This is a genomic window from Micromonospora sp. NPDC005174, assembly GCF_040608495.1.
GTDB lineage: Bacteria > Actinomycetota > Actinomycetes > Mycobacteriales > Micromonosporaceae > Micromonospora.
In genome coordinates, this window is record NZ_JBEXIJ010000002.1 from 345,080 (window position 1) to 400,115 (window position 55,036).

A 55,036-nucleotide genomic window follows, 5' to 3' on the forward strand; every position below is an offset into this window, starting at 1 on the left:
ACCGGCATCGAGGACAACGCGTCCCTGCCGTACGCGTCGACGCTCTGCGGTGCCTGCTACGACGCCTGCCCGGTCAAAATCAACATTCCGGAGCTGCTGGTACACCTGCGCGCCGAGGTGGTCGAGTCGCGGCAGCGGCCCACCGCCGAGTCGATCGCGATGGCCGCCGCCGCGTACACGATGGACCGACCCCGGCTGTACGCGGCCGGGCAGCGCGCGGCCCGGCTGAGCCGGCTCGCCGGTCGGCGGGGTCGAGGTCTGCCCCCGCCGCTGAACGGCTGGACCGCCAGCCGGGACCTGCCCGACCCGCCGGCACAGACGTTCCGCGAATGGTGGGCCGAGCGGTGACCTCCCGGGACCTCGTCCTCGGCCGGCTCCGCGCCGCGCTCGCCGCCGGCGCCCAGGCCCCGACGCCGGTGCCGCGCGACTACCGGCGGACCGCCGACGTGGACCTCGACCAGTTGGCGCAGCGGTTGACCGACTACCGGGCCCACGTGCACCGGATCACCGAGGCCGCCGTCGCCGACACGATCGCCGACATCCTGCCGGCGGGCGGCACTGTCGTCGTACCCCCGGGTCTGTCACCCGCGTGGCTGCCGGCGACGGTGACCGCGCTGCCCGACGACGGCCTCGACCACGCGCGGATCGGCGCGGCGGACGGCGTCGTCACCGCCGCCGCCGTCGCCATCGCCCAGACCGGGACGGTGGTCCTCGACGGCTCGCCCGACCAGGGACGCCGTGTGCTCAGCCTGCTGCCGGACCTGCACGTGTGCGTGGTCCGCGCCGACCAGGTCGTGGCCACCGTGCCCGAGGCCCTGCGACGGCTGACGCCGCAACGCCCACTGACCTGGATCAGCGGACCGTCGGCCACCAGCGACATCGAGTTGATCCGCGTGGAGGGCGTGCACGGCCCCCGCCGCCTGCACATCCTCCTACTGCCCTGAGGTCAGGCCTCTGCCACGTAGACGCCCTTGCCGGGATGCCCCTCGACCAACCCGCGATCCCTGAGGATCGTCATGACCCGGTTGATCGTGGAGATGTGCACACCGTGCTGCTCGGCCAGTTCCCGCGTGGACGGTAGCTTCTCGCCCGGCGCGAGCTCCCCGGACCTGATCCTCCCCGCTATCTCGTTGGCTATGCGCCGGTAGTCCACGCGCTCGGTCGGCATCAACCGATCTCCGAGGGTCGGAGTTGGCTCAGCACGGTGGGGTCGGTGATGCGGTCGTCGGCGGCGAGCATGATCGCCTTGGACAGGATCGTGGCGAGCATGGCGTCGTCGTCGAACGGCAGGTGCAGGCGTCCGGTCTGCTGACGCGCCGCCACGATGCACAGGTACCTGTCGTCGGGCTCCATCATGATGTTGCCCGAGCCGAGGTGGATGCGGTACGCCCGCAGGTTGCCCCGCACCCGCAGGTACCGCTCCGCGAGGTCCACCCGGCCCGCGATGGCCATCCGGGGCAGCAGTCGGGCCAGCGCGTCCCGGCGTACCTGCGCCGACGGGGTCAGCTCCGCCACCGCCGTCCGGTGCCAGTAGGCGGAGAACCGGTCCTCACCGCGGTCGGCCCACTGCGGGTCGGTGGCGATCGAGGTGACGCCGACGAACAGGTCCACGTCGCGCATGGCCTCGGTGAACACCAGCAGTGGCACGTCGATGACCGGCGCGGGTTGCCACGTCTTCCCGTCGTGTCGGGCGAAGCGCACCTGGTCGGTCGAGCAGTACTCGACGTCGTAGCGGCGCTCCTCCGGGTCGTCGACCAGCGCGTGGTGGAAGGACGCCTGCCACGCGCCGCCGCCGAAGACCTTGGTGGCCTCGCTGTCGTAACCGCCGTCCCAGGTGCCGAGGTAGCCGGCCTGCCAGCCGCGGGCGCGCATCAGGGCGTTGGCCTGCCGGTAGCGCAGGATGTGCGCGGCGAACCGGTTGGAGTAGGTCTCCGTCTTCTCCTCGGCCGGCGTGCGCAGATAGACCTCCCGGAACGCCTGCTTGAACGGCTGCGTCAGGCCGGCGTCGACCAGATGACCGCGCCAGGCCAGCACCTCGGCCGTGCTCGCGCGAGCGGGATGCCACAACCGGACCGGCCCGTGGTCGAGGGCGTGGCCGTCCCGGTCGACGATCGCCCACGCGCCGCCGTTACGCCGGGGCAGACCGGCCGTCCAGCGCTGGCCGTCAGTGCTGACCTCCCACAACAGGCGCCGCCCGTAGGTCGCGGTCACCGGGTGGTCGAGGAAGCGCGACGACCATTCGGGGTACGACCAGACGCGCTCCTCCGACAGCAGCCCCTCGACTCGCTGGCGCTCGCTGACGAGGGTCGCGCCGACCTGCTTGACGAGAGCCCGCAACTCGGCGAGGTCGTCCTCGTGGGACTGCTTCACCTGGGCCGGAACGCCCTTCAGGGTGACCTCGTCGCGGGCGAAGACCAGGCGCGCCCGGTCGCCGACGATCTCGACTGTCGCCGCGTACGGGCCGACCGCTCTGCGCAGCTGACCGTCCGGTCCGAGCCCGTGGTCGTCGACGGCCAGCTCCATGACCTCGCTGAACGACCACCCGCGTCGCGCCCCGAGCTGGGTCAGCGCTGTCTGGACCCGGCTCCGCACGGCCTTGTTCCGGACGGTCATCGCGAGTCGGGCCAGCGTGCGCAGCGGCACGTCGCCGTCGCGGTCGGCCAGCAGGCGTACCGCCGCGAGCGCCGTGCGCGAGGCGTACGGGAATCCGGCGGCCTCGCGCGGCGCGGACGCCGCGCTGGCGGTGGCCCGTGCCAGCAGCTCCGTCGCCCTCTCGTCGCGCTCGCGCGACAGTGCCCAGACCAGCCCGCGCAGGAGGCGGTCGGTGTCGTCGTGGACGCTCCGCCCGTGGGCGGTGAACGCGTCGAGGAGCCGGCGGACGACCTGCCGGCCGCCGTGCGCGGCCACGAGCAGTTCGTCGAGGCGGCGCAGCCACTTCGCGGTCGCCGCCGGCTTGTCCAGTGCGGCGCAGTGCTCCAGCAGCTCCGGCACGCCCGGTGCGGCGAGGTCAGCGTCCAGGTGGGCGCGTACGGCGGGCCCGAAGCTGTCCCCGTCGTGCAGCAGCCAGGACGGCAGGCGGCTGCCGGTGGCGCGGTCGATGGCCTGGCCGAGCAGCGTGACGGCACGTCGTCGGGGCGCCGCCGCGATGAAGTAGTCGTCGACCAGCTCACTGCTCAGGGCGCGCAGCGCCGGCACCAGATCGGCCAGTTCGGCGGCCGTCAGGCGCGGCGCGATCACCGCGGGCAGCTCCAGGTGGGCGCCGTTGTCGAAGCAGGCACCTTCAGCGGCGACGTGCAGGCACCACAGCAGGTCCGCGCGCGTGAAGGGGAGATCACCGGAGGCGAGAGCACGCACCACGTCGTTCAGCGCGGTCGGGGTCGACGCGGACGCCGACTCCCGGTGCATGGCCAGGGCGGCGCGGCGACGGTCCTCGGCCGACCACGATTCCACGGTGGACCACTCGGGCACGTTCGTCACCGAGGATCCCCAGTAGTAGGTGCTGGCGATGCGCAGTACCGCGCGGATCCGTTCGTCGGCGTCGGCGAGACCGATCTCGACCTGCCGCCGGCCCGTGTCGCCCAGGTGGGGGAGCAGCGCCGTCCAGTCGCCCATGTCAGCCACCCACCAACGCGACGAGCCGGACGAACGCCACGTCGAGGTCGGCCCGCAGGTCGATCTCCTCGTCGAGGTCGTCGACCTGGTGGTCGCCGACCAGCAGCAGGAAACCGTTGTGGGCGAACGCGGCACAGGCCCGATCCGCCTGCGCCTCCCAGTCGAGTCGCCGGCCCGGGGCGACCCGGTACCCGTTCAGCGTCGCCTCCGTGTCGGTCGGCTGCACCAGGCCCCGGAAGTGCCGGGGATGCTCGGCGTTGAACCGTGCCACCTCCTCGCGGACCCGCAGCCGGACCAGCTCGCGCGCGGAGATGCGCTCCGGCAGGCCCGTCAACGGCCAACTGTCGACGGGTCTGCCGGTCGCCGTCTCGTCCCGAACGATCACCGTGACCATGCGTTGTGCTCCTTGCCCTGAGGTGAGCGGCAGCATGGCACAACCGTCCGACGAAAAGCGGGCACCCGGCACGCCAGGTCAGCCGCTACTGTGCAGCGGATCAGATCACGGAGAGGGCGGTTGTGAGCTACACCTTCCACGTCGACCTGCGCGGCATCGTCGACCTGCTCAGTCACCACCTGTACGCCAGCCCACGCGTCTACGTCCGCGAACTGATGCAGAACGCCGTCGACGCGATCACCGCCCGTCGGGTGGGCGATCCCGGCGCGCCGGGTGCGATCCACATTTACCCGCCGGAATCCACCGGGGACGGCACGCTGCGCGTCGAGGACACCGGCATCGGCCTGACCGAGGCGCAGGTGCACGAACTGCTGGCCACGATCGGCCGCAGCTCCAAGCGGGACGACCTGGGGTTCGCCCGGCACGAGTTCCTGGGCCAGTTCGGTATCGGTCTGCTCTCCTGCTTCCTGGTCGCCGACGAGATCCGGGTACGCACCCGCGCCGCCGGTGGTCCGACGGTCGAGTGGATCGGGTACGGCGACGGACGGTACGAACTGCACGTCGCCCCGGCCGAGCGGGACCGCCCCGAGCAGGGCACCACCGTGACGCTGGTGCCTCGGCGAGGCGCCGAGCACTGGCTGGGCAGGGACACCGTCGTCGAAATCGCCTCGCTGTACGGGTCGCTGCTGCCGATCCCCGTGCAGGTCGACCACGAGGCCATCACCACGGGCCTCGCACCCTGGGAGAACGACCCGGCCGAGCCGGCGGGCGCACGGCGGGAGCGCCTCGACGCGTACTCCCAGGAGGTCTTCGGTTTTTCGCCCTTCGACGTGATCGACCTGGCGGTGCCCGCGGCGGGCCTGCGCGGGGTGGCGTTCGTGCTGCCCATGCCGGCCAACCCGACGTCGCGGGTGGCCCACCGGGTGTACCTCAAGCAGATGCTGCTCTCCGAGGACATCGAACGGTTGCTGCCGGAGTGGGCCTTCTTCGTCCGCTGCGTGGTCGACACGACCGAGCTGCGCCCCACCGCGAGTCGGGAGGCGCTCTACGAGGACGCGCTGCTCGACGAGGTCCGCGACGCGCTGGGCGACACCCTGCGCGGCTGGATGACCCGGCTCGGACGCACCGACCCGCGCCGCCTCCAGGCCTTCCTGCGGGTGCACCACCTCGGCGTCAAGGCCCTCGCCGTGCACGACGACGAGATGCTGCGCCTGGTCGAGCAGTGGTGGCCGTTCGAGACGAACATGGGCCCGTTGACGCTCGCCGAGTTCCGCGAGCGGCACGGCGTGGTGCGTTACACGCCGTCGGTGGACGAGTTCCGGCAGCTCGCCGCGGTCGCCGCAGCCCAGGGGATCGCCGTCGTGAACGCGGGCTACGTCTACGACGCCGAGCTGGTGAGCCGACTGCCCGACGTGGACAGTGACGTCGTCACCGAGATCCTCACGGCGAGCGACCTGGCGACCCGACTGGAACCGCTCGACCCGGACGTCGAGCTGGCCGTGCGGCCCTTCCTCGTCCTGGCGCAGCGGACCCTCGACCGGCTCGGCGTGCAGGTGCTGGTCCGGGCCTTCGAACCGGCCAGCATGCCCGCGCTGCACCTGCTCGACGGTGACACCGCCCTGGCGGTCGACCTGCGTCAGGGGCAGGAGCAGGCCGACGAGCTGTGGTCGTCGATCCTCGGCACCTTCACCCAGGGGCGCGACGAGCGGCCGCAGCTCGTGTTCAACCACCGCAATCCTCTGGTGCGGCAGGCCATCTCCACCGGTGACGACGAGCTGACGACGCTCGCGATCGAGGGCCTGTACGTGCAGGCGCTGCTGCTGGGCCACCAGCCGCTGCGGCCCGCCGACACGGCCGCGTTGAACCAGTCGTTCCTCGGTCTGCTCGCACGCGCCATGGAGGGAACCCGATGACCACCTCCGAGCACGAGTTGCGGGAACGCCTCAGCCAGGCGTACGCGCTGCCGCGCGGCCCGGTGCGGTTCGCCGCGCTGGACGCGGTCTTCCGGCACGCGGACGCGGCCGGCGACGTGCCGTTCGCCTTCTCGGCCCGGATGAACGCGATCAGCGACTTCCACCACGGCGGTGACCCGACGCGGGCGTTCCTCGCCTTCTCCTGGTGCCTGGCGACGGCCGACCGGCAGCCCGAGGTGGTCCACGCGCACCACACCCGCACGTTGCTGTGGGACTTCAAGTGGATCGTCTGGGCGTTGCCCCAGTTCCCGGACATCCCGCTGGAGCGCACCATGGCGGTACTCGACGACATGCAGCGCCGCTACCAGCTCGCCGGGCACAGCCTGCACGCGGTCCACCAGCACCGCTGGCTCGTGGCGCACCACGTCGGGGACATGGCAGCCGCCCAGGAGGCGTACGACCGGATGGTCACCGCCAAGCGGGACTCGATGTCGGACTGCCAGGCGTGTGTCCCGTCGGGACAGGTCCGGCACCTCACGTCGCTCGGCCGGTACGACGAGGCCATCACCATCGGGGAGCCGTTCAAGCGCGGCGGCTGCACCGAACAGCCCCAGTGGATGCTCAGCGAGCTGCTCACGCCGTACCTGCGGACCGGCCGGTTCGACGAGGCCGTCGAGGCGCACCGGGACGGCTACCGCCGTATCCGCGCCGACCGTCACCACCTCGACAACCTCGCCCAGCACGTGCTGTTCTGCGGGCTGACCGGCAACGAGGCACGCGGCCTGGAGCTGGTGGAACGGCACCTGAGCTGGCTGGAGCGCCCCTCGTCCCCGTACGCGGCGATGGAGTTCGCCGCCTCCGCCGCGCTGGTCCTCGGCCGGCTGCGCGCGACCGGGCACGCCGACCTGACGCTGTCCCGCCGCTCGGACGACGGCACCCGCCGCTGGGAGGCGACGGTGGCCGAGGTCCACGACGAGGTGGCCGCGCAGGCCCGCACGATCGCCGCCCGGTTCGACGTCCGCAACGGCAACCGGCACCAGAGCGAACGAATCGAGGCGCGCATGGCCGCGACCCCGGTGGCGCAGCACGTACCACTCACCGTCCTCGCCGGGCGCGTCACCACGTCCGAGCGGACGACCGACCCGGCGCTGGCAGCGCTCGTCGAACGGGTCGCCGCCCGCACCGCGGCGGGCGATGCGGCTGGCGCCGCGCGGGCCCGCCTGGACGTGGCGCACACCTTGCGCAACGCGGGCCGGCAGGAGGACGCGATCGAGGCCGCCGAGGAGGCGGTCCGCAGCCTCGACCGGGCCGGTCTGCGCGACGAGGCGCTCCGCTGCCGCCACCTGCTGTGGGAGCTGTACCGCCGGGCCTACCACCACCGGGACGCTGCCCGCGTGGTGCTGGCCGAGCTGATCCGGGCCGGGAACCTGCCCGACGGGCTGCCGCCGCTGGAGACCGTCCTGGAGGACGCCGCCGACCTGCTCCACGGTACGGAGGGGTTCGGGCACCTGGTCACGGCCGCCGACCGGCACCGGGCCAACGGTGACGCCGACGCCGAGTTGCGGGTGCTGCGCAAGGCTCTGGGCCGCCTCGCCAACCGGCCGCCGGACGACGTCGCCTGGGCGGTGCTGGCGCGCGTCGATGCCCTCGGCGAGGAGGCGCGGCCTGCCTCCGCCGAGCTGTCGGGCCGGGACCAGGTGACCGCCGCGCAGTTGCTGAACCGTGCCGGCCGCATCGCCGAGGCGCTCGACCGGCTCGACAGGGCCGTCAGCCTGTTCGGCGGCGACGAGCTGGCGGACGATCGTCGCTCGGCCCGGCTGTACCGGGCGCGGTTGCGGCTGCGTCTCGGTGAGCCGGCCCGCGCCGAGGCGGAGGCCCGGGAGGTCCTGGCCGAGGACCCCGACGAGTACGGCTACGACGCCACCGCCCTGCTGAGCCTGGCGCTGCGGGCGCAGGGCCGCGCCGACGAGGCCGAGAAGGCACTGGCCGCGCAGGACATGGACGAGGACGACCTCGACTACTACGAGCAGGACCTCGAACCGGACGACGACGAGGACTGACCGGCCGGGCGGGCGCAGCCGACGACGAGGGTGGCCAACAGGGCGGGGTGATCGGTCGCCCCGTCCATGTCCACCGATCGGGCGCAGCACAGGCTGATGTCGTCGCTGGCCACGATGTGCTGCACCGCCCCGTCACCGACGCGGGGATGACCAGGCGGCACGCAGGTCCCCACGTCGCCGGGGCGCAGGTTGAGGTCACCGCTCAGCACCGTGGGGGCGTACCCGGTGCGCCGACGAATGGCGGGCAGGATCCCGTCGATCAGCTGGCCGCACTGGGCGAGCGCGACGCTGCGGCTGGTGGCCGCCAGGTGGGTGGTGCAGGCGTTGAGCCCGCCCTCGACGTGGACGCACAGCCAGGGTCGTTCCTCGGGGTCGGCGAGGTCCTGTGCAGGGTGGATCCCACTGTGCACCGTGTACCGGCTGGCCGTCGTCGGCAGTCGGGCCAGCAGACCGATGCCGTACGCCCGGCCGTTGCGGCACCGGGTGTCGGCGCTGCTGGGCCGGTCGCCGGCAGCCTGGAAGGCGGACGTGACTCTCGCGCGGCCGTGGACCGTCGCGAATACCGCCTCCAACGTGGGCACGTCGTCCTGGCAGATCTCGTTGAGGGTGACCAGATCGGGCCGCTCGGTCCTGATCAGTTCGGCGGCCCTGGGCACCGCCCGGCCGGTGTAGCAGGCGGCGCGACCGCTGTTGCACAGGTTCATCTGCGCCACCCACAGGGTCGTGGGCGCGGGGGAGGCGGGGACGGGCCGGGCCGGCACACCGGCGACGACGACGAGACAGCCGACGGCGAGGGCCCGGCGAATCGCGCGGAACGGGCCGTTCGCGCGCCGGCCAAGGACGGTCGTGCCCCGGCGGCGGTCGGTGTCGCCGGGCGGATCGTCGGACATGCGGACTCCGGCAGCAAGGCGGCACTCTTCGCCGAGGTGTCCGAGATCCTACTGCCGCCCGCCCGGAGCTCTATGGTGGACCGGTGATCACCTGCGTCGTGCACTACACCATCGACCCCGCGCAGATCGAGGCGTTCGAACGGTTCGCCCGCTCGTGGATGCGGCTCGTGGCCCGGCACGGCGGCGTGCACCACGGCTACTTCCTGCCCGCCGAGGGTGCCAGCGACCGGGCCGAGGCCCTGTTCAGCTTCGAGAGCCTGGCGGCGTACGAGCGGTACCGCGCACGGTTCGGCAGTGACCCGGAGTTCGTCGCGGCCGACGCCATCCGCGACGAGTCGGGTTGCGTGGTGCGCTACGAGCGGACGTTCATGCGCCCGCTGTTGCCGGGTGACGACCTGACCGGGTCGCGCTGACACGGGCCGTGCGGGGAGGGTGGACCCCGCACGACCCGTGCCCGTCTCAGCGGTGCGGCCGGGGTGTGACGCGCGGCAGGACGTACGGCGGGCCGGCGGAGATCAGGTCCGACTTCAGCTCCTGGTACGCCCGTTTGGGCTGGTAGTTCTCGTCGTAGATGGTGGCCAGGCCCTCGGGCGGGTCGTTGAACCAGTCCGGCACCCACGAGTACTTGTCGCTGAAACCCCAGACCGTGTACGACAGGCAGCTGCGGACGGCGAGGCACGCCTTCATCAGCACGCTGAAGTTGGCGGCCGACGCCTGCAACCGGGGGTTGATCTCCTCGGAGTTGCCGGCCTGGACGCCCGCGGTCATCTGACTGCGGACGTCGACCTCGGTGAACGCGGTGGCCAGACCGAGCGCGGCGAAACGCTTCAGGGCGGCGGTCACCTGGAGGGTGTCGAAGTTGCCGTACTGGGTGCCCAGGTGACCCTGTGAGCCGACACCGTCGATCGGGACGCCCTTGGCGCGCAGTCCCTTGGCCATGTCGTAGACGAACTGCGTCTTGTCGTCGGCCGGGTTGCCCGAGCCGAACGCCTCGATGTTGTAGTCGTTGTAGAACAGCAGCGCCTTCGGGTCGGCGGCGCGGGCCCACCGGAACGCGTCGGCGATGTAGTCCGGGCCGAGGTTCTCCGCCCAGAAGCCCTTGTAGTGCAACGTCGACGGGGTGTCCCAGGGGTCGCTGACCGCCTCGTTGACGACGTCCCACTGCCAGATCTTGCCCTTGAAGTGGTTGATGACGGTGGTGATGTGCCTGCGCAGCAGCTCGCGCAGCTCCTGCTTGCTGATGGTGCCGTCGGCGACGCCGCTGGTCAGCCAGGCGGGCAGTTGGTTGTGCCAGACCAGCACGTGGCCCCGTACGCTCTGCCGGTTCCGCTTGGCGAACTCGATGAGCTGGTCGGCTGCCGTCCAGTCGTAGGTGCCCCGGGTGGGTTCCAGACTCTCCCACTTCATCGCGTTCTCGGCGGTGACGGAGGAGAACTCGGAGGCGGCGAGCTGGCGGTAGCGCGGGTCGTCGGCGTCGTTGAGGGCTGTCGCGTTGACCGCGGTGCCGATCTTCAGGCCGTGGCGCTGGCCGAGGGCCGCGAGGGTCTGCGTCGTCGGGTCGTACGGCCGGCTCGCGGTGGCCGGCACCGCGTTCAACGCCGCAGCGGTCGCGACGGCGACGGCGCCGGCGCTGATCCACCGTCTTGGCTTCATCTGCCTACCTCTCGATAATGATCGACAAGTGTCGATCTTTGAAGGAAGGGTGCGGCCCGGGATGAAAAGGGCGCGGGGCGTGGCTTCGAAGGACCGGAAACTCGTTCGAAACATTATGGCCGTCGATGGGCCCCGTCAACTCTGAAAACTTCCGGAAAACAGTCGGGTGAGCTGCGCGACTGTGGATAGTCATCGGATGAAAGTTTCGCCCCTGCGCCGCGCGCCGGGCCGGTCAACGACAGCGGGGACGGCACCGACCGTGCTGGTCGGCGCCGTCCCCACCGTGCGGGATCGGCAGTGGATCAGCCGCGCAGCCGTGCCTCGATCGCCTCGATGACGCGTGGACGCAGCTCCGCGGCGCGGATGACCGCGTCCACCGAGCCCACCTCGACGGCCCGCTGGATGTTGTGCACCCGGTCGAACTCGGTAGCCACCTCGCCGAGCTTCTCCGCCCGCACCGAGGAACGCAGCTCGTCGAGCTCGGCCGTCAGCGCGGCGCGCTCGGTGCCGGACGCGGCGGCGACCCGGGCCTCCAGGGCGCGCACCCGCTCGTCGGCGGCCGTACGGGCGTTGACGTCGGCGGAGAACACCACCGCGGCGGCGGGAGCGCCGCCGAGCACCGAGGCGAACGATCCTTCCAGCGCGAGAACCGTCATGCTCGGGTTCAGCGCCTTCGAGAACACCACGAACGCGCCGCCGTGGTACCGCGAGATCACACAGAACACGATCGGGCCCTGGAAGTTCACGATCGCCCGGCCGATCTCCGCGCCGTACTCCAGTTGGAGCTTGCGCATCGACTCGGGTGAGCCGTCGAAGCCCGACAGGTTGGCCAGCACGACCAGCGGCCGGTTGCCGCTGGCGGCGTTGATGGCCCGCGCGGCCTTCTTCGACGAGCGGGGGAACAGCGTCCCCGCCGTGTACGTGTCCGGGCCGTCGGTGGGCGGGAAGCCTCGCCGGGGCACGGACCGGGACTCGATGCCGAGCAGGCACACCGGGATGCCGCCGAGGTGGGCGTCCTGCACGACAGCCGTGTCGGCGTCGGCCATGCCCGCCCACCGTTCCAGCACCGGACGGTCCTGGTCGGCGAGGGCCCGCAGCACCGTCCGGATGTCGAACGGCTTCTTGCGGTCCGGGTTGGCCTCGGCGGAGAAGATCTCACCGACGGTACGGAAGGGGCTGCCCGCGACGTCGTGCGGGAACGGGGAGATGTCGCGGTCCACCGGGTCGGTGGTAATCGCCCGTCGCGGGGCGTCCTCGCCGGGCGCGACGTACGTGTGGTCGTAGTGGGCCATCAGCACGTCCCGCGCGGCGGTCAGGTTCGGCGCCCAGTACTGCGCCTGCCCGTTCGGGCCCATGACCCGGTCGTAGCCGCCGATGCCGAAGTTGTCCTCGGCCGAGACCCCGCCGGAGAAGTCGAGCGACTGCTTGCCGGTGAGCACCATCGCCGAGTCCGGCGTCATCACCAGGACGCCCTTGGTGTGCATGAGCATCGTGGCCTCGGCGTTCCAGTACGGCTGCGCGCCGACGTTGATGCCCGCGACCACGATGTTGATCTCACCGCCGGCCTGGGTGAACTCGACGATGCGCTTGAGCGCCGCCGCCACCCAGTCCATGTTCTCCGTACCCGAGGTCATCGAGATCCTGGCCCCGGCGGACAGCGCCCACCACTCGACCGGCACCTGCATCCGCTCCGCCAGGTCCAGGGCGGCGATCACCCGCCGGCACTCCGGCTCGGACAGCGCGCCCAACGACTTCGTCGGATCGCCGAGCAGCACGACCCGGGTCACACCCTGCGGGTGTCGCTCGCTGGGTGAGGTGACCACGCCGGCGACGATCGCGGCGCGGTTGCGCCCCCTCGGCCGGTCCACCGGCACCAACGCGTACGCGTCGTCGAGGTCGTGCTCGACGAAGTCACCGAGCCGGCCGGTCAACTCGTACGGGTAGACCGTGTTGCGGCTGCTGGCCCGCAGCACCTTGAGCCGGTACTCGTCGAGCGGCTCGACGGCCTCGGCCGGCGGCTCGCCGACGGTCAGCTCCGCGCCGCCCTGGGCGTCGAACGAGATCCGTACGGCGATCTTGGTCAGCTCGCCGGTGCGGCGGTCGCGCTGACGCGCGACGAACAGGATCTCCTCCAGCCCGGCCCCGACGGTCGTCGGGCGCACCCGCCCGGCGATCATCTCCATCTCCTCGCGGGTCAGCTCGCTCGGCGGCCACACGTAGACGACGATCCGGTTGGTGGTGAAGCGCGTCTTCGACGGCCGCCGCGACTGAGCCCGGCGGATCGAGTCGAGGCAGGCCGCGACCGCGTCCTCGGCGGTGGGCAGCGCCACCAGCCGGCCGTCCTGCTCGCGCAGCTCGGTCAGGTCGCGTACCTGGGCGAACGCCACGAGGCGCTCGTCGGCCGGGTTCTCCCGCGCCACGCACTGGAAGAGGTAGACCTCCTCGTCCGACGACGGCAGCCGGGTCAGGTCGAACTTGTGCAGCCGCTCCAACTGCATCCGCTGCGCGATGTACGGGTGCAGACCGCGGATCAGCCGGTCCTCGACCATGCCGTCGTCCGACGGGCGGAAGGTGAAGTGGTGGTGCATCACCGCCCCGCCGCGACCCGCGACGGTGGCGGTGAGCCGACGCACCTGCGCCGGCAGCGGATGGGCGGCCAGCACGTCGAGCAGCGCGGCGGCCATCGCGTCGAAGTCCTCCGGCTGGTTCTCCCAGCCGAGGTAGATGTCGGCGTCGACGGAATCCTCGGCGCCGGCCAGCTCGGTCAGCCCGCGCAGCGCGTCGCCCAGCCCGTCGAAACGGACGGCCGCGGAGACCACACTGGAGTCCGCGCGCTCGGCGACCACGAAGGAGCAGTCGCCGACGTCGCTGGTCCGCACCCGGGTGAGCGCCTTGTTGCCGTAGTAGCGGCGGGTCAGCACCTCCAGCATGACCGTGTTGTCGAGGTGGTGACGCACGAGGCGCTGGCCGAGCAGACGTACCAGGGGCTCGGTGCTGCGGACCATCTCGGCGACACGCTCGGCGCGGTCGGGGGCGTCCGGGTGGGCGTCCAGGTGTCGCAGGTGGGCCCGGACCTGGGCGTAGACGCGGGCGCGGTTGCGGCGCAGCAGCGGCTGCGCGAACCAGGCGAACACCACGCCCCGGGCCAGGTCGGCGATGGCGGGGAAGCGGACCTGCGTGGCGGCCACCAGCCGCTCCAGCGCCAGACCTGCGGGCTCGCGCAGCGACTCGTCCGGCGGGGTCTCGCGCAACCACTCGCGCAGCAGCGACGCCACGACTGTCGCGTCGACGGACGCGCGCTGCTGGGCCAGGAAGATCCGGAAAACGGCGGCTTCCAGCCCGGGGGAGCGCTCCAGATCTGTCACACCGTAGTGGCCGAGCGCCTTGGCGAGCTTGGCCTGGAAGGCGTCCGGCAGCCCGGCCCGCTCCACGTCGAGGCTCTGCAGGTAGGTGTGCAGGTACTCGCGGTCGCTGCGCGCGTGCGCGCCGCCGTCCTCGCCGGTCGGCCGGTTGCGGCTCAGCTCGGCAAGGTCGGCGAACACGTCGACGAGATCCACCTCGGCGGCCAGCGGCCGGTGACCGTCCTCGGCCGCCAACCGGCGTACGACGAGGTAGTCGTCGAGCACGCGGCGCTCGTCGTGCGGGTCGACGTCGAAGCCGAGCAGCAGGCCGCGTAGGTCCTCCTGGCCGCGCCTCGCGCGCTCGTACGCGGACAGTCCGTCGTCGGCGGCGGGCAGGTCCAGCTCGACGGCGGGGGTGCTCGGGCCGGCCACGGCGTCGGTCGCCTCCTCGGCGAGCGGCTCCAGCCGCAGCAGCGGCGCACCGGCCTCCACCTGGCTGCCCACCGAGACCGCGCACTCCTTGAGCCGGGCCTTGAACGGCGCGCGCAGCACCGTCTCCATCTTCATGGCCTCCAGCACCAGCACCGGCGCGCCCGCCTCGACCTCGGCGCCCACCTCCAGGGGAGTGGCGACGACCAGCGCCGGCATGGGGGAGCGCAGCACGCCACCCTCGTCGCGGCTGACCCGGTGCGTCACGCCGTCCACCTCGACGAGGTGGGTCGGGCCGTGCGTGCCGGTGAGCAGCCGGTACCGGATGCCGTTGACGGCGATCTGGCCGGTGTGCCGGTCGAAGCGGTCCAGCTCGACGTCGGCCGTGTGGGCGGTACCGCCCGCCTCGATGCCGACGCGGAACCGGTGCGCGCCGATCCGCGCCACGCGCAGCCGGTAGGTGACGCCGCGCAGCTTGAGGTCCAGCGGTCGGCCGCTGGCGTGCTGCACCTGCGGGCGGCCACCGGCGGCGGTCGAGAGCAGCCGCTGCCGCTCGGCGCGCTCCTCCTCCTCGTACGACTCGATCGCGGCGGCGGCCAGGGCGACCGCGGAGTGCCGGTGCGTGACCAGCCGACCCTCGCCCCGGACCCGGTCGATCCAGCCGGTGTCGGCGCTGGCGTCGATGATCTCGGGCTGGTCGAGCAGGTCGAGCACGAAGCTCTTGTTCGTCGCGCCACCGTCGATGATCACCGTGGTGTCCGCCATCGCACGCCGCAGCTTGCCCAGCGCCTCGTCGCGGTCGCGCCCGTACGCGATGATCTTCGCGATCATCGAGTCGAAGTCGGCCGGGATGGTGTCGCCCTCGCTGACCCCGGTGTCCACCCGGATGCCCGGCCCGGCGGGCAGGTCGAGCCGCGCGATGCGCCCCGGTGACGGCGCGAAGTCGCGGTCCGGGTCCTCGGCGTTGAGCCGGGCCTCGATGGCGTGCCCCCGCTCGGCCGGCGGGTCGCCCACGAGCCGACCGCCCGCCGCGACGTGCAACTGCGCCTTGACCAGGTCGAATCCGGTGGTCAGCTCGGTGATCGGGTGCTCGACCTGGAGGCGGGTGTTGACCTCCAGGAACGCGAACAGCCGGTCACCGGGGTGGTACAGGAACTCGACGGTCGCCGCGCCCCGGTAGCCGACCGCCACGGCGAGCCGCTCCGCCGACGTCTTCAGCTCGGCGGCCTGCGCCTTGTCGAGCACCGGCGAGGCCGACTCCTCGATGACCTTCTGGTTGCGCCGCTGCACCGAGCAGTCGCGTACGCCCAGCGCCCACGCCGTGCCCTGACCGTCGGCGATCACCTGGACCTCGACGTGCCGGGCGCCGGTGACCAGCCGCTCCAGGAACACGATGCCGCTGCCGAACGCCCGCGCCGCCTCCTGGCTGGTGCGCTCGTACGAGTCGGCGAGTTCGGCCTCGTTGGTGATCACACGGATGCCGCGTCCGCCGCCGCCCGCCGTCGCCTTGAGCATCAGCGGGTAGCCGATCTCGGCCGCCGCCGCCCGCGCGGCGTCCAGGCTCTCGACGGCGCCGCGACTCCACGGCGCGACCGGGACGCCGACCTCCTCGGCGATCAGCTTCGAGCCGATCTTGTCGCCGAGTTGGCGCATGGCCTCCGGGCTCGGTCCGACGAACGTGACCCCGATCTTCTCGCACAGCTCCGCGAACGCCGGATCCTCGGCGACGAAGCCCCAGCCGACCCACGCGGCGTCGGCGCCGGTCTCGGTCAGGGCGCGTTCGAGCGTCGCGAGGTTCAGGTAGGGCCGGGCCGATGCCGGACCGAGGTCGTACGCGATGTCCGCTTCGCGCACGAAGGTGGCCGTGCGGTCGACGTCGGTGTGGAGGGCGACGGTCTCGATCCGGCTGCCCGTCTCCGCGGCCAGCTCTCGGACCGCGTGGATCAGCCGCATGGCGGCCTCACCACGGTTGACGATGGCGACACGGTTGAACACCCGACTGACCCCTTTGGTAGACCACGATGTACGTGCCGCGAGACGACGGCTCCCGGCAGTGATCACTTTTCCGCCTCGGAGCGGACAGCGCCATGGTGCAACGGCCGAACCAACAGTCGCTCCGTTGTAGGAACCCCACAAAACTTTTTGGCTGTCGAGCCGTGGGCGTCGGATCTCCGCCCGATCGTTGGCGTGGATCCCCGGACGTCACCTTCGGGGGCTTTGCGGCTTTCTGCCGCTATGGCCGACGCCAGTGTGCCCATCGGTGTGAGTGCGGCGGGGTCCCGGCGGAGCGACACATGTGCAAGTCTGGCTACGCTCCGAACCCCCGCGTACCACCACCAGGCACCGGCACGCCGCGCGAGGCGGGCTGGCCTTCGCCCGTTCCGGAGGAACCCGTGGCGCAACCGTATCCCGCACGGCGCTGGTTGGCCGGCTTGGCCGTGGTCGGCCTCGCCGCCGTGTCCACCGGCGCTCCCGCCGCCGCCGAACCCGCCGCACAACCCGCAGCGGCGCTCAACCTCTACGCCAACAGCGCGATCGTCGCCCCCGGCGGCCCGCACAAGTGGGTGGCGCTGCACTCGCTGGCACCCCAGTCGCTCGGCACCTACACGGTGCGCGTGGACCGCAGCGAGGTCACCGCCTTCGCCGACGTCGTCGAGGGCGAGGGCCGCAGCACCTGCACCACCGCGGGGCCGGTGATCACCTGCGTGATCGACGGTGCCAACGAGCCGGACCAGGACCTGCTCACGCTGGGCGTGACCGCGCGCCCGGACGCGCAGGTCGGTCAGCGGGGCGAGCTGGCCCTGACGGTCACCGCGCCGGGGACGGGCACCGCGACCTACCGCTCCACCGTCAGCATCGGCGAAGGAGTCGACCTGGCCACCGCGTCCGACGTGGACCTGGACGGCACCCTCGGGTCCACCGTCGGACTTCCGCTCACCGTGACGAACCGGGGCGCGACGACCGCGCGGGGCCTCGTGCTCTACCTGTACGGGTTCAACGGGCTGACGCCGGCCAAACGCTACAAGAACTGCGAGTACGTCGACCTCGACCAGGACAACAGCCCCTTCGCCTGCGCGTTCGACACCGTGCTCGCACCCGGCGAGACGGTCGCGGTCGACTCCACGTTCACCGGCACCGTCGCCGCCGACACCTGGGCACCCAACCTCTACTACAACTTCGCGTACTGGTTCACGCCCGCCGACTGGGAGGAGTACCAGTCGCAGTACCGGCCCGCCGCTCCCCTCGGCCCCAGGGGCACCGACCCGGCGCTGACGCTGGTGCCGGCCACCGACACGCAGGTCCGCGCGCTCGGGCAGACCGACACCCGCTTCGTCAACAACGACACCACGATCACGCTCACCGTGGCCGGTGACCAGCGCGCCGACGTCGCGGCCGTCGGCGCAACGGTGACCGGCGCCGTGGGCGCGACCGTCCCCATGTCCGTCGGGTACGTCAACAACGGGCCGGCCCGTGCCGGAGACAGTGGACAGCAGGGGCTCGCGGTACCGACCACGGTGACCCTGCCGGCCGGCGTCACCGCGGTCACCGTGTCGACGGACTGTGTCGACCCGACGGACGACGAGTGGCGTCCGGGCAAGCCCGGCGCGCGGGTCTACGAGTGTTCCGCCCCGGGCGGCATCGCCCGTGGTGAACGGGTGGGCTTCGACTTCGGGTTGCGCATCGACCGGGCCGGCAGCCAGACCGGTTCCGTCGCGCTGCGTACCCGCTCCGGCGGCGGCCCGATCGCGGACCTGAACCCCGCCAACGACACCGCCCGAATCCTGGTCAACCCCAACGCCCCCACCACCCCCGGCGGCAACGGCAACGGCGGCGGTGGTGCCGGCGACGGCGGCTCGCTGCCGATCACCGGTGCGCCCCTCGGCCTCATCGCGGCCCTCGGTGCCCTCCTGATCACCGCCGGCCTCGGCGGCCTCCTCCTGACCCGCCGCCCCCACCCCAGGGCCTGAACCAGGCCCGCCACCTGCGTCGATCATGAAGTTGTTGCCCTGACACGCCGACACGGCGGGCGATAACTTCATGATCGACGCAGGTCTGCCGGTTGACGCAGGTCTGCCGGTCGTCGTGGGGGATGGTGTCCTAGGACGGTTTAGGGGGTGTGGGCTTGGTCGGGGCGGCGGCCTCGGGTGGAGACGAAGTGGTACGACATCACGGCGAACCCGGGGTCCCGCACGAGTCGACGGAAGGCATCGAGCTGCTGCGGTGACAGCCCCGCCGCCAGCAGGTCCGGCGCCAACTGGCGGGAGTTGGTCTCGTAGAGCGACGCGCCGGTCGACCCGCCTGCCCAGCTCTGCGAGTGGGTGACGGTGTCGACGTCGGTCAGGCCCGCGAGGGCCATCTCGGTGTGCACGTCCTGCGCCCACCCCAGGTCGGCGCCGTGGTCCTGCAACACCCCCATCATGGCGTCCATCACCTGCGCGAAAAGCTTCGCCGCGTCGTCGCTCGGCGCGTTCAGCACCCGTACCGGCGTGGTGCAGTCGAACTCCTCGACGACCAGCCAGCCGCCCGGTGCCAACGCGCGGGCGAGCGTCCGCAGGACCCGTCGACGCTCGGGCAGGTGCAGCAGCACCAGGCGTGCGTGGATCAGGTCGAACGCGTCGCCGGGCGGGGGATCGGCGCGTACGTCGTGCCGGCGTACGTCCAGGTTGCCCCGCGCCACGAGGTGGGTGGGGTCGATGTCGGTGGCCAGCACATGGCCGTTCTCGCCGACCGCGCGGGCGATCCGCCGGGCCATCGAGCCGCCGCCGGCCCCGACCTCCCAGCAGGTCGACCCGAGGCGCAGGACCGGGCGGGCCAGGCGGCGCATCGTGATCGGATCCAGGAAGGACTCCAGCGCCCGCATCTGCGGAACCGCGTCCGGTGTGCCGTTGTCGAAGGTGTACGCGCCATCACTGGTCAGGGTCGCCATCGTCTTCTGCCTCTCCAAAGGGGCGGGCTGTCGGTCCGGAGCCGGGGGACCGGGTGACTACAGGCTGTCGGTCCAGAGCCGCGGGGTCGCTCCGCTGGCCGGGGATGTCGGTGTGGCGGCGATGCCGACCATCGCCTCCAGGCGGGCGGGATCGCTGCGTGCCTCGACGGTCGGCCGGTCGTAGACCACCCGGCCGTACTCGAGCACCGCCACCCGGTCGGCGGTCTCGATCGCGTGGCGGAGTTGCTGTTCGACGAGCAGCACGGTCAACCCGCTGGCGGCGAGGTGACCGACGAGGTCGCGGACCCGCGCGGCCAGGTCGGGTGCGAGCCCCTCACAGGGTTCGTCGAGCAGCAGCACCCGTGGCTGGCCGAGCAGCGCGCGGGCGATGGCCAGCATCTGCTGCTCGCCGCCGGAGAGTTCGCAGCCACGGTGTCGCAGGCGTACCGCCAGGCGCGGCAGGAGTTCGAGGATCCGGGCCACCGTCCAGCCCTCACCGCCGGGTGTCGCGGCCCGCCACGGGGCGGCCGCCAGGACGAGGTGCTCGGCCACCGTCAACCGGGAGAAGACCCGCCGGCCCTGCGGGACGAGGCCGACGCCGGACTGCGCGACCCGGTGGGGTTGCCGTCCGGCCACGTGGACACCCCCGATCTCGATGCGCCCGCTGGGGGCGCGCACCAGCCCGGCGATGGTGTGCACGAGGGTGCTCTTGCCGGCGCCGTTGCGGCCCACCACGGCCTGGACGGTGCCCGGCGGTACCCGCAGGTCGACGTCGTGCAGCACGATCCCCCCGGCGTAGCCGGCGCAGAGCCGCTCCACGTAGAGCATCAGGACACCCCGTCGGCGTAGGCCTGCCGCACCAGCGGCGAGGTACGGATCTCGTCCGGTGTGCCGACGGCCAGGGTGCGGCCGTCGCGCAGCACGGTGACGGTGTCGCAGAGGGCGTACACCAGGTCCAGGTGGTGCTCGACCAGCAGCACGGCGACCTGCCGGGGCAGTGCCACCAGCAGCTCGGCGAGCCGGTGGACCTCGGTGGCGGACAGCCCGGCCGCCGGTTCGTCGAGCAGGAGCAGGCGGGGACGGCCGGCGAGGGCCATCGCGATCTCCAACTGTCGCCGCTGCCCGTGCGCGAGCTGACCGGCGGGCACCGTCGCGAGGTCGGACAGTCCCATCTGGTCGAGCAGCGCGGTGGCTCGCCGCCGGGCGGCGTCCCGGGTTCCACCGGGCCACCACCGCCGCCGCCGGATCGTCCGGGGCAGCGCCGCGACCTCGATGTTCTCGCTGGCGGTGAGGGTCGCGAAGACGGCGGGCCGCTGGTGTATCCGGTTGATGCCGCGCCGGGCCCGCGCCGCCGGTCCGAGCCGGCTGACGTCCCGTCCGGCGAAGCGCACCGTGCCGTGCCGGGGACGTGTCGTCGCGCCGAGCACGTTGAGCAGGGTGGTCTTGCCGGCCCCGTTGGGCCCGATGAGGGCGTGCCGTTGGCCGTCGTGCACACACAGGTCGACGTCGGTGAGCGCGGCGAGCGAGCCGTACCGCACGGTGACCTTCTCGGCGCTGAGCAGGCAGGTCATACGCGCAGCTCCGGGGTGCGGGTGGGTGCCGGGACCGGGCGGTCCGGAGTGGGGACGGGTTGCCGGGGCCCGCCGCGCGGGCGGCGGGCCCGCGCGACGCCGGTGGGCAGCAGGTAGACCGTCGCCACGAACAGCGCGCCCAGCACCAGCGGGGCGTGACCGGGCAGCACCCCGAACAGCCAGTCCCGTACGGCGATGACGAGGACCGCGCCCACCAGCGCGCCGCCGACCGACGCGGTGCCGCCGATGACGACGCCGAGCAGGAGCAGTGCGGACGTGTCGAAGCCGAAGTCGGCGGGGGATATGTACTGCTGGGCGACGACGAGCAGCGAACCGGCCGCACCGGCGATCGCCCCGGCGGCGACGTGCGCGCCGGACAGGTACAGCGGCACGCGGTGCCCGCTGGCCCGTAGCCGCGCCTCGTCGTCCCGCCCGGCGCGCAGCAGCAGACCGCCCCGGGACCGCACCAGCAGCAGGACCGCGCCGACCAGCACCGCCACGACGACGAGCGTGTAGACGTACCGGGCCCGGTCGGAGGCCAGGACCGCCATTCCCCACAGTGGACGGACCGGCGTGATCCCGGCCAGTCCGTCCGTGCCGCCGGTCACCGACCGCCAGCGTCCGAGGACGGTCACCACGAGTTCCCCGATCGCCAGGGTGATCATCAGGACGATGACGCCCCGGGCCGGCACGACCAGCGGCAACGTCACGGCGGCGAGCGTCGCCCCGGCCAGCGCCGCCACCGCGACCTGCACCACGCCGACGTCGGAGACCTGGCTACCGAGCACCGCGCTGGCGTACGCGCCGGCGGCGTAGGGTGCCGTCTGGCCCAGCGTGGGCATGCCCGCGACACCGGTGAGCAGCGCCACGCTCACCCCGACCAGACCCAGCGCGAGGGTCCGGGCGAGGATCGCCGCGGTGTAGTCGTCGACCACCCACGGGGCCACGACCAGGCCGGCGAGAACGAGCGTCGCGACGGCGGCCCGCAGCCGGCGGATCACCTCGTCCCTCACGCCGCCGCCCACCGCAGGGCCAGGCCCCGCGCCCGCACGGCGAGCACGGCGGCCATGGCGGCGAACAGCAGGAACGGGGCGGCGGACGGCAGCAGCGCCACGCCCAGGGTCTGGATCTCGCCGACCGCCAGCGCCGCGAGCAGGGTGCCCACCATGGACCCGAGGCCGCCGAGGACGACCACGACCAGCGACAACAGCAGCACCGTGTCGGCGGTGTCCGCGCCGGGTCCGATGATGGGCGCGCCGAGGACCCCGGCCGCGCCGGCCAGCGCGCCGCCGGCGGCGAGCACGCCGACCTTGATCCGTGCCGGGCTCACACCCAGGCAGGCGACCATCTCCGGATCGTCCACGGCCGCGCGGACCAGCATCCCGGCCCGGGTCCGTCGCACCGCCAGGTAGAGACCGGCGGCGAGGGCCGCCGCCACCGCGATGAAGACCAGCCGGTACGCGCCATAGCGGTGTCCGGCGACCGCCACCGACCCGTCGAGGGCGGCCGGAACCCGCACCTGCGGATCGTCGGGGCCGAAACCGACGACGAGGAGGCTGCCGCCGGCCAGCGCCACCCCGAAGGTCAGCAGCGCCTGGGTGAGGTGGTTGCCGCTGGCGACCGGCGTGAGCAGCCCGGCGAGCACCACCCCCGCCGCGGCGGCGGCCAGCACACCGACCCCGAGCGCCAGGGCGAGGCTCGCCCAGCCGCCGTCGAGCAGCGCTGCGGCGGTGTACCCGCCGATGGCGTAGAGCATGCCGTGTGCCAGGTTGAGGATGTTGGCGACGCCGAAGCAGAAGACCAGGCCCGACGCGGCGACGAAGACGAGCAGCCCGTAGGCGACACCGTCCAGCGCCGGGATGACGTACGGGTCGATCTGGTTCGTGCCGGCCGCCACCGTGTTCACCGGCCGACGGTCGCGAGGTCACCCACGACGGTGTTGGACAGCGCCCGACCGTCCTGGCGGACCTGGCGCAGGTACCACTTCTGCACGGGCGAGTGGGTGACAGTGGAGAACTGCCACGCGCCGCGGGGGCTGGCGATCTGCCCGAGCTTGCCGATCTGCGCGTTGATGGCCTCCGGCGTCGGGTCGCTCCCGGCCGCGCCGACGGCACGGTCGAGCACCGCCGCCGCGTCGTACGACGCCAGGGCGTACGTCGTCGGCGAGCCGTCGTGCTTGGCCTTCCACGCCGCGACGAAGTTGCGGTTCTCGGCGTTGTCGAGGTCGGGGGAGTAGTTGAGCACGGAGTAGATGTCCCGGGCCGCCTCGCCCTGGGCGTTGAGCACGCCGCCCTCGGTGAGGAACCCGGCCGCGTACAGCGGGATGTCCTTGATCTCGGACTGCGCGTACTGCTTGACGAAGTCGACGGCCGCGCTGCCGGCGTAGAAGGTGTAGACCGCCTGCGCGCCGGAGGCCTTGATCCGGGCGAAGTACGGCGTGAAGTTGGTGGTGGCCGGGAACGGGGTGAAGGTGGTCTTGCCGTCGGGATTGGCGAGCGTGCCGCCGGCCTTGGCGAACGCCTCGGTGAAGCCGCGCAGTTCGTCCCAGCCACCCTGGTAGTCCGGGCCGATGGCGTACACCGAGCCCTTGACGTTGTCCTTGACGTGCTGGGCGATCGCGGCGCCCGGCTCGTCGGAGAGGTACGAGGTGTGCCACACCCGTTCGACGTCCTTGATCTCCGGCCGGCCGTTGGAGCCGACGAGCGGGACCTTGGTCTCCTGGAGCAGCGGGTAGACGCCGGCGACCGAGCCGCCGCCGACGATGCCGGTGAGCGCGGCGACGCGGTCCTGCTTGAGGAGCTTGGTGGCCGCCGGTACGGCGGTCGCCGCGCCGTTGCCCTCGTCGGCGACGACGAGGTCGACCTGCCGGCCGCCGAGCTTGCCGTCGTGGGTGTCCAGGTACAGCTCGAAGCCGTCGCGGATCTCCTTGCCGACGGACTGGTACGTCCCGGACAGCGACGCGAGGAGTCCGATCTTGATGGACCCGCCGCCGGTCGTGGCCGGTTCGTCGTCTGCGCAGGCCGTGCTCACGGTGAGCACGAGCGCGAGCAGCGTGGCGCCGATGGCACGGCTGCGCGCAGGGGTGGTGAGGGACATGTCGTCTCCAGGGGAAGAGGAGGAGGGGTCGGGTGGGTGGGGTCAGCGGCTGCGGGCGAGCGCCGCTCGGGCCGCGGGGGTCAGCGCGTCGCCGATCCGGTTGGCCAGTTCCGTCATCTCGTAGGAGACCTTGCCGACGTCGCATTCGGGTGCGGCGAGCACGAGCAGGGACGCACCGTCGTTGAACGCCATCGAGAACATGAATCCACCTTCGAGCTGGGTGACGTTGGAGATCACCGCCCCGGCGTCGAAGAAGGCCGCCGCGCCCCGCAGCAGGCTGACCAGGCCGCTGCCCGTCGCGGCTAGCTGGTCCGCCCGGTCCGGCGGCAGGTCGCGGGTGGAGGCCACCATCAGGCCGTCACTGGAGATGGCGATCGCATGGCTGACCTCGGTCGCGCGCTCGGCGAAGCTGTCCAGCAGCCAGCCGAGGTCCTGGTGGTCGGTCACGTGCTCTCCCTGTCGGTCACGAGTTGCCGAGGTTGATCGGGGTACGTCGGCGGGCCGCCACTCCCCGCGCGTACGCGGCCATCGCGGTGGCGACCTGGGCCGGGTCGCGGTATTCGGAGCGCTGCTGCTGGGTGGGCACGGTGACCCCGCCGGGCACCAGATACTGCTGGGGTTGCCGTTTGGGCAGGCCGGAGGTCGTGGTCACGGCCACGTCGGGCGTCTGCGCCTGGGCGGCGGTACGCCAGGCGTCGTCGGCGGGGCTGGACCACTGGCGGCCGTTCGGGGCGTCCACGACGTCGGTGTGGAACCAGTGGTTGACCTGTTCGAAGATGAGCAGCTCCTCGGTCGGCGCGTCACTGGGGTCCACGCGGGGCGTCGGGCGGAACACGGGCGCCGCCGGCAGCGTCCGCGCGGCCGGGGCGTGCCCGGCGGTCGGTTCCGAACCCGGCCGGTACGGGGGCGGGGCCGTGGACGTGCGGGCGGCCCGTCGGGACAGCCGGCCGGGGGCGAGCAGGTACTCCTCCGGTGGCAACGACCGGATCATCGCCGCGGGCAGCGTCGCCTCGGCGAGGGTGCCGCGTCGGGGACCACGACGCAGTTGGACGCTGGCGCCGAGGCGGGCGGCGAGCTGACCCACGACGACCAGGCCCATGGCCCGGACGGCGGCGACGTCGATGGCGGGTGGTCGGGCCAGCAGCTCGTTGAGTTGCTGCAACCGCTGCGGGGGCAGGCCCACGCCCTCGTCGCTGATCTGGATGATGACGCGGTCGCCGAGACTGCGGCCGCTCACCCAGGTCTCGCTGCCCGGTGGCGAGTACGCCGTCGCGTTGTCCATGAGTTCGGCGAGCAGGTGCACGACCTCGTCGACGGACTTGGCGGCCACCGCGACGTCGCCGTCGACCATACCGAGCCGGATGCGCGCGTAGTGCTCGATCTGGGACTGGGCCGCCTGGAGCACCTGTTGCAGGGGTACGTCGTGCTGGCGTACCCGGCCGACGCCCACGCCGCCGAGCACGAGGAGGCTGGCGTTGATCCGGCCCATCCGTGTGGCCAGGTTGTCGAGGGCGTAGAGCTGGTGCAGGCGGTCCGGGTCGGTCTCGTCCCGTTCGACCCGGTCGACCTGGGCCAGGACGGCGTCGACGAGCCGCTGTTCGCGACGGCTCAGGTGGATGAAGATGTCGGCGGTGTTGGCGCGCATGACGGCCTGCTCGGCGGCGGTCCGCACGGCGGCCTGGTGTACGGCGCTGAACGCCTGACCGAGTTCGCCGATCTCGTCGTCGCTGGACGGTTCGAGGGCGGCTGTGGACTGTTCGCGGGCCAGCTCGTCGGGGTCGACGCTGGAGCTGTCGGGGCGTTGCAGCCGGGCCACCACGGCGGGGAGCTGTTCGAACGCGACGGCGTTGGCCGCGTCGCGCAGGCGTCGCAGCCGGCGGGTGATCTGCCGGGCGACGGCCCAGGTGACCAGGGCGGTCAACAGCAGCGCCAGCAGCACGCCGACGCCTTCGGCCACGGCCCTGCGGCGCTGGTCGGCGTAGGCGGCCCGCACGTCGTCGAGCACCGCCACGTCGACGCGCCCCCGCAGGTCGGCCAGGCGGGCGGAGCGCTGCTGTGTCGTGGTGACCCAGTCGGTGGTCTGCAGGCGCAGCGGCGTTCCCGGTTGGGCGCGGCTGACCTCGTCCTGCATCCGTTGCAGCGCGAGCGCCTCCTTGCCGGTGCCGGCCTGCTCCCACCAGAGGCCCCACTCGCTCGGGGCGAGGGCCAGGAACGACAGGCTGGACTCGGTGTAGCTGGTGCGGGCCGCGGTGATGTCCTGCTGGGTGGCGGGGGTCAGCTCGCCGGCCGCCGCGGCCCGCAGGACGGCCACCTGCTGCTGGCCGATGGCCTCGGCGGTCTTCGACAGCGCGGCCGAGGCCCGGATGCCGTCGGCGAGGCGGGCGTTGACGACGCCGTGCGAGACGTTCTCCCGGAAGGTGATCAGGTCGGCGATGGCGATGCGGTAGCTGAACGTCATCGCGGAAACCGAGGCGTGTTCGGCCGTGCGGACCTGGGTGCGCAGCGGCGCCAGGCCGTCCAGCGCGGCGTCGACGCGGCGCAGGAGCGTGGCGTTGGCGTCGGTGGGCACCCGGTCACGCTGCCGGCGGTAGCGCGCGACGGCGGCGTCGGTGGCGGTCATCTCCGCGCCGAAGGCGTCCTGCTGCTCGGGCGCGGCGTGGGTGAGCAGGTCGGCGGCCGCGACCCGTTCGCGTTGCAGCCGGTACGCCAGGTCGCCGGCCTCCGCGCCGAGGCGTGCCAGCACCTCCAGGTCGCTGGCCCGGGTCGTCTGGCGCGCGCTCTCGGTCAGCGCGAGGCCGGCGAAGCCGATCACGGCCACCAGTGGCGCCGCCACGATGAGGCGCATCCGCCCGGCGATCTTCCAGCCGCGCTGACGGGTCGGGTAGGGTCGGGCCGCGTGGGACCTCGTGCTCGACGCCAAGATTGACTCCCGCGACTCGTCGATGACGGTCTATACGCACCTTGCCGAATGCAAGTCCCATTCGGCCGGAACCCGCGCTCGGAGGCCAGACCTCGCGGTGGTACAAACTGGCCGTACCAGCATCTGTACCCAGAGTCAGCGACCGGTGGCGCCCCGCGTCCGGTGCCGGGTGGACGCGCTCAGCGCTGGTCGTCGAGGTGCTCGGCGCCGCGACGGGGGTCGTGACGCGAGTTGGTGTCGTCCAGGTCGGGTTGGCTGCTGAGCACCTGGCCGATCAGCTCGCGCAGCTCGTCGATGGCGTCCACCACGGCGCCCGGGTCGCGCGCGTCGCGCCGACCGCGCTGGCGCGGCACCGGTGGATCGAGGCGCGCCCGGTCCGACGAGCGTGGCCCCCGTCGTCCGTCGGCCGCCAACTGTTCGGCCGCGACCAGTGGCCACAGCGAGGCCAGTCGGCCGCCGGTTTCGAGCACGTCGTCGCAGCGGACCGCGAACTCGTGGCTGCCGAAGCGGCGGCCCGACTCCACCGCCGCGACGGTCTCCCGGCTGAACCGCACCAGGTCTGCCAGGGCGCGCTGGGTCAGTCCCCGTTGGACCCGGCAGGTGCGCAGTTCCCATCGGAACTGTTGGCTGGGCGCGGAGCGAGCAGCGCTCGACGGGGGCGTGTGCTCCATGCGCTCACCTTCGTGGCACCCGCGAAATCAGCAGCGGGTAGCAGATCGAGTCTGGCCGATGGGCTGAACATTCATAGGGGGCAATTCTTAACCCTCGGGACGATGGGTGTGAAGACGTACGCCGCGATGAATCGCCACGGAAAGGGCGCGGGTCCTGCGCATGGGTGTCGGGCGCGTCCTGCCGATCGGACCCGGCCGCCTCGGCTCGGCCCGCACGTCAGCGCCGCCGGACTTGCGCACGATCAGGCTGCCTGAGCCTCGGCGGGGGCCGGTTGGCTCACCTGCGGCGCGTCGGCGGGCGTCCGGACGTCGATCGTCGCGAGGAGACTGTCGTGCGCCCGGAACGAGACATTGGGCTTGAACGAACGGCGGTGTTCGGGTGCCAATTGGAGGCCGGGAATGGCCTCGGCCAGTTGTGTCAGAGCGATGCCGGCCTCCAGTCGCGCCAATGCCGCCCCGATGCAGAAATGCGGCCCGTGACCGAATGACAGATGGTCGGCGGCGTCGATGCGGTGCTCGTCGAACCGGTCCGGGTGGGCGAAAACCGACGGGTCCCGGTTGGCCGCCCCGATCATCAGCAGGCAGCGTGCGCCCGCCGGGATGGTGACCTCGCCCAGGGTGACGTCCCGACGGGTCACCCGCAGCCAGCCGTCGATGGCGGGCGCGAACCGCAGCGTCTCGGCCACGAAGCCGGGCACGGACCGCGGGTCGGCGACGAGCGCCTGCCACCGGTGCGGGCTGGACAGGGCCGCGTCGAGGGCGTGGGCTAGCAGCCCGGCGGTCGTCTCGTGCCCGGCCACCAGGAGGTTGAAGGCGAGGCTCGCCACCTCCGGCACGGTCAGCACGTCGTCGTCATCGTCCCGGTAGGTCAGCGCCCGGCTCACGAAGTCGGTACCGTCGACTCCACTGTCGAGCCGCTGCCGCACCAGGTCCTGGCAGTAGCGCCAGAACTCCAGCAGGCCGCGGGCCAGACGTACCTGCTCGTCCGGGTCCGGTTGCCCCCAGATGAGGGCCACCTGGCCGTCCGCCCACCGGCGGATGCGGTCGACGTCGGCGTCGGGCACCCCGAGGATGTCGAGGATGACCAGCAGCGGAAGCTCGGTGGTGAACCCGCTGACGAGATCAACCCGCTCACCCCGCTGGGCGACGAGCCGGGACACCAGCTCGTCGACGCGCCGGCGGACGATCCGGCCGTACTCGGCCTCGGCCCGATCCGCGGTGTTGGCGAAGGTCGCGCGCAGGGCGCGGCGGGTGCGGAGGTGCACCGGTGGGTCGGCGGCGGCCGTGGTCGGGGGCGCGTCGATCTGCATGATGACGCTCATCGCCTCCGGGCAGACCGCGTAGACCGGCGCGAGGGTGAGGGCGTTGCCGAACGTCGCCGCGTCGGCCAGGGCGCGCCGCACGTCCGCGTGCCGGCTGATTAACCACAGGCCCAGATCCTCGGCGTAGAGCGCCCGGTCGGGATCGTCGAGAATGCGCCGCCAGGCGCTCGCCGGATCACTGAGGTAGGCCCCGGAGTATGGACTCAATTGCATCGAACGCCTCCTGACACACCGCGCGTAATCAGCGGCGCTCGCATTTTGTCGGTCACTGATGGTGGGTCGACAATGTCGGCATCCGCCGCGTGCTCTTCACGGTGCGCCGACCTGATGCGCAAGTCAAGATTGGTGCTCATCTATCTAAGAACCGCGACAATTGTGTATTGCAGAACGGTGTCGTCCCTGGCTGGTTGCACCTTGCAGCCCGAGGCTTGCGGGTCCGTGCCCTCCGAGCAAGGCCGCATCCCCGCAGTCCACCGTGGGTGGGATTGGCCGATTTCGCAATCCTCATTCCCGGGAAACGAATCCGTCGGATGCAGGTGACGCCGACCCTCGATGCGCTGGGGTACGCCGGTGGGGGAGGCGTTCAGCCGTCGGCGCGTTGGCCCGTCGGCGCAATCAGGTGGGCGAGCCAACCTCCCAGGCGCGCCAGCGCGCCCGTCGAGTCGAGCAACGACAGGCCGCCGCCCAGCAGCGCCACGCCCGCCGTGGTGGCGATCGTCCCGGCCGGATGTCGCCAGCCGCGCACCCGGTCGCCAGTTCGGGCGAGCGCCCGCCGCCGGTCGAGGTGCGACCGGCGGCGGGCGCGTCCGGGTGGATCAGGAGTACGGGAGGCGCAGCACCGACTGGTTGCCGATGCCCAGGGTGGTGGGGTTGTTGCCGATGGCCGACCAGACCTCGACCCGGACCGTGCCGTTGCTCAACGTGCCCAACGTGCCGGTGGCCGAGGCCAGGCCGGCGCTCTGGGTGTAGTGCTCGTAGCCGGTGACCGGGTCGGTGGCGAAGTAGCGCCAGGTCTCCGTCCGGTCCCAACTGCCGTTGCCGGTCAGGTCGTAGGAGACCCGTACCTGCGTGCCGTTGCCGACCGCCGTGCCGGCGTCCAGGAACAGGTCGAACGCGGTCTGCGCCCCGGAGTACGTGAGGTTCAGGCCGGTCGCGGTGAAGACCTGGGCGTTCGTCGGCGTACCGTCGTGGTTTCCGTTGGCGGCCGCGACCGTAGCCGTGGTCGCGCTGCCGGCGTTGCCCAACCCTCCACCGGCGAGCAGGTACCGCGTCGGCGAGCCCGAGCTGGGCGGCGGCGTGGTCGGCGGTGCCGTGGTCGGCGGCGCCGTCGTGGGCGGCGCCGTGGTCGGCGGTGCCGTCGTGGGTGGTGCGGTGGTCGGCGTGCTCGTCGGCGGTACGCCGCCGGAGGCGTTGCCACCGCTCCAGGTGTACGCACCGGTGGTGGCCGTCCGCCCGGCCCCCACGGTGAGCCGCGTGCCGTTGGAGAACGTGACGGTGATCGGGCTCGCGGTCGGGTTCGACGCCACGTAGGTGCGCGCGCCGTTGCGGGAGAAGACCGCGCTGAGTGGGTGGTTGGCGCTGACCGACGTGTCGACGGTGCCCAGCGCCGCGAGGTTACGGATCCAGTGGAAGGTGTGCGCCCGGCTCTCGCCCTCCTCCGGGGTGTAGCCGGGGTTGGCGCGCAGGTTGGCCAGGGCCGCGTCGGGGTCGCCGAGGGCCTGGAACTGCCACAGGATGTCCTGCCACACCGTCGGTGGTCCACCGTTGTTACGGACCAGCTCGGCGTAGTTGGTGCGCACGTACGCCGGGTTGGCGCCCAGGTAGAGGTGCCCGCCGGTGACCGGCAGCAGGTTGATGCCCTGGATCATCTCCGGCTCGCCGCTGAACCAGGTGGCGTACGCCCCACCGTCGCCCCAGACCATGCCGACCGTGGAGTGCCCGAAGGCGGCGGGGAAGTTCTGGTCGCTGACGTCGAACCAGTACTCCTGGATGGCCGCGGCCTGCGTGGTGTAGAGGAAGATGCCGGCGTCGCGGACGGCGCTGTCGCCGGTGACCTGCCCCCACTGGATCAGGGCGTTGGCGAAGTTCATCCCCTCGGAGGACGACTCCTGGTTGTTGCCGGAGCCGAACGACCCGTGCCCGGACGCCCAGTCGTGCCCGGCGTAGATGTCGAAGTCGCGCAGGTACGGGAAGCGGGTGTCGTCGCGCCGGTAGTTGTTGGCGTCGCGGATCAGCAGGTCCACCATGCCGCCGTAGCGGCTGCTGGCGGCCCACGACGGGTCGAACTTGGCCAGCGTCGCCGCGGCGGCGATGTAGTAGCCGTAGTGGAAGTGGTGGTCGTTGAGCTCCTGGTCGGAGCCGTACGACGCCGGATAGCCGATTAGGGTGCCCCAGTTGGCGTCGTAGTAGAAGACCTTGCTGGTCTTGCCGCTGGAGGCGGTGAACCAGTCGGTGAGGGTGCTGCGGATCGCGTTCAGCGCGCTGTCGCGGGTGGTGGTGTCGTTGACCAGGTCGGCGATCTCGGCGATCCGGGCGGCCCGGCCGAGCCCCTTGCCGGTCCAGTACGTGTCGTTGCCGCGCTGGTCCATCGGGTTGCCCCGGACGGCGGTCAGCTGACCGGTCAGCGTGGCCAGGTCCGCGCCACTGCCGTCACCGACGGCCGGCAGCTCCGGCAGGACGCCCTGGAACGTCATGGCGGTCCGGAACTGACTGATCCCGGTGAGGACCTTCATCCTGCCCCGCGCCGACGGGTAGGTCGGCGTGATCGGGGTCGAGCCGGACAGCGACTTCCACTGGTGCGGGTAGAGGCTGACCACGGTCTGCGCGGCGCTGCCCTCACGGGCGGTGGTGGTGAAGGCGTACGTCGTGCTCAGGCCGTTGGTCGACGGGTCGTAGGCGTAGGAGACGCGGGTGCCGGTGACGTGGGCGTGCGCGTACCGGCCGTAGGTCGCGGCCAGGTCGGCGCGCTCGCTGGCGCTCGCCGTCGGCGGCAGCAGTGCCACCGAGAAGTAGCCGCGACCGGCCAGGGTGGAGGAGATGCGGCCACCGCTGACGGTCCAGCTCGCGCCGCTCGGGGCGTACGCCACGTAGTCGTGGCCGTTGACCCGGAAGCCGATGGTGGCGCCGCTGTTGGACCACACCTCGGAGGTGCCGGACGTGCCGATCACCGCGTCGCCGCCGGTGGCCTGGAAGTACGCGAACGGCAGGCCGTGGCCGATGGTGGCGCGCAGGGTGCGGGCGCCGTCGCTCCAGTACGGGCTGACCGTCCAGTCGGTCCAGCCGTCCACCTTGACCTGGGAGGCGGCGAGCCCAGCCACGCCGACGCGGATGTCCTGCACGTACGGGTAGTGGTATTCGCCGACGCCGGTCGCGGTGCCGCTGATGGCCGGCGTGGAGTTGGCGGAGAAGCCGAGACCGTCGGTGAACGTGTCGTAGGAGGTCGGGTGGGCGTGCAGGGGCTCACTGAAGGAGCAGTCGGTACGCTTCCACAGCAGCGAGGACCACCAGTCGTTGGTGGGCACCGCGCCGGCGGGCGCGTTGGCGGTGGCGAACTGCCGGGGGTTGCTGGACATCTGGCCGCAGCCGGTGGGAAGCGCGCCGACCGGGGTGGTGGTGTAGCTGCCGGCGCCGACGGGTGCGGCCTCGGCGGCGCGGGTGACGGGAATCGTGAGGCCGCCGACGACCAGGGCCAGGACGGTGGCGGCTGCCAGCGCCCATCGGCGGTGGGGGACGGGAGGTTTCATGGTGCCTCCATCGCGGGTCCGGGCGCGGATCGTGCCGCCCCGGCGCCGTGCGTCTGAATTGTGGAAAAGGTCGATCGAGAGAGCGCTCTCTCACGCGGCACGGTAATCGACCGTCCAGATCCCCGTCAATGTGTCCGTCCGGTTGCGTGCTGATGTCGCGAACTGATCGCGGTGACTAGCCCTCCGTCACGGCGACCCCGTCCAGGTCGGCGTGCAGCGCCTCCGGCGCGCGCATCCGCCAGGCATCGGTCACGAGCTCGGCGAGCCGGTCGACGTCGACCGCCGCCAGACGCAGCAGCACCAGCGGCAGGCCGTCGTACCCGGGCGTGGTGAAGAAGACGTCGGGTTCGCCGAGAAGCAGGGCCTGCTTCTCGGCCTCGTCCCCGACGAACAGCACCGCGATGTCGCGGCGGATCACGCGGGGCCTGCCCGGCCTGCGCTCCGGATAGGACCAGGCGAAACCCTTGTCGGCCACCCGGAAGTCGAAGCCCTCGCTGTCGATCTCGACCGTGTGGGGCAGGGCCAGAGCCAGGCGGCGGACGTCGTCGGCGTCAGCCACCGAGACCCCGCACCGCGCGCGCCATCCGCATGCGCCGAGACTACGCACCGGGACCGACAGGCGTCAGCCGGCCGCCGTTGCCAGGTCGACGGCCGTGGCCCCGACGATGGCCCGGTCGCCCTCGCGCTGGACGTAGCCGATCACCGTCGCCTGGGCGGGGTCGAGATCCGGCGGCGGTACCACCTCCACCTGTCCCCGCTCGCCGTCCAGGGGACCGCACCGACGACGCCTGGTCAGCGGGGCCGCAAGGGTGGATGGGTGCGTGCAGGGTCAGGAGGCCCCTCTCTACCACGAATCCGCCGTTTCACCCGGCAGTGCCACTTACGGGTAATACCCCTCTAAGCGGCCTCATCCTCCGTTAGCTTGCCAATGAGAGGAAACCTCGTATTCGTTACAAGATGCGGCTAAGGAGTCAGTGATGAAGCGCAGCGTAGCGCTAGCGGCGGCCCTCCTGATGGGTCTGACCAGCGTCGGCACGCTCCCCGGGCCTGCGTGGGCCGATGGCGGGGGTCCGGAGGGCAGCCACGAGGACCGCGGGGGAGGGGGACACCACGGCAGCGAGGGCGCGGTCTTCGTACAGACCAACAAGGCCGAGGGCAACACCATCAAGGTGTACGACCGCGACGAGGACGGCCGCCTCAGCAAGGCGGGCGAGTACGAGACCGGCGGCCTGGGCGGCTTCACGATCGGCGCGCCGGTCGACGCGCTGGCGTCGCAGGGGTCCTTGACCTACCACCGCGGGCTGCTGTTCGCCGTGAACGCCGGCAGCAACACCGTGACCGTCTTCCGCGTCGACGGCACCCGGCTGCACAAGGAGCAGGTGATCTGGTCCGGGGGTCTGCTCCCGGTCAGCGTCACCGCCCGCGGCAACCTCGTCTACGTGCTGAACGCCGGTGGTGAGGGCTCGGTGCAGGGCTTCGAGCTGCACAAGGGGCGGCTGTCGCCGATCCACGACTCGAACCGGTCGCTCGGCCTGCACAACGGCAACCCGCCGGCGTTCATGACCGCCCCCGCGCAGATCACGATCGACCCGGAGCGTGAGTTCGTGCTGGTGTCGACCAAGGCGGCGAACGTCATGTTCAGCTACGAGATCGGTCGCCACGGCGAACTCGCCCGCCACCCGGTCGTCAGCGACGCCGGGTCCGTGCCCTTCGGCTTTACCTTCGACACCGAGGACTCGGTGCTGGTCACCGAATCCGGCAGCAACGAGGTCAGCCGCTTCGACCTCGACGACGACGGCGCCCTCGACCAGGTCGGGCCGTCCGTGGGGAACGGACAGCAGGCGACCTGCTGGATCCAGCAGGTCGGCGACTACTTCTACGTCGCGAACGCCGGCAGCTCGACGATCAGCGCCTACCGGGTGGACGACGACGGCAAGCTGCAACTCGTCCACGCCGTCGCCGCCGAGACCGGCGGCGGGTCGATCGACATGACCACCAGCGACGGCTTCCTGTACGTCCAGAACGCCGCCGCCGGCAACGTGCAGGGCTACGAGGTGGACGACGACGGCTCCCTGCGCCTCGTCACCACCGTCGAGGGCCTGCCGAAGTTCACCGACGGCATCGGCATGGAGGGCATCGCCGCCTCCTGACGGGTCGTCCTGCCGCTGGTCCCGGTCCCCTGTGACCGGGACCAGCGTCTGTCCGCCGGTGGCCCGATCATGACAACTGCATGACAAATCGGCCGGGACGCCGACCGGTGGTTTCGGCGGTGCCCGGCTCGGGGCACGAGAACGTCGCTGACGACAACACCTTCGGAAGGGACGGCCCCCGTGGAAATCCAGGGCTTCTTCACCGCGATCATCATCGGCCTGGTCATTGGCGCTCTCGGCCGGCTCGTGGTGCCCGGCAAGCAGAACATCTCGATCGTGCTCACCCTCGCGATCGGCGTGCTCGCCGCGATCCTCGGCACGCTCGTCGCCGGTGGACTCGGCGTCGACGAGACCGCCGGCATCGACTGGATCGAGCTGCTCCTGCAGGTCGTGTTCGCCGCGATCGGTGTGGCCGGCGCCGCCGCCGTGTTGGGCCGTCGGCGCTCCTGACATCCCGCGCTCCCGGGGGCCCGCCGGCCCCCACGCGCCCGTGGCGACGACTGGTCGCCACGGGCGCTGTGCTTGGATGATCCGGTGCAGTTCACCGTGACAGACGCGCCGACGCGGGAGCGGTTCGAGGCGCGCGACGAGACGGGCGCGGTCGCCGGGATCGTGACCTACCAGCTGACCGGCGGCATCATCGCCTACACCCACACCGAGGTCGATCCGGCGTACGAGGGCCGGGGTGTCGGGTCGACCCTGGCCCGCGCGGTCATGGACGACGCGCGGGCCAAGGGGCGCACCGTGGTGCCGATCTGCCCCTTCCTCGCCGAGTGGCTGGTCAAGCACCCGGAGTACGAGGAGATCGTGGTGCGGTCCACCCGGAAGGTGAAGTAGCGACGGCTCGGTGCCACGCGGCGACGCCGACCCGGTGCAGGATGTCGACCATCTCACTCTCCCTGGTTGTCGGTGCGGTGACGTTCGATCGTCTCGGCGATCCGCTTGATCCGGCGGAGTCGCGCGTCCCAGGTCGCGCCGACGGCGGTCAGCTGGGCGACCGCGCGCGCGAGCTGCGCCTCGTCGACCTGGTAGTGGCGCTCGCGGCCAGCCGGCGCGGAGGTGATCAGGCCGACCCGGTCCAGGACTGCCAGGTGCTTCGACACGGCCTGGCGGGTGACGGGTAGTCGCTCGCTCAGCGACGTGGCGGTGCCGGGCCCGCCGGCGAGCAGCAGGTCGATCATGCTGCGCCGGATGGGGTCGCCGATCGCCGACCACAGGGCGTCGTCGACGGCAGTGGTCATGACGTGGCGACCAGCCGGGTGACGTACGCGCCGAGGTTCGGGACGTAGTGGTTCCATCCGCTGACGTGGTCCTGGTACTGCCTCTCCAGCAGGGCCACCTCCCAGCCCATCTCGCGGAACCCGGTCTCCGTCATGCGGACGCGGGTTCCCGTCGCGATCGCGGTGAGGTCGAAGGTGACCAGCAGCGACTGTCCCGTGCGCTCGGGCTCGGTGAAGCACCACCGGAAGGAGAACCTCTTCGGCGGGTCCACGTCGACGACGGCCAGGTCGACGGTCGTTGTCGCGCCAGTCTCGGCGTCGCGCCACACCAGCTCGCCGGGAGCGCCCGGGACCGGTTCGAACCGGGCGTCGTCGGGCCACCACTCCCGCACGTGCTCGGGCTGGCTGATCACCTCGAAGACCACCTCGGGTAAGGCGTCGACGTCGATGTCGCGTTCGATGACTCCGTACTCCATGCGTACCACCCTTTCGCAACCTTTGGTTGCGTCACGGTACACCGGGCCGACGGCGAGGTGCAACCTTTTGTTGCATGTCAGCTCGGCGGATCCGGGGGCGCGACAGCGCCATCCGGATCACGTTCGGCGCCCCGAGACCGTCGCGCTGCCACACACGGCCTCGGGGACACGCCGAGTCCTGACCGCGTCAGCCGTTGAAGTCCGTCATCAGCCAGATCCGGTCGAAGGCGCGCTCGGCCAGGTCCGCATGCTTGATCATGAAGTTGACGACGATCAGCGTCTCCCCGAACGCGTCACCCACCTGCCCCTCGTCCAACCAGACGGTGGCCAGCACGGTGTGCTCGGTGGCGTCGAGGATGGGGTTGTCCGCGCCGCCGGTGCTGGCGGCGCCGTAACCGCCGAGGGAGAACTCGTAGTCGTTGTCTTCGAGGTACCACATCACCTCGCCGATCGCCTCCTCGACCTCGTCGTCCAGGCGAAGGTCGAACGGCGCCTCACGTTCGTTCTCCGGAAGGCTCCAGCCGGCACGAGCGTGCAGCGGAAGCGGATCGAAGACCGGCACCTCGGGGGTGGGGCGCTCGGTCACCGGAGTGCCGGCCGGCACATGGACGACCCGGCACCGGGTGGGCGTGAAGCGCGGCTCGACGAAGAACAGCAGCGACCCGTCGGCCGGCAGGTCGAGGTCGTGCCCGTGCGAGGGGAGCGCGGCGAGGTCGAGCGTCAACACGAGACACTGCCCGGGCGGCCACTCCTCGCCCTGCGGCAACGCCGCGAGACCGCCGAATCGACCGACCACAGGCAGGCCGTCGCCCTTCGGAACCAGTTCCGTCTGTGGTCGGGCCAGCCGCACCCAGCGCTCGATCTCGTCCGCTGGCACGCCCTCTTCCCGGGCTGCGCCCCGGAACTCCTGTCGTACATCCATGGCCGGGCATTGTGCCGGAAAGATCCGACGGACATCGGGCCACGACCGCCACGCGGGTTCGACGCCCCGCCGGGCCGCGGTTCCTCAGGCGGCGTCGGCGCGGGCGGTCAGGGCGTCCACGAGGCGGCGGGCCGAGCCAGCCAGGTTCCACCGGCCGGCCAGGTCGAGCAGCCGCTCCGGGTCGGCGGGGGCCGTGGGTAGCGCGGTGGGCAGCTCCGGCAGCGCCACGTCCAGGGCGACCCGGACCACCGTCGGCGCGACGGCCAGGTAGTCACGGGCGGCGGCCAGCTTGGTGCGCAGGCCCGGCGCGAAGGACGAGTCGGAGTCGTCAAGCGCCGCCAGGATGCCGTCGATGCTGCCGTACCGCTCGATGAGCCGCGCGGCGGTCTTCTCGCCGACGCCCGGCACACCGGGCAGCCCGTCGCTGGGGTCGCCGCGCAGGGCGGCGAAGTCGGCGTACCGGTCGGCGGGCACCCCGTAGCGGGCGCGGACCGCCGCGTCGTCGCAGTCGTCGAGCTTGGCCACGCCGCGTCCGACGTAGAGCAGCCGTACGTCCCGGGAGTCGTCGATGAGCTGGAACAGGTCCCGGTCGCCGGAGACCACCTCGACCGGACCCGGCTGGGTCACCGACAGCGTGCCGAGCACGTCGTCGGCCTCGTAGCCGTTGGCGCCGACGGCGATGATGCCGACCGCGTCGAGGACCTCCAGGATCATCGGCACCTGCGGGGAGAGCGTGTCGGGGACGACCTCGCCGCCCTGCGGGGCAACCCGGTGCGCCTTGTACGACGGCAGCAGCTCGACCCGCCACGCCGGCCGCCAGTCGTAGTCCAGAGCGCACACCATCCGGTCGGCGCCCCGGCCGCGGATGAGCGTGGCGAGCATGTCGAGGAAGCCGCGCACCGCGTTGACGGGCTGGCCGTCGTCGGTGCGCGCGGCGGACTCCGGGATGCCGAAGTAGGCCCGGAAGTAGAGGCTGGGTGCGTCGATCAGCAGGATCGGGGATCGGTGTGCCACGCCCGACAGCCTGGCACAGCCCTCCGACGGTCAGCGGTACGCCCGGCCGACCGGCGGCGTCAGCGCCGCTCGTCGTGCCGGTAGACGGTGTCGCGGCGGGCGAGGTGCTGCACGACGTAGCTGGTCACCAGCAGCAGGATCGCGACGAGCACCTCGACCCAGGCGGCGACGCCGTCGGCCACGGTCAGCCCGATCACCAGCAGGACCAGGCCGACGAGCGCGAGAACCCCGGCCCACAGTTGGCGACGACGGCGGGTCGCCACCCGGTTCGCGTCGTTCGGTGTCACATCGGCCCTCCCGGTCGGGCCACCTGTGCGGGCGTCCCGATCCCAGGCTAGGGTCCCCGCCCCGCCCCCACCGGGAAACCACCGAGCCGGCCGGCGACGCGACCCGGGTGCTCGCCGGGGACCCGACCGCCCGCGGTCAGACCCCGATGGTGACGACGGGACGCCGGCTCTCGTCCCGGTCGTGGTCGCTGAGGTCGCGGAGGTGCCGGATGGGCGAGAGCAGCAGCACCAGGGGCGCGCAGACCAGGGTCGCGGCGAAGACGACCAGGGTTGCGCGGGCACCGAACGGGCCGGCCAGCACGCCGGCGACCAGCCCGCCGACCGGGATGGCGCCCCAGGAGACGAACCGCACGGTCGCCATCACCCGGGAGAGCAGCTCGGGTGGGCTGGCGATCTGCCGGTACGTCCGGGTGGTCACGCTCAGCACGACCGTGCCGAGGGAGAAGACGACGCTGCCCGCGGCGAAGGCGACGTACGCCAGCCAGCCGTTGCCTGAGGGGATCAGGAACGCTCCGGCGACAGTGGTGAACCCGGCGGCGACCAGCGCGCGGGCGCTGCCGAGCCGCGTGGTGATACGGGTGGTGAGGGCCGCCCCGACGAGCGCGCCGACACCCTCGACGGCGAGCAGGACACCGACCAGGCCGGCCGGCGCGTGCAGGTCGCGGACCAGGTAGAGCGAGTGCAGCGCGAACTGCGCGCCGCAGACGAAGTTCATGGCCGTCGCGGCCCCATGCTCGGGCCCATGACCCGGTGGTACGCGACGTAGCGCCAGCCTTCGCGGATCAGCTCACCGACCGGCGGCCAGTGCGCGGGCGCGTCGACGCGGCGCGCGGGCAGGGTACGCAGCAGAGCCGCCGAGACGAGGTAGCTGACCGAGTCGACGAGCAGGGTGGGCACCGCGCCGAGCGCCTGCACGGCGAGGCCACCGAGCGAGGGGCCGCTGAGCAGGGTCGCGGCGTGGGTGGCCGAGGTGAGGCTGTTGCGTGACTGCAACTGCTCGCGCTCGACGATGCTGGGCAGGAAGGTCGAGTTGGCCACGTCGAACAGCACGTTGGCGAAGCTGACGACGAGCGCGGTGACCACCAGGTGGGTGACGGTGAGGTGTCCCCACCACCACGCGAGCGGGATCGACGCGACGGCGACGGCGCGGGCCAGGTCCGCGCCCACCTGCGCGCCGCGCAGCGGCAGGCGCTGCACGATGACGCCGGCGGGCAGGCCGATCACGAGCCAGGCAACGTAGCTGGCGGCGGCGATCACTCCCATCTGGAACGCGGAGGCGTCCAGGACGGTGAGCGCGGTCAGCGGCAGAGCCACCGCGCCGACCGCCGACCCGACCATGCTGGTCGTGCCGGCGGTCCACCAGCGCCAGAACACCCCGGCCCGTTCGTCGACGTGCAAGTCGTCGACCCCCGTTCGTCGTGCCGGCGTGTCCGCGGCTCCGTCGCGTTCCCGGTGCCAGTGCGTTCCATTCTGGAACGGACTATAGTCGGGTCAGGACGGATGGAGGAAGCGGGTGCGACGAGAAGATCTCGCCGACGCGGACTGCGGCATCGCGCAGGCGCTCGGCGTGCTGGGCGACTGGTGGACGTTCCTGATCGTGCGCGACGTCGCCGGCGGCACGACCCGCTTCGACGCGCTCCAGCGCGAACTGGGCGTCAGTCGGCGGGCGCTGACCGAACGCCTCGCCGCCCTGGTCGAGCAGGGCGTGCTGGAACGCCGCCCGTACTCGGCGCACCCGCCCCGGCACGACTATCTGCTCACCGCGAGGGGTGAGGGCCTGCTGCCGGTCCTGATCGCCCTGCAGGACTGGGGAACGAGGCATCTGATGGGTGACGGAGAGCTGACCGCGACCGCCGACGACGCATCGGCCGAGACGCGGCGGGTGCACCACCTCGTCGGGCGGCGGCTGCCCGAGGTCGCCCTGCCCGGGCCGGACGGTGAGCCGGTCGCCCTGGCCACGCCGGACGCGTGGAGCGTGCTCTACCTCTACCCGGGCGCGTACGCACCGGGAGTCAACGCCTATCCGCCGGGGTGGTCCGACATCCCCGGCGCGCGGGGCTGCACCCTGGAGTCGACCACCTACGCCGACCGGTATCCGAGGTTCCGGGAGGCGGGGGCGCGGGTGTACGGCATCAGCACCCAGCGGCCGGACCAGCTCGCCGACTTCAGCGCGTACGCCCGGCTGCCGTTCCCGCTGCTGTCCGACCAGGACGGTCGACTCGCCGCGGGGCTGCTGTTGCCCACCTTCCGGGCCGGCGGGGTGACCCGGTTCAAGAGACTGACGATGCTGGTCGACCCGACGTCGGTGGTGCGGGCGGTGCAGTTCCCCGTCACCGATCCGGCCGGATCGGTCGACGAGATGCTGGCTCTGGCCAGCGACCACGCGACGATCCCCGGCTGACGCGGGGGCGTCGACCGGGGATCGCGGCGTACGGGTCAGGTCAGGCCGGGAGGGTCCAGCGCTGGTTGGCGCCGGCGAAGCACTCCCAGATCTGCAGGCGGGCGCCGTCGGCCGAGGTGTTGTCGGTGACGTCGAGGCACTTGTTGGACTGCGGGTTGCGCAGCGTGCCGTTGGACTGTGCCTGCCACACCTGGGCGCCGCTGCCGTTGCAGTCGTACATCTGCACCTTGGCGCCGTTGGCGGTGGAGCCGCTCGTGATGTCGGCGCACTTGCCGAGGGCGCGCAGCGTGCCGTCGGTGGCGACGGTCCAGGTCTGCGCGGTGGTGCCGTTGCAGGTCCAGAGCTGGACTGCGGCGCCGTTGGCGGTGCTCGCGGAGGCCACGTCGACGCACTTGCCGCCGAGGCCGGTGATCCGGCCGGTGCGACCCGACGGCGGCGGGGTGGTGCCGCCCATGATGGTGTCGTACATGGCGCTCACCAGCGAGGTGGAGCCGGTGGTGTCCTGCGACAGCTCCCAGTTCATCACGCCGCCGGCGTTGGCCAGGGCCCACTGCGTCTTGCGCTTGACGGTCGGGATGCCGTTGTAGCACTGCTGCGCGCCGCCGGCCGTGGTGCAGTCCCGGTTGGCGTTGGCCGGGTCCAGGGCGACGAGCGCCGAGTACGTGTAGTAGCCGGGACGGCTGTAGAAGGGAATGCCGAGGACGGCCTTGCTGGCCGGCAGTCCGCGGTTCTTCCACAGGTTGATGCTGTTGATCGACCAGTCGTAGTTGGAGTGCGGGCTGCCGCCGTCGTACGCCATGATGTTGAACCAGTCGACCTGGTTGAACACCGCGGTCTGGATGCCGTCGAGGTAGTAGCCCTCGGAGACGACGGCCGCGGTGAGCAGCTTGCCCCGGCTGTGCATGGCGCTGCCGAGCTGGGTCATGACCTGGGTGTAGTTGTTGGCCGAGGCGCCCGGGTCCGGGTACTCCCAGTCCATGTCGACACCGTCGAGGTTGTACTGGTTGACGAGGTTGACCAGGTTGTTGACGAACGCCGTCCGGCTGCTGGAGTTGGCCGCGAGGGCCTCGAACGCCGAGTCGTTGCCGTCGTTCCAGCCGCCGACGGCGATGGAGACCTTGACGTTGTTGGCGTGCGCCTGCGAGACCAGCGAGGAGAGCTTGCTGGGGTTGTCCAGGGCGCGCAGGCTGCCGTCGTTGTTGGGCAGCACGAAGGCGTAGTTGATGTGGGTGAGCTTGTTGTACTGGATCGTGTTGACGTTCCCAGCCCACGAGGGCATGTAGCCGACGCTCTTGAAGCCGTTCGGCAGCACCACGGCCTGCGCGGCGGTGGGGACCAGGGCGACGGTGGTGGCGGCGGTGGCCAGGGCTAGCAGGCCGGCGCTGAGGACGCGGCGCAGTGGTGAGGACATGGGGGCCTTCCCGTGGGCGGGGGACTACACCCGCCCACGCAGGGTTTCGCGGGCGGGACATGGGGGAGCAGGAACGGGTGGGCCTCGAGGCAGCCAAATCTTAAAGAGTGTTAACTGTCGACGTCAATCAACGCCGGTGGATTTTCGTCGTGCGACCTACGTGGCTTCTGGGGATGCCCAAACGACCGTTAAGCTGGCGGGGTGGCAACCGACGAGCTGTACCCGCCGGACCGGCTGATCGCCGCGCAGCGCGCCACCGCCGATGCCGGCCTGGACGCGCTGCTGCTCACCCCCGGCTCCGACCTGCGCTACCTGACCGGCTACGACGCCCACGCGGGGGAGCGGCTCACCTGCCTGGTGCTGCCCGCCGAGGGCGCGCCGACTCTGATCGTGCCCCGGCTGGAGCGTCCGGCCGCCGAGGCGGCGACCACCACCGGGCTGCGCATCGTCGACCATCTCGACGGCGTCGACCCGTACCCCCTGGTCGTCGCCGCCCTCGACGGCCCGGCGGCGGCCGTCGGGCTCGCCGACCGGATGTGGGCCGAGCAGGTCCTCGCCCTGCGCGCGGCCCTGCCCGAGGCCGCGCAGCGGCTCGCCGGCGAGGTGCTGCGCGAGCTGCGAATCCGCAAATCCCCGGCCGAGGTGGCGGCGCTCGCCGAGGCCGGCGCGGCGATCGACGAGGTGCACCTGCGCATGGGTGAGTGGCTGCGTCCCGGCCGCACCGAGGTCGAGGTGGCCGCCGACATCGCGACCGCGATCCGGGCCGCCGGCCACGTCAGCGTCGATTTCGTCATCGTGGCCGCCGGCCCGAACGGGGCGAGCCCGCACCACGGCACCTCGGACCGGCCGATCGGCGTCGGCGAGCCGGTGGTGGTCGACATCGGCGGCACCATGCCGTCGGGCTACCGCTCGGACTGCACCCGCACCTATGTCGCGGGCGGGCCCGCGCCGGCCGAGTTCGTGGAGTACTACGCGGTGCTGCACGCCGCCCAGAGCGCGGCGGTGGCGGCGGTACGCCCCGGCATCAGCGCGGAGGCGGCCGACGCGGCGGCCCGGACGCCGATCGCCGCCGCCGGCTACGGCGACGCGTTCCTGCACCGCACCGGGCACGGCATCGGCCTGGACGGTCACGAGGAGCCCTACCTGGTGGCCGGCAACGGCCGACCGCTGGAGGCCGGGATGGCGTTCTCCATCGAGCCGGGCATCTACCTGGCGGGCCGGCACGGCGCCCGCATCGAGGACATCGTCGTCTGCACGACGGACGGCGTGCAGCGGCTCAACACCACCCCCACGGAGCTCATCGCGCTATGACTGTCGACCGGATCCTCCCCACCGACGAGGCCCACGACCTGCTGGACCTCGCCACCGAGCTTGCCGACCGTGAGCTCGCGCCCAAGGCCGCCGGCTTCGAGGAACGCGCCGAGTTCCCCCGCGAGGTGCTGCGCACGATCGGCCGGGCCGGCCTGCTCGGCCTGCCGTACGCGGAGGAGTACGGCGGCGCGGCGCAGCCGTACGAGGTGTACCTGCAGGTGCTGGAGATCCTGGCCAGCCGGTGGCTCGCGGTCGCCGAGGCCGTCAGCGTGCACACCCTGAGCTGCTACCCGGTGGCCGCGTTCGGCACCGACGAGCAGCGCAAGCTGCTGCCGGACATGCTCGGCGGCGACCTGCTCGGCGCGTACTGCCTCTCCGAGCCGCAGGGTGGCTCGGACGCGGCGGCGCTGAGCACCCGGGCGGTCCGCGACGGCGACGCGTACGTCGTCTCCGGCACGAAGGCGTGGATCACCCACGCGCACAGCGCCGACTTCTACAACATCTTCTGCCGTACCGGCGGAGCCGGCCCGAAGGGCATCTCCTGCCTGGTCGCCGACGCGGGCACCGCCGGCATCGCGCCGCAGGCCGCCGAGCGGACCATGGGGCTGCGCTCCTCGCCGGTGGCGCAGATCGCCTTCGACGGGGCGCGGGTGCCGGCCGACCGGCTGGTCGGTGGCGAGGGCGCGGGCTTCACCATCGCGATGTCCGCGCTGGACTCGGGCCGGCTCGGCATCGCCGCCTGCGCGGTCGGGCTCGCCCAGGGGGCGCTGGACTACGCGGTCGGGTACGCCCGGGAGCGGCAGCAGTTCGGCCGGTCCATCATCGACTTCCAGGGGCTCGGCTTCCTGCTCGCCGACGCGGCCACCCAGATCTCCGCCGCCCGCGCGTTGACGCTGGCGGCGGCGCGGCTGCGCGACGCCGGGCGGGCGTACTCGATCGAGGCGGCGAAGGCGAAGCTGTTCGCCACCGACATGGCCATGCGGGTGACCACCGACGCCGTGCAGGTGCTCGGCGGCGCCGGTTACGTGGCCGACCACCCGGTCGAGCGGTACATGCGCGAGGCCAAGGTGCTGCAGATCGTGGAGGGCACCAACCAGATCCAGCGGCTGGTGATCTCCCGGGCGCTCGCCAAGGGCTGAGCAGGCGCGGGGCGGGTGCGGCGCGCTTGTCGCCGTACCCGCCGTCGCGCTTCCTCGTCGCCGTCGCGCCGATTTCCCGGTAGGTTGCTCGCCGTGGAGGAGATCGACCGCGCCATCGTCGCCGCGCTGACCGCTGACGGCCGTCTGTCGTACACCGACCTGGCCGAGAAGGTGGGGCTGTCGGTGTCCGCCGTGCACCAGCGGGTGCGCCGGCTGGAGCAGCGCGGGGTGCTCAAGGGGTACGCGGCCCGGGTGTCGTTCGAGGCGCTGGACCTGCCGCTGACCGCGTTCGTGGCGATCCGGCCGTTCGACCCGTCGCAGCCGGACGACGCGCCGGAGCGGCTGGCGCACCTACCGGAGATCGACTCGTGCTACTCGGTGGCGGGGGAGGACTTCTACCTGCTGCTGGTGCGGGTGGCCAGTCCGGCCGACCTGGAGCGGGTTCTTCAGGAGATCCGCACGTCGGCGAACGTGACGACGCGGACGACTGTGGTGTTGTCCACGCCGTACGAGAACCGCCCTCCGAAGATCAGTGGCGGGGTGCCTGGTCGGTCGCGGTCCCGGGCGCCGGAGGAGCCGGCTGGTTCCACCGCAGGATGACCTGCCGGCCGTGTTCGTGACCGAGCGCGCTGACCGTAGCGGTCTCCAGGCGCAGCCGTCCGCCGGCGGACGGGGGGAGACCGATCCAGCGGGCGCCGAGCACCCGCAGGCTGTGCGCGTGGCCGACCAGTGCCACGGTGCCGCGGTCGAGCATCGGGGTGACCCGGGCCAGCACCCGGTCGAGTCGTTCGCCCACCTGGGCGGGTGACTCCCCGCCGGGGCAGCCGTCGGTCCAGATGTTCCAGTGCGGGTCGTCCTCGTGGATGTCGACGGTGGTGCGGCCCTCGTACTCGCCGTAGTTCCACTCGCTGAGGTCCTCGTCGACCGCGTCGACGGTGAGCCCGGCCAGCTGCGCGGTGCGCAGCGCACGGGAGCGGGGGCTGGACAGCACGGTGGCGAACCGTCGGCCGGCGAGGAACGCCGCGAGGGTGCGGGCCTGTCGCTCCCCGTCGGGGGTCAGCTCCAGATCGGTGTACGAGGTGTGCCGCAGGCTGGCGCTCCAGGTGGTCTCGCCGTGCCGGATCAGCAGGAGCTCTCCCATGCGGCCAGTTAACCATCGTGTGGGCGATGCCCGGGCCGCCCTCCCTCAACCTATCTTCCTAGGACGCCTTACGGGGTGTGCCGACCCGCACCGCCGGTTTCGGCACCGGGAGACCGGGCAAGCGAACGGCGACAACCGCCAGACCGAGGAGGCGCGATGAGCTTCACCGAGAAGGCAAAGAACAAGGTCGAGCAGGTGGCCGGCGCCGCGCGGGAGCGCATCGGCGACATGACCGACAACGAGTCGATGCGTGGCGACGGCGCCAGCGAGCAGGGTGACGCGCGCGCCAAGCAGGCCGGTCAGAACATGAAGGATGCCGGCAGCAAGATCAAGGACGCTTTCAACAAGTGACCTCAGCGGTCCACGGGTCCCCGGGCGACGACGCACCCGGGGACCCGTCGCGTACGGCGGCTATCGTCGCCCGGTGACCGTGCTTCGTTCCCTGGTGTTGTTCGCGCTGGCCGCCCTGGCCGAGATCGGGGGCGCCTGGCTGGTCTGGCAGGGGTGGCGGGAGCAGCGCGGCCTGTGGTGGATCGCCGCTGGGGTGGTCGCGTTGGGCTGTTACGGCTTCGTGGCCACGTTCCAGCCGGACGCGAACTTCGGCCGCATCCTGGCCGCGTACGGCGGGGTGTTCGTGGCCGGTTCGCTGGGCTGGGCGATGGTGGTGGACGGTTTCCGGCCGGACCGCTGGGACCTGGCCGGCGCCGCGCTGTGCCTGCTGGGCGTCGCGGTCATCATGTACGCCCCGCGCGGAGGTTCCGCCTGAGCCCCCGCCCCGCTCCCTGTGCCGTCGATCATCGAGCGGTGCGCCGATCTTGCACTTTCTGTTGTGGCATAAGGGGTATCTCGCTCATTCCGGCGACCGAAAGTGCAAGATCGGCGCGAGGTGGATGGGGCGGTGAGGGGTACTCGCTTCTGCGATGATGCGGCTCGTGATCGGATCCCGGCTTCGCCTCTTCTGGTGTGGCGTACTGGTTGTGGTGGCCTCGCCTGGCGTTGGCGGCTGTACGGCGTCTCGGGTGCCGTCACCGGAGCGGCCGGTGTTCGTCGGCTCGCCCGCCACGCCCTCGGCGTCGCCGGCCCCGCCTGTGGCCCCCTCCGCCGCACCGACAGATCTTCCGACGGCCGCGGTTCCCCGGTCCACGGTTCCGCCGACGGCCGCGCCGGCACCGGGGACTCCGACATCGGGGGTTCCGGACGTCCCCGGGGCGTCGACTGTGGGAGTCCGCGCGCCGGTGGTGGACCACGGCCCGCGGACCGGTGACCGGGTCGCGTTGACGTTCGACGCGGACATGACCGACGGCATGCTGGCCAATCTGCGCAGTGGGAGGGTGCGGTCGTACGCCAACCTGCGCATTCTCGACCTGCTGGAGCGGGAGCAGGTGCCGGCGACGTTCTTCCTGACCGGCAAGTGGGTGCAGCGGTACCCGGAGGTGACCCGGCGGATCGCCGGCAATCCGCGCTTCGAGTTGGCGAACCACACCTACGGGCACGCGGCGTTCACCGCGCACTGCTACGACCTGCCCCGGCTGCCGGTCGGCGAGCTGGCCGACGACGTGGCGAAGACGTTCGAGGTGATCGCGCCGTACGGGGGTCGGCAGACCCGGTACTTCCGCTTTCCGGGCCTCTGCCACGACGCGGCGGCGTTGGACGCCCTCGCGCCGTTGGGTGTGACGGTGGTGGACGGGGACGTGATCAGCGGTGATCCGTTCGCGAAGGCGTGGAAGCCGCTGGTGCGGGCCGTGCTGGACCACGTCCGTCCCGGCTCGGTGGTGATCATGCATGTGACCGAGGCGAACGCGGCGATGACCGACGAGGCGTTGCCGCACATCCTCGCCGGATTACGCGAGCGCGGATTGACGCCGGCGCCGTTGTCGGAGGTGCTGGCCGCCGGTTGAGTGGGCGGCCAACACCTTCGGTGCGTCAGTCGTCGCGGTGGTCGGTCCACCACTGCTGGCCGTCGGCGGGCAGGGTGTCGATCGGGTCGTAGTAGGCGTAGCGCTTGTTGAGCGCCTCCAGGTCGGCGGACTCGATGGAGGTGCGGTAGTTCTTGGTCCAGTAGGAGATGCCGCGCTCACGGTCGTAGTCGGTGAGCATGTGGACCCAGCGCTTGCCGACGAAGGGGACGTCGCAGACGATCCGCGGGGTGGCGTAGCCGGGCAGGTAGCCCATGATGTCGTGCTGGAGTTGCTGGGCGTGCCAGACGGGGACGCGCCAGTGTTCGGCGTTGGGGATCATGTCGCACATGTAGAAGTAGTACGGCAGGATCCCGGCCTCGCCTTGGAGTGCGAAGCAGAGGTCGAGCAGTTCCGGGGTGGTGGCGTTGACGCCGCGCATGAGCACGCCCTGGTTGCGGACGTCGCGGACGCCGACGTCGAGGGCGGTCTGGGCGGCCTTGGCGACCAGTGGGGTCAGTGACTGGGCGTGGTTGACGTGGGTGTGGATGGCGAGGTTGACGCCGCGTCGGGCGGCGGTGCGGGCGACGCGTTCCAGGCCCTCGACGACGTCGGGTTGCAGCCAGTGCTGGGGGAGGCCCATGAGGGCCTTGGTGGCGAGCCGGATGTCGCGGACCGTCTCGAGTTCCAGCAGCCGCATGAGGTACGACTCGAGGTTGCGCCAGGGGACGTTGGCGACGTCGCCGCCGGAGACGACCACGTCGCGGACGCCGGGGTGGGCCTTGAGGTAGGCGATGTGGGCGTCGTAGCGGTCGACGGGCTTGAGGGTGAGTTTGAGTTTGTCGACGGCGGGGGTGGAGTTGCCGACGAGGTCCATCCGGGTGCAGTGCCCGCAGTACTGGGGGCAGGTGGAGAGCAGTTCGGCGAGGACTTTGGTGGGGTAGCGGTGGGTGAGGCCTTCGGCGACCCACATGTCGTGCTCGTGGAGGCTGTCGCGGCTGGCGTAGGGGTGTGAGGGCCAGTCGGTGCGTCGGTCGGAGGCGACCGGGATCATGTATCGGCGGATGGGGTCGGCGAGCAGCGCTTCGGTGGTCAGCGGCGCGAACGGCACCATCGTGTTGATCATTTGTGGCGGCACCAGCATGGACATGGTGGCCAGGGTCTTCTGGTCGGCTTCGAGGTCGGTGTAGAAGCTGTCGTCGATGAGGTCGCCGAAGACGGCGCGGAGCTGCTTGACGTTCTTGACGCAGTTGACGCGCTGCCACTGGGCGGATTCCCACTGGTCGCGGGTGACGGTGCGCCAGCCGGGGAAGCGGGTCCAGTCGGGTTCGACCAGGGGGCGGCGGTGGTATTCGTACGGCTGCCCGGCGGTCGGTGTGGCGACCGGGGCGTGACGGGGTTGCGGGATGGTCTGGGTCACGGCCCCTCCTCGGTGGTGCGGTGGATCATCGAAGCTCGAAGGCTACTGGAAAATATCCGGCGAAGAAATTAGTCTGCCGTAAGTTTTCCCGTTACGCGAGCCCTGGCCGGGGCTTCGAGCGGCTGGGTAGGGGAGGTCGGCGTGACGTCACCGGTGGGTCTGCACCGCGTCGTGCAACCGGCGGGGGTGCTGCCGCAGGCGGCGTGGCGCCTGGACGCGTCGGCGGCGATCGCGCCGAACGAGGTGCGTATCCGGGTGCAGCGGTTGAACCTGGACGCGGCGAGTTTTCGGCAGTTGTCGGAGAAGCACGGCGGTGACGGTGACGCGGTCCGCGCCGAGGTGCTGGAGATCATCTCTACGCGGGGCAAGATGCAGAACCCGGTGACCGGCTCCGGGGGCATGCTGATCGGCACCGTCGAGGAGGCGGGTCGGCGTTCCCCGCTGGGGTTGAAGGCGGGGGAGCGGGTCGCCACGCTGGTGTCGTTGACGCTGACGCCGCTGGTGATCACCGATGGGTTGGCGCGCTGGGACGGGCGCAGCGAGCAGGTGCCGTGTGACGGTTGGGCGATCCTGTTCGCGCGGTCGATCGCCGCGGTGCTGCCCGAGGACGAGGACCCGCAGCTGTCTCTCGCGGTGCTGGACGTGTGTGGGGCGCCGGCGCTGACGGCGCGGGTGGTGTCGCGTTACGTCGAGGAGCGCCGGCGTGCGGGCGATCCGACGCCGGTGAGCGTGGCCGTGATCGGTGGTGCGGGCAAGAGCGGGTCGCTGTCGCTCGCGGCGGCGCGGCGGGCGGGGGCGGCTCGTACCGTCGGGGTGGTTCCGGTGGCGGCGGAGCGCGACGCGCTGACGGCGGCCGGGCTGGCGTCGGTGGTGGCGTTGGCCGACGCGCGTGATCCGGTGGGGTTGTCCACGGCGGTGACCACGGCGTTGGGGACGCCGGCGGATGTGACGGTGGTCTGCGTGGACGTGCCGGGCTGTGAGCACGGGGCGGTCCTGGCGACGGCGGACGGCGGCACGGTGATCTTCTTCTCGATGGCGACGAGCTTCTCGGCGGCGGCGTTGGGTGCAGAGGGGCTGGCGGCGGACGTGACGATGCTGGTGGGCAACGGGTACGTGCCGGGGCACGCCGAGTTGGCGTTGGGGTTGCTGCGCGGCGAGCCGGGGGTGCGTCGGCTGTTCGCGGCGCGGGTGGCGGCAGACTGAGGTCATGACGAACCCCTCGACGTTGTATCGCGGCGGCGTGCTGCACTGTCCGGCCGACCCGAGCGCGACCGCGCTGCTGGTGTCCGGTGGGCGGATCACCTGGTTGGGCACCGACGGTGACGCGCCGTCGGCCGACCGGGTGGTGGACCTGGCCGGAGCGCTGGTGACGCCGGCGTTCGTGGACGCGCACGTGCACGCCACGGACACCGGGTTGGCGTTGTCCGGGCTGGAGTTGTCCGGAGTGCGTTCGGCGGGGGAGTTGCTGGACGCGGTGGCGGGGTTCGCGGCGGGTCTGCCGGCGGACGCGGTGGTGCTGGGGCACGGCTGGGACGAATCGGGTTGGTCGGATGCGACGTTGCCGGACGCGGCGTCGTTGGACCGGGCGGCGGGCAGCCGGCGGGTGTACCTGTCGCAGGCGTCCATCCATTCGGCGTTGGTGTCGTCGGCGTTGCTGGCGGCGTGTCCGCAGGTGGTGGACGTGGCGGGTTACGACCCTTCGGGTTGGCTGCGCCGCGACGCCCACCACGTGGTGCGGGCGGCGGCGCAGGGGTCGGTGACGCGGGCGCAGCGGGTGGCGGCGCAGCGGGTGGCGCTCGCGCACGCGGCGTCGCTGGGCATCGCGGCGGTGCACGAGTGTGGCGGTCCGGAGATTTCCGACGAGGAGGACTTCACCGGTCTGCTGGGCATCTCGGGGGCGGGGGTGCCCGAGGTGTACGGGTACTGGGGTGAGTTGGGTGGCGCGGCGCGGGCCCGGGAGTTGGGCGCGGTGGGCGCCGGCGGGGATCTGTTCGCCGATGGGGCGTTGGGTTCGCGCACGGCGCATGTGTCGCAGCCGTACGGCGACGGCGAGGGGTGCGGGCACGGCTACCTGTCGGTCGAGCAGGTGCGTGATCACCTGGTGGACTGCGCGGCGCACGGGATGCAGGGCGGGTTCCACGCGATCGGTGACGCGGCGATCGGCACGGTCCTGGACGGTTTCGCGGCGGCGGCGGCGACGCTGGGTGTGGAGCGGCTGCGGGCGGCCCGGCACCGCATCGAGCACGCGGAGATCCTGAACAAGCGGATGATCGCGCGGTTCGTGGAGTACGGGATCGTGGCGAGCATGCAGCCGGCGTTCGACAGGTTGTGGGGCGGCGCGGGTCGGATGTACGAGGCGCGGCTGGGTCTCGACCGGTCGTTGGAGTCGAACCCGATGGGCGCGATGCACGGTGTGGGTGTGGCGTTGGCGTTCGGGTCGGATTCGCCGGTGACGCCGCTGGACCCGTGGGGGTCGGTGCGGGCGGCGGCGGCGCATCACAACCCGGCGCAGCGGATGAGTGTGCGGGCGGCGTTCGCGGCGCACACCCGGGGTGGGTGGCGGGCGGTGCACCTGGACGTCGAGGGTGTTCTCGCGTTGGGTGCGCCGGCGACGTTCGCGGTGTGGTCGACGTCGGCGGGCGTGGAGCGGGGCCTGCCGGTGCTGCTGGCGGAGGATCCGGAGTTGCGGGGGCCGGACGATCCGACGCCGCTGCCGGTGTGTCGGCGGCTGGTGCTGCGCGGCGAGGTCATTTACGAGGAAGGGTCGTCGTGAGCGAGCAGATGAGCGGTGTGGCGTGACCGGCAAGCTTGATCTTGATCCGGTGTTGGTGGCGCGGGCGCGGGAGTTGGCGCGTCGGGCCGGTCAGCCGGTGGTCGACCTGGCGCGCAGTCACACGACGGTGTCGGTGGAGCGTGCGGTGTTGCGGCTGGCCGGGGTGACCGGCGCCGACCCGGAGGGCATTCCGTGGGTGAACCGGCTGGTCGACGCGGTCGTCGCGGACGTGGGTCTGGGTCACGGGGTGGCGGTGCCGGTGTTCGACGCGCTGGTCCGCCAGGGCAGCACCGACGTGACGTTGCTGGCGCAGAAGGCCGCTGCCGGGTCGGTGCGGTTCGGTGTGCCGTCGGGGCGGGCGGCGACGACGGCCCGGTCGGCGGCGCGCAGGGCCGTCGGGGCGGGTATCCGGCGGATCGACCGGCGGCGTGCCGAGCGGGACCGGCTCGTCAAGCGGCACGGTGATCCGAAGCAGCGGCCGTGGATCTACCTGATCGTGGCGACCGGGGACATCTACGAGGACATTCCGCAGGCGCAGGCGGCGGCGCGCGCGGGAGCGGACGTGATCGCGGTGATCCGCTCGACGGGGCAGTCGCTGCTGGACTACGTGCCCGAGGGCGCGACGCGCGAGGGGTTCGCCGGCACGTACGCCACGCAGGAGAACTTCCGCCTGATGCGGGCGGCGTTGGACGACTCGTCGAAGGAGTTGGGCCGGTACGTGCGGTTGACCAACTACGCGTCGGGGTTGTGCATGCCGGAGATGGCGACCCTGGCCGGGCTGGAACGCCTCGACATGATGCTCAACGACTCGATGTACGGGATCCTGTTCCGCGACATCAACCCGGTGCGCACGTTCGTGGACCAGCGGTTCTCCCGGCAGGTCCACGCCCGGGCGGGGATCATCATCAACACCGGTGAGGACAACTACCTGACCACCGCGGACGCCGTGGACGAGGCGCACACGGTGACGGTGTCGCAGTTGCTCAACGAGTTCTTCGCGCACGAGGCGGGCCTGGCGGACTGGCAGTTGGGTCTGGGGCACGCGTTCGAGATCAACCCGGAGGTGCCCGAGTCGTTCCGCCTGGAGCTGGCGCACGCCCTGCTGGCGCGGGAGTTGTTCCCGGACGCGCCGCTGAAGTGGATGCCGCCGACGAAGCACATGACCGGTGACGTGTTCCGGGGCAATCTGCTCGACGGGTTCTTCAACCTGGCGGGCGCGCTGACCGGTCAGGGCATCCTGCTGGTGGGGATGATGACCGAGGCGGTGGTGACGCCGTGGCTGTCCGACCGGGACATCGCCCTGCAGAACGTGCGGTACGTGCTGGGCGCGGCCGGTGGGTTGCACGAGGACTTCGTGCCGGCGGCGGGCGGGTTCATCCGTCGCCGCGCCAACCAGGTGCTCGGTGAGGCCCTGGATCTGCTGGAGCGCATCGGGGAGCAGACGCTGCTGACGGCGATCGCCGAGGGCACGTTCGGGATCATGAAGCGGCCCGCGGACCGGGGCAAGGGCCGCGACGGGGTCGCCGCGCACGAGGCCGACTACTACAACCCGGCCACGGACATCCTGGAGGCGGCGTGAGCGAGCGTAGCGAGCGAACCGGCCAGCACAGCAGCCCGACGCTCACACCGCCGCGAAGCGGTGGCGTGAGCAAGCAGATCGTGCGCCCGTACGGGGACACCACCGGTGACGGGATGGTGCAGGTGTCGTTCACCCTGCCGGTGTCGCACGACAAGCGGGCCGAGGGCGCGGCGGTGCAGTTGGCGAACAGGATGGGCATCGACCCGGCGATGGTGGTGCACGCCAAACCGATGGGCGACGGGTTCACGTTCTTCGTCGTGTACGGGCGGGTCAACCACCTGGTCGACCTGGACGCGGTGCAGGTGGTGGAGCGGGACTTCGCGTTGCTGTCGGCCAAGGACGTCAACACGGTGATCAAGCAGCGGCTGCGGCGCAAGCTGTCCGTGGTGGGCGCGTGCATCGGCACGGACGCCCACACCGTGGGTATCGACGCGATCCTCAACGTCAAGGGCATCGCGGGGGAGAAGGGCCTGGAGTACTACCGGGAGCTGAAGGTCACCAACATGGGCGCGCAGGTCAGCGTGCCGGAGCTGGTGGAGGCCGCCCGGGCGGAGAAGGCCGACGCGGTGCTGGTGTCGCAGGTCGTCACGCAACGCGACGCGCACCTGCACAACACGCGGGAGATGTCGGCGGCCTTCCGGGAGGCCATGCCGGCGGGCAGACGGCCGCTGCTGATCGTCGGCGGTCCCCGCTTCGACGAGACGATGACCGACGAGTTGGGCGTCGACCGGATCTTCGGTCGGGGCACCACCCCCGGCGAGGTGGCCAGCTATCTGGTGCACGCCCTGATCACGCAACGGAAGGCGAACGCATGACCGACGCACGGCTCGGGTTGACGGTGACGCACCGGCGGTACGTGCCCTACGCGCACGCCCACTACGCGGGCAACCTCGTCGACGGCGCGTACGCCCTGGGACTGTTCGGTGACGTCGCCACGGAGGTGTGCATCCGCACCGACGGCGACGAGGGCCTGTTCGCCGGGTACTCCGACGTGCGGTTCACCGCGCCCATCCGCGCCGGTGACGTGGTCGAGGTGACGGCGCAGGTGTCGCGGGTGGGCAGTCGCAGCCGCACCCTGGAGCTGAGCTGCGCGGTGGTGTGCCGGGGCCGCCCGGACCGCTCTGAGTCCGCCGCCGAGGTCCTCGACCCGCCGATCGTGGCGGTCACCGCGACCGGCACCGTGGTCGTACCCGCCGGGACAGTGAGTCGCGAGGAGTGAGCCGGGGTTGCGAGCCCCGCAGTCGCGAACAGGGCAGACACAGTGAGTCGCGAGGAGTGAGCCGGGGTTGCGAGCCCCGCAGTCGCGAACAGGGCAGACACAGTGAGTCGCGAGGAGTGAGCCGGGGTTGCGAGCG

Annotated in this window: 49 protein-coding genes and 1 pseudogene (1 of these 50 only partly in view); 21 read left to right on the plus strand and 29 right to left on the minus strand. The window is 71.9% G+C overall.

All coding sequences use genetic code 11. From position 1 onward, the window contains the following. Both ABZU91_RS03840 and ABZU91_RS03845 read left to right on the plus strand, forming a co-directional pair. Positions 1 to 348, plus strand: the 3' portion of a protein-coding gene (locus tag ABZU91_RS03840; protein ID WP_355233704.1) for a LutB/LldF family L-lactate oxidation iron-sulfur protein. Its footprint begins 1,074 nt before the window's first position; the window shows 348 of its 1,422 coding nt (coding positions 1,075–1,422); its start codon lies beyond the left edge, outside the window; it ends in the stop codon at positions 346 to 348. Further along, positions 330 to 944: an LUD domain-containing protein gene (locus tag ABZU91_RS03845; protein WP_355233574.1), complete on the plus strand. Its 615-nt coding sequence runs from the start codon at positions 330 to 332 to the stop codon at positions 942 to 944. Before ABZU91_RS03840 ends, ABZU91_RS03845 begins: the two co-directional genes overlap by 19 nt. Before the next feature lie 2 nt (positions 945 to 946). Here ABZU91_RS03845 and ABZU91_RS03850 read toward each other — a convergent pair whose 3' ends face one another. The 3 genes from ABZU91_RS03850 to ABZU91_RS03860 are packed head-to-tail and all read right to left on the minus strand — an operon-like array spanning position 947 to position 4,006. Continuing rightward, positions 947 to 1,168, minus strand: coding sequence for a winged helix-turn-helix domain-containing protein (locus ABZU91_RS03850; protein WP_355233576.1), 222 nt, complete (start codon positions 1,166 to 1,168; stop codon positions 947 to 949). Further along, on the minus strand, positions 1,168 to 3,612 hold the full coding sequence (locus ABZU91_RS03855; RefSeq protein WP_355233578.1) for a DUF4132 domain-containing protein: 2,445 nt from the start codon (positions 3,610 to 3,612) through the stop codon (positions 1,168 to 1,170). Before ABZU91_RS03855 ends, ABZU91_RS03850 begins: the two co-directional genes overlap by 1 nt. Position 3,613: 1 nt before the next feature. Further along, on the minus strand, positions 3,614 to 4,006 hold the full coding sequence (locus tag ABZU91_RS03860; RefSeq protein WP_355233580.1) for a hypothetical protein: 393 nt from the start codon (positions 4,004 to 4,006) through the stop codon (positions 3,614 to 3,616). A 122-nt stretch (positions 4,007 to 4,128) separates the two neighbouring features. Here ABZU91_RS03860 and ABZU91_RS03865 point away from each other — a divergent pair, with 122 nt between their 5' ends. Continuing rightward, positions 4,129 to 5,919 (plus strand): HSP90 family protein, encoded by a 1,791-nt coding sequence (locus ABZU91_RS03865; protein WP_355233582.1) that lies wholly within the window; start codon positions 4,129 to 4,131, stop codon positions 5,917 to 5,919. Further along, positions 5,916 to 7,979 (plus strand): hypothetical protein, encoded by a 2,064-nt coding sequence (locus ABZU91_RS03870; protein ID WP_355233584.1) that lies wholly within the window; start codon positions 5,916 to 5,918, stop codon positions 7,977 to 7,979. The genes ABZU91_RS03865 and ABZU91_RS03870 overlap by 4 nt, the downstream gene beginning before the upstream one ends. On the opposite strand, the gene ABZU91_RS03875 is transcribed toward ABZU91_RS03870, so the two are convergent. Further along, positions 7,940 to 8,869, minus strand: coding sequence for an endonuclease/exonuclease/phosphatase family protein (locus ABZU91_RS03875; RefSeq protein ID WP_355233586.1), 930 nt, complete (start codon positions 8,867 to 8,869; stop codon positions 7,940 to 7,942). The two genes, ABZU91_RS03870 and ABZU91_RS03875, sit on opposite strands and share 40 nt — an antisense overlap. 83 nt (positions 8,870 to 8,952) lie before the next feature. Between ABZU91_RS03875 and ABZU91_RS03880 the strand changes: the two genes are divergently transcribed. Further along, the gene (locus tag ABZU91_RS03880; protein ID WP_355233588.1) at positions 8,953 to 9,282 is read left to right on the plus strand and encodes an NIPSNAP family protein; all 330 of its coding nucleotides are present in this window, start codon (positions 8,953 to 8,955) and stop codon (positions 9,280 to 9,282) included. A 46-nt stretch (positions 9,283 to 9,328) separates the two neighbouring features. Here ABZU91_RS03880 and ABZU91_RS03885 read toward each other — a convergent pair whose 3' ends face one another. Together ABZU91_RS03885 and ABZU91_RS03890 are read right to left on the minus strand one after the other, a co-directional pair. Further along, the gene (locus ABZU91_RS03885; RefSeq protein ID WP_355233590.1) at positions 9,329 to 10,522 is read right to left on the minus strand and encodes an endo-1,4-beta-xylanase; all 1,194 of its coding nucleotides are present in this window, start codon (positions 10,520 to 10,522) and stop codon (positions 9,329 to 9,331) included. Between the two features lie 302 nt (positions 10,523 to 10,824). Further along, the gene (locus ABZU91_RS03890; RefSeq protein ID WP_355233592.1) at positions 10,825 to 16,287 is read right to left on the minus strand and encodes a carboxyl transferase domain-containing protein; all 5,463 of its coding nucleotides are present in this window, start codon (positions 16,285 to 16,287) and stop codon (positions 10,825 to 10,827) included. A gap of 398 nt (positions 16,288 to 16,685) precedes the next feature. On the opposite strand from ABZU91_RS03890, the gene ABZU91_RS03895 reads away from it, so the two are divergent. Next, the gene (locus tag ABZU91_RS03895; RefSeq protein ID WP_355233594.1) at positions 16,686 to 18,260 is read left to right on the plus strand and encodes a cell wall anchor protein; all 1,575 of its coding nucleotides are present in this window, start codon (positions 16,686 to 16,688) and stop codon (positions 18,258 to 18,260) included. Between the two features lie 140 nt (positions 18,261 to 18,400). On the opposite strand, the gene ABZU91_RS03900 is transcribed toward ABZU91_RS03895, so the two are convergent. The 14 genes from ABZU91_RS03900 to ABZU91_RS03965 all read right to left on the minus strand — a co-directional run bounded on the left by ABZU91_RS03900 (position 18,401) and on the right by ABZU91_RS03965 (position 33,290). Continuing rightward, positions 18,401 to 19,219 carry a methyltransferase gene (locus ABZU91_RS03900; RefSeq protein ID WP_355233596.1) on the minus strand — a complete coding sequence of 273 codons (819 nt, stop codon included), beginning with the start codon at positions 19,217 to 19,219 and terminating at the stop codon, positions 18,401 to 18,403. 57 nt (positions 19,220 to 19,276) lie between these two features. Then, on the minus strand, positions 19,277 to 20,047 hold the full coding sequence (locus ABZU91_RS03905) for an ABC transporter ATP-binding protein (protein ID WP_355233598.1): 771 nt from the start codon (positions 20,045 to 20,047) through the stop codon (positions 19,277 to 19,279). Next, positions 20,047 to 20,790: an ABC transporter ATP-binding protein gene (locus ABZU91_RS03910; protein ID WP_355233600.1), complete on the minus strand. Its 744-nt coding sequence runs from the start codon at positions 20,788 to 20,790 to the stop codon at positions 20,047 to 20,049. The genes ABZU91_RS03905 and ABZU91_RS03910 overlap by 1 nt, the downstream gene beginning before the upstream one ends. Continuing rightward, positions 20,787 to 21,803, minus strand: a complete 1,017-nt coding sequence (locus ABZU91_RS03915; RefSeq protein WP_355233602.1) for a branched-chain amino acid ABC transporter permease — start codon at positions 21,801 to 21,803, stop codon at positions 20,787 to 20,789. The genes ABZU91_RS03910 and ABZU91_RS03915 overlap by 4 nt, the downstream gene beginning before the upstream one ends. Next, on the minus strand, positions 21,800 to 22,696 hold the full coding sequence (locus ABZU91_RS03920) for a branched-chain amino acid ABC transporter permease (protein ID WP_355233604.1): 897 nt from the start codon (positions 22,694 to 22,696) through the stop codon (positions 21,800 to 21,802). The genes ABZU91_RS03915 and ABZU91_RS03920 overlap by 4 nt, the downstream gene beginning before the upstream one ends. Further along, positions 22,693 to 23,886, minus strand: coding sequence for an ABC transporter substrate-binding protein (locus tag ABZU91_RS03925; RefSeq protein ID WP_355233606.1), 1,194 nt, complete (start codon positions 23,884 to 23,886; stop codon positions 22,693 to 22,695). The genes ABZU91_RS03920 and ABZU91_RS03925 overlap by 4 nt, the downstream gene beginning before the upstream one ends. A 42-nt stretch (positions 23,887 to 23,928) precedes the next feature. Further along, entirely contained in the window at positions 23,929 to 24,333 is a 405-nt protein-coding gene (locus tag ABZU91_RS03930) for a roadblock/LC7 domain-containing protein (protein ID WP_355233608.1), read from the minus strand. Between the two features lie 16 nt (positions 24,334 to 24,349). Beyond that, positions 24,350 to 26,806 (minus strand): nitrate- and nitrite sensing domain-containing protein, encoded by a 2,457-nt coding sequence (locus tag ABZU91_RS03935; protein WP_355233610.1) that lies wholly within the window; start codon positions 26,804 to 26,806, stop codon positions 24,350 to 24,352. A 179-nt stretch (positions 26,807 to 26,985) separates the two neighbouring features. Further along, complete coding sequence (locus ABZU91_RS03940; protein ID WP_355233612.1) at positions 26,986 to 27,477, minus strand: helix-turn-helix transcriptional regulator; 492 nt, start codon at positions 27,475 to 27,477, stop codon at positions 26,986 to 26,988. Positions 27,478 to 27,719: 242 nt separating this feature from the next. Continuing rightward, positions 27,720 to 29,012, minus strand: a complete 1,293-nt coding sequence (locus ABZU91_RS03945) for a cytochrome P450 (RefSeq protein WP_355233614.1) — start codon at positions 29,010 to 29,012, stop codon at positions 27,720 to 27,722. A gap of 370 nt (positions 29,013 to 29,382) precedes the next feature. Next, a complete protein-coding gene (locus ABZU91_RS03950) occupies positions 29,383 to 29,544 on the minus strand; it encodes a hypothetical protein (RefSeq protein WP_355233616.1) in 162 nt (53 codons plus the stop codon). A gap of 70 nt (positions 29,545 to 29,614) precedes the next feature. Further along, a complete protein-coding gene (locus tag ABZU91_RS03955; protein ID WP_355233617.1) occupies positions 29,615 to 32,542 on the minus strand; it encodes a glycosyl hydrolase in 2,928 nt (975 codons plus the stop codon). A gap of 175 nt (positions 32,543 to 32,717) precedes the next feature. Next, positions 32,718 to 33,101, minus strand: coding sequence for an MmcQ/YjbR family DNA-binding protein (locus ABZU91_RS03960; RefSeq protein ID WP_355233619.1), 384 nt, complete (start codon positions 33,099 to 33,101; stop codon positions 32,718 to 32,720). Positions 33,102 to 33,164: 63 nt separating this feature from the next. Next, entirely contained in the window at positions 33,165 to 33,290 is a 126-nt protein-coding gene (locus ABZU91_RS03965; protein WP_355233621.1) for a hypothetical protein, read from the minus strand. 229 nt (positions 33,291 to 33,519) lie between these two features. Between ABZU91_RS03965 and ABZU91_RS03970 the strand changes: the two genes are divergently transcribed. From ABZU91_RS03970 to ABZU91_RS03980, 3 genes are all read left to right on the plus strand, one after another. After that, the gene (locus ABZU91_RS03970; protein WP_355233623.1) at positions 33,520 to 34,692 is read left to right on the plus strand and encodes a beta-propeller fold lactonase family protein; all 1,173 of its coding nucleotides are present in this window, start codon (positions 33,520 to 33,522) and stop codon (positions 34,690 to 34,692) included. A 180-nt stretch (positions 34,693 to 34,872) separates the two neighbouring features. Then, positions 34,873 to 35,142, plus strand: coding sequence for a GlsB/YeaQ/YmgE family stress response membrane protein (locus tag ABZU91_RS03975; protein WP_355233625.1), 270 nt, complete (start codon positions 34,873 to 34,875; stop codon positions 35,140 to 35,142). An 84-nt stretch (positions 35,143 to 35,226) separates the two neighbouring features. Then, positions 35,227 to 35,529, plus strand: a complete 303-nt coding sequence (locus ABZU91_RS03980; RefSeq protein WP_355233627.1) for a GNAT family N-acetyltransferase — start codon at positions 35,227 to 35,229, stop codon at positions 35,527 to 35,529. 53 nt (positions 35,530 to 35,582) lie between these two features. On the opposite strand, the gene ABZU91_RS03985 is transcribed toward ABZU91_RS03980, so the two are convergent. From ABZU91_RS03985 to ABZU91_RS04010, 6 genes and pseudogenes are all read right to left on the minus strand, one after another. Beyond that, complete coding sequence (locus tag ABZU91_RS03985; protein ID WP_355233629.1) at positions 35,583 to 35,933, minus strand: metalloregulator ArsR/SmtB family transcription factor; 351 nt, start codon at positions 35,931 to 35,933, stop codon at positions 35,583 to 35,585. Continuing rightward, positions 35,930 to 36,388, minus strand: coding sequence for an SRPBCC domain-containing protein (locus tag ABZU91_RS03990; protein ID WP_355233631.1), 459 nt, complete (start codon positions 36,386 to 36,388; stop codon positions 35,930 to 35,932). The genes ABZU91_RS03985 and ABZU91_RS03990 overlap by 4 nt, the downstream gene beginning before the upstream one ends. 187 nt (positions 36,389 to 36,575) lie before the next feature. Then, complete coding sequence (locus tag ABZU91_RS03995) at positions 36,576 to 37,310, minus strand: DUF1963 domain-containing protein (protein ID WP_355233633.1); 735 nt, start codon at positions 37,308 to 37,310, stop codon at positions 36,576 to 36,578. An 84-nt stretch (positions 37,311 to 37,394) separates the two neighbouring features. After that, positions 37,395 to 38,324 carry a 5'-3' exonuclease gene (locus tag ABZU91_RS04000; RefSeq protein ID WP_355233635.1) on the minus strand — a complete coding sequence of 310 codons (930 nt, stop codon included), beginning with the start codon at positions 38,322 to 38,324 and terminating at the stop codon, positions 37,395 to 37,397. Positions 38,325 to 38,383: 59 nt separating this feature from the next. Continuing rightward, on the minus strand, positions 38,384 to 38,611 hold the full coding sequence (locus ABZU91_RS04005; protein WP_355233637.1) for a hypothetical protein: 228 nt from the start codon (positions 38,609 to 38,611) through the stop codon (positions 38,384 to 38,386). Between the two features lie 136 nt (positions 38,612 to 38,747). Beyond that, positions 38,748 to 39,949 (minus strand): annotated as a pseudogene (locus ABZU91_RS04010) (MFS transporter). 175 nt (positions 39,950 to 40,124) lie between these two features. Here ABZU91_RS04010 and ABZU91_RS04015 point away from each other — a divergent pair. Further along, positions 40,125 to 41,012 carry a winged helix-turn-helix transcriptional regulator gene (locus ABZU91_RS04015; protein WP_355233639.1) on the plus strand — a complete coding sequence of 296 codons (888 nt, stop codon included), beginning with the start codon at positions 40,125 to 40,127 and terminating at the stop codon, positions 41,010 to 41,012. Between the two features lie 40 nt (positions 41,013 to 41,052). Here the strand turns inward: ABZU91_RS04015 and ABZU91_RS04020 are convergent, their stop codons facing one another. After that, the gene (locus ABZU91_RS04020) at positions 41,053 to 42,423 is read right to left on the minus strand and encodes a glycosyl hydrolase family 18 protein (protein WP_355233641.1); all 1,371 of its coding nucleotides are present in this window, start codon (positions 42,421 to 42,423) and stop codon (positions 41,053 to 41,055) included. 201 nt (positions 42,424 to 42,624) lie between these two features. On the opposite strand from ABZU91_RS04020, the gene ABZU91_RS04025 reads away from it, so the two are divergent. The 3 genes from ABZU91_RS04025 to ABZU91_RS04035 all read left to right on the plus strand — a co-directional run bounded on the left by ABZU91_RS04025 (position 42,625) and on the right by ABZU91_RS04035 (position 45,473). Beyond that, positions 42,625 to 43,734: a Xaa-Pro peptidase family protein gene (locus ABZU91_RS04025; RefSeq protein WP_355233644.1), complete on the plus strand. Its 1,110-nt coding sequence runs from the start codon at positions 42,625 to 42,627 to the stop codon at positions 43,732 to 43,734. Beyond that, positions 43,731 to 44,873, plus strand: coding sequence for an acyl-CoA dehydrogenase family protein (locus ABZU91_RS04030; RefSeq protein WP_355233646.1), 1,143 nt, complete (start codon positions 43,731 to 43,733; stop codon positions 44,871 to 44,873). The genes ABZU91_RS04025 and ABZU91_RS04030 overlap by 4 nt, the downstream gene beginning before the upstream one ends. Before the next feature lie 93 nt (positions 44,874 to 44,966). Next, positions 44,967 to 45,473: an Lrp/AsnC family transcriptional regulator gene (locus tag ABZU91_RS04035; protein WP_355233648.1), complete on the plus strand. Its 507-nt coding sequence runs from the start codon at positions 44,967 to 44,969 to the stop codon at positions 45,471 to 45,473. On the opposite strand, the gene ABZU91_RS04040 is transcribed toward ABZU91_RS04035, so the two are convergent. Beyond that, complete coding sequence (locus ABZU91_RS04040; RefSeq protein WP_355233650.1) at positions 45,403 to 46,014, minus strand: histidine phosphatase family protein; 612 nt, start codon at positions 46,012 to 46,014, stop codon at positions 45,403 to 45,405. The two genes, ABZU91_RS04035 and ABZU91_RS04040, sit on opposite strands and share 71 nt — an antisense overlap. 156 nt (positions 46,015 to 46,170) lie before the next feature. Here ABZU91_RS04040 and ABZU91_RS04045 point away from each other — a divergent pair, with 156 nt between their 5' ends. The 3 genes from ABZU91_RS04045 to ABZU91_RS04055 all read left to right on the plus strand — a co-directional run bounded on the left by ABZU91_RS04045 (position 46,171) and on the right by ABZU91_RS04055 (position 47,912). Beyond that, entirely contained in the window at positions 46,171 to 46,365 is a 195-nt protein-coding gene (locus ABZU91_RS04045) for a CsbD family protein (RefSeq protein WP_355233652.1), read from the plus strand. A gap of 73 nt (positions 46,366 to 46,438) precedes the next feature. Next, positions 46,439 to 46,780 carry a YnfA family protein gene (locus ABZU91_RS04050; protein WP_355233654.1) on the plus strand — a complete coding sequence of 114 codons (342 nt, stop codon included), beginning with the start codon at positions 46,439 to 46,441 and terminating at the stop codon, positions 46,778 to 46,780. Between the two features lie 451 nt (positions 46,781 to 47,231). Continuing rightward, positions 47,232 to 47,912, plus strand: a complete 681-nt coding sequence (locus ABZU91_RS04055; protein WP_355233656.1) for a polysaccharide deacetylase family protein — start codon at positions 47,232 to 47,234, stop codon at positions 47,910 to 47,912. 25 nt (positions 47,913 to 47,937) lie between these two features. Here ABZU91_RS04055 and ABZU91_RS04060 read toward each other — a convergent pair whose 3' ends face one another. Next, entirely contained in the window at positions 47,938 to 49,329 is a 1,392-nt protein-coding gene (locus ABZU91_RS04060; protein WP_355233658.1) for a lysine 2,3-aminomutase, read from the minus strand. A gap of 153 nt (positions 49,330 to 49,482) precedes the next feature. Between ABZU91_RS04060 and ABZU91_RS04065 the strand changes: the two genes are divergently transcribed. The 5 genes from ABZU91_RS04065 (at position 49,483) to ABZU91_RS04085 (ending at position 54,900) form a co-directional block, all read left to right on the plus strand. After that, on the plus strand, positions 49,483 to 50,532 hold the full coding sequence (locus ABZU91_RS04065) for a zinc-binding alcohol dehydrogenase (RefSeq protein ID WP_355233706.1): 1,050 nt from the start codon (positions 49,483 to 49,485) through the stop codon (positions 50,530 to 50,532). A 4-nt stretch (positions 50,533 to 50,536) separates the two neighbouring features. Next, positions 50,537 to 52,102: an amidohydrolase gene (locus ABZU91_RS04070; RefSeq protein ID WP_355233660.1), complete on the plus strand. Its 1,566-nt coding sequence runs from the start codon at positions 50,537 to 50,539 to the stop codon at positions 52,100 to 52,102. A 22-nt stretch (positions 52,103 to 52,124) separates the two neighbouring features. After that, positions 52,125 to 53,681: a lysine 5,6-aminomutase subunit alpha gene (locus ABZU91_RS04075; RefSeq protein WP_355233662.1), complete on the plus strand. Its 1,557-nt coding sequence runs from the start codon at positions 52,125 to 52,127 to the stop codon at positions 53,679 to 53,681. Positions 53,682 to 53,746: 65 nt separating this feature from the next. Continuing rightward, the gene (locus ABZU91_RS04080; protein ID WP_355233708.1) at positions 53,747 to 54,496 is read left to right on the plus strand and encodes an OAM dimerization domain-containing protein; all 750 of its coding nucleotides are present in this window, start codon (positions 53,747 to 53,749) and stop codon (positions 54,494 to 54,496) included. Then, positions 54,493 to 54,900: a hotdog domain-containing protein gene (locus ABZU91_RS04085; protein ID WP_355233664.1), complete on the plus strand. Its 408-nt coding sequence runs from the start codon at positions 54,493 to 54,495 to the stop codon at positions 54,898 to 54,900. The genes ABZU91_RS04080 and ABZU91_RS04085 overlap by 4 nt, the downstream gene beginning before the upstream one ends. The last annotated feature ends 136 nt before the right edge of the window (positions 54,901 to 55,036 follow it).

Coding starts and splice junctions, on each gene's coding strand:
- ABZU91_RS03845 (WP_355233574.1), top strand. CDS start 330: ATGGTGGGCCGAGCGGTGACCTCCCGGGACCTCGTCCTCGGCCGGCTC.
- ABZU91_RS03850 (WP_355233576.1), bottom strand. CDS start 1,168: ATGCCGACCGAGCGCGTGGACTACCGGCGCATAGCCAACGAGATAGCG.
- ABZU91_RS03855 (WP_355233578.1), bottom strand. CDS start 3,612: ATGGGCGACTGGACGGCGCTGCTCCCCCACCTGGGCGACACGGGCCGG.
- ABZU91_RS03860 (WP_355233580.1), bottom strand. CDS start 4,006: ATGGTCACGGTGATCGTTCGGGACGAGACGGCGACCGGCAGACCCGTC.
- ABZU91_RS03870 (WP_355233584.1), top strand. CDS start 5,916: ATGACCACCTCCGAGCACGAGTTGCGGGAACGCCTCAGCCAGGCGTAC.
- ABZU91_RS03875 (WP_355233586.1), bottom strand. CDS start 8,869: ATGTCCGACGATCCGCCCGGCGACACCGACCGCCGCCGGGGCACGACC.
- ABZU91_RS03885 (WP_355233590.1), bottom strand. CDS start 10,522: ATGAAGCCAAGACGGTGGATCAGCGCCGGCGCCGTCGCCGTCGCGACC.
- ABZU91_RS03900 (WP_355233596.1), bottom strand. CDS start 19,219: ATGGCGACCCTGACCAGTGATGGCGCGTACACCTTCGACAACGGCACA.
- ABZU91_RS03905 (WP_355233598.1), bottom strand. CDS start 20,047: ATGCTCTACGTGGAGCGGCTCTGCGCCGGCTACGCCGGGGGGATCGTG.
- ABZU91_RS03910 (WP_355233600.1), bottom strand. CDS start 20,790: ATGACCTGCCTGCTCAGCGCCGAGAAGGTCACCGTGCGGTACGGCTCG.
- ABZU91_RS03925 (WP_355233606.1), bottom strand. CDS start 23,886: ATGTCCCTCACCACCCCTGCGCGCAGCCGTGCCATCGGCGCCACGCTG.
- ABZU91_RS03940 (WP_355233612.1), bottom strand. CDS start 27,477: ATGGAGCACACGCCCCCGTCGAGCGCTGCTCGCTCCGCGCCCAGCCAA.
- ABZU91_RS03945 (WP_355233614.1), bottom strand. CDS start 29,012: ATGCAATTGAGTCCATACTCCGGGGCCTACCTCAGTGATCCGGCGAGC.
- ABZU91_RS03955 (WP_355233617.1), bottom strand. CDS start 32,542: ATGAAACCTCCCGTCCCCCACCGCCGATGGGCGCTGGCAGCCGCCACC.
- ABZU91_RS03970 (WP_355233623.1), top strand. CDS start 33,520: ATGAAGCGCAGCGTAGCGCTAGCGGCGGCCCTCCTGATGGGTCTGACC.
- ABZU91_RS03985 (WP_355233629.1), bottom strand. CDS start 35,933: ATGACCACTGCCGTCGACGACGCCCTGTGGTCGGCGATCGGCGACCCC.
- ABZU91_RS03990 (WP_355233631.1), bottom strand. CDS start 36,388: ATGGAGTACGGAGTCATCGAACGCGACATCGACGTCGACGCCTTACCC.
- ABZU91_RS03995 (WP_355233633.1), bottom strand. CDS start 37,310: ATGGATGTACGACAGGAGTTCCGGGGCGCAGCCCGGGAAGAGGGCGTG.
- ABZU91_RS04020 (WP_355233641.1), bottom strand. CDS start 42,423: ATGTCCTCACCACTGCGCCGCGTCCTCAGCGCCGGCCTGCTAGCCCTG.
- ABZU91_RS04030 (WP_355233646.1), top strand. CDS start 43,731: ATGACTGTCGACCGGATCCTCCCCACCGACGAGGCCCACGACCTGCTG.
- ABZU91_RS04040 (WP_355233650.1), bottom strand. CDS start 46,014: ATGGGAGAGCTCCTGCTGATCCGGCACGGCGAGACCACCTGGAGCGCC.
- ABZU91_RS04045 (WP_355233652.1), top strand. CDS start 46,171: ATGAGCTTCACCGAGAAGGCAAAGAACAAGGTCGAGCAGGTGGCCGGC.
- ABZU91_RS04070 (WP_355233660.1), top strand. CDS start 50,537: ATGACGAACCCCTCGACGTTGTATCGCGGCGGCGTGCTGCACTGTCCG.
- ABZU91_RS04085 (WP_355233664.1), top strand. CDS start 54,493: ATGACCGACGCACGGCTCGGGTTGACGGTGACGCACCGGCGGTACGTG.